Source organism: Phocaeicola dorei, assembly GCF_013009555.1.
GTDB lineage: Bacteria > Bacteroidota > Bacteroidia > Bacteroidales > Bacteroidaceae > Phocaeicola > Phocaeicola dorei.
Genome location: NZ_CP046176.1, coordinates 230,686 through 288,356, shown reverse-complemented (window position 1 = coordinate 288,356; position 57,671 = coordinate 230,686). Strand labels below are relative to the sequence as shown.

36 protein-coding genes, 1 tRNA gene and 1 pseudogene (2 of these 38 only partly in view) are annotated in these 57,671 nt (G+C 41.8%); 30 read left to right on the top strand and 8 right to left on the bottom strand.

Annotation, left to right across the window (positions count from 1 at the left end; genetic code table 11):
* A protein-coding gene (locus GKD17_RS01090; RefSeq protein ID WP_007834738.1) for a GatB/YqeY domain-containing protein crosses the window boundary here: on the top strand, positions 1-315 show its 3' portion. 135 nt of this gene lie to the left of the window's left edge; only the last 315 of its 450 coding nucleotides appear in the window; its start codon lies beyond the left edge, outside the window; the stop codon is at positions 313-315.
* A 580-nt stretch (positions 316-895) separates the two neighbouring features.
* On the opposite strand, the gene recO is transcribed toward GKD17_RS01090, so the two are convergent.
* Positions 896-1,621 carry a DNA repair protein RecO gene (recO, locus tag GKD17_RS01085; protein WP_007834736.1) on the bottom strand — a complete coding sequence of 242 codons (726 nt, stop codon included), beginning with the start codon at positions 1,619-1,621 and terminating at the stop codon, positions 896-898.
* Between the two features lie 243 nt (positions 1,622-1,864).
* Between recO and GKD17_RS01080 the strand changes: the two genes are divergently transcribed.
* The 9 genes from GKD17_RS01080 to GKD17_RS01040 all read left to right on the top strand — a co-directional run bounded on the left by GKD17_RS01080 (position 1,865) and on the right by GKD17_RS01040 (position 13,621).
* A tRNA-Glu gene (locus tag GKD17_RS01080) sits at positions 1,865-1,936 on the top strand.
* Between the two features lie 42 nt (positions 1,937-1,978).
* Positions 1,979-2,233, top strand: coding sequence for a 30S ribosomal protein S20 (gene rpsT / locus GKD17_RS01075; RefSeq protein WP_005838940.1), 255 nt, complete (start codon positions 1,979-1,981; stop codon positions 2,231-2,233).
* A gap of 445 nt (positions 2,234-2,678) precedes the next feature.
* Complete coding sequence (gene gyrB / locus GKD17_RS01070) at positions 2,679-4,643, top strand: DNA topoisomerase (ATP-hydrolyzing) subunit B (RefSeq protein ID WP_007834731.1); 1,965 nt, start codon at positions 2,679-2,681, stop codon at positions 4,641-4,643.
* A 327-nt stretch (positions 4,644-4,970) separates the two neighbouring features.
* On the top strand, positions 4,971-7,649 hold the full coding sequence (locus GKD17_RS01065) for a 4-alpha-glucanotransferase (protein WP_007834727.1): 2,679 nt from the start codon (positions 4,971-4,973) through the stop codon (positions 7,647-7,649).
* A gap of 73 nt (positions 7,650-7,722) precedes the next feature.
* Positions 7,723-9,078, top strand: coding sequence for an MFS transporter (locus tag GKD17_RS01060; RefSeq protein WP_007834725.1), 1,356 nt, complete (start codon positions 7,723-7,725; stop codon positions 9,076-9,078).
* A 704-nt stretch (positions 9,079-9,782) separates the two neighbouring features.
* A complete protein-coding gene (locus tag GKD17_RS01055) occupies positions 9,783-10,268 on the top strand; it encodes a helix-turn-helix domain-containing protein (protein ID WP_007834712.1) in 486 nt (161 codons plus the stop codon).
* A 72-nt stretch (positions 10,269-10,340) separates the two neighbouring features.
* On the top strand, positions 10,341-12,824 hold the full coding sequence (locus GKD17_RS01050) for a PL29 family lyase N-terminal domain-containing protein (RefSeq protein WP_008674310.1): 2,484 nt from the start codon (positions 10,341-10,343) through the stop codon (positions 12,822-12,824).
* 139 nt (positions 12,825-12,963) lie between these two features.
* Positions 12,964-13,209, top strand: a complete 246-nt coding sequence (locus tag GKD17_RS01045; protein WP_007834707.1) for a hypothetical protein — start codon at positions 12,964-12,966, stop codon at positions 13,207-13,209.
* A 124-nt stretch (positions 13,210-13,333) separates the two neighbouring features.
* A complete protein-coding gene (locus GKD17_RS01040; protein ID WP_007834705.1) occupies positions 13,334-13,621 on the top strand; it encodes a hypothetical protein in 288 nt (95 codons plus the stop codon).
* Positions 13,622-13,733: 112 nt separating this feature from the next.
* Here GKD17_RS01040 and GKD17_RS01035 read toward each other — a convergent pair whose 3' ends face one another.
* Positions 13,734-15,329, bottom strand: coding sequence for a DUF6377 domain-containing protein (locus GKD17_RS01035; RefSeq protein WP_007834702.1), 1,596 nt, complete (start codon positions 15,327-15,329; stop codon positions 13,734-13,736).
* Between the two features lie 248 nt (positions 15,330-15,577).
* Between GKD17_RS01035 and GKD17_RS01030 the strand changes: the two genes are divergently transcribed.
* The 11 genes and pseudogenes from GKD17_RS01030 to GKD17_RS00980 all read left to right on the top strand — a co-directional run bounded on the left by GKD17_RS01030 (position 15,578) and on the right by GKD17_RS00980 (position 36,927).
* Positions 15,578-17,428 (top strand): glycoside hydrolase family 13 protein, encoded by a 1,851-nt coding sequence (locus tag GKD17_RS01030; protein ID WP_007834700.1) that lies wholly within the window; start codon positions 15,578-15,580, stop codon positions 17,426-17,428.
* A gap of 41 nt (positions 17,429-17,469) precedes the next feature.
* Entirely contained in the window at positions 17,470-19,686 is a 2,217-nt protein-coding gene (locus GKD17_RS01025; protein WP_007834699.1) for a glycoside hydrolase family 97 protein, read from the top strand.
* Positions 19,687-19,771: 85 nt separating this feature from the next.
* Complete coding sequence (locus GKD17_RS01020) at positions 19,772-22,777, top strand: SusC/RagA family TonB-linked outer membrane protein (protein WP_008674305.1); 3,006 nt, start codon at positions 19,772-19,774, stop codon at positions 22,775-22,777.
* 12 nt (positions 22,778-22,789) lie between these two features.
* On the top strand, positions 22,790-24,397 hold the full coding sequence (locus GKD17_RS01015; RefSeq protein WP_007841981.1) for a RagB/SusD family nutrient uptake outer membrane protein: 1,608 nt from the start codon (positions 22,790-22,792) through the stop codon (positions 24,395-24,397).
* Between the two features lie 17 nt (positions 24,398-24,414).
* Complete coding sequence (locus tag GKD17_RS01010) at positions 24,415-25,521, top strand: SusE domain-containing protein (RefSeq protein WP_007834689.1); 1,107 nt, start codon at positions 24,415-24,417, stop codon at positions 25,519-25,521.
* Positions 25,522-26,211: 690 nt separating this feature from the next.
* Positions 26,212-29,292 (top strand): annotated as a pseudogene (locus GKD17_RS01005) (SusC/RagA family TonB-linked outer membrane protein).
* Positions 29,293-29,303: 11 nt separating this feature from the next.
* A complete protein-coding gene (locus GKD17_RS01000) occupies positions 29,304-30,926 on the top strand; it encodes a RagB/SusD family nutrient uptake outer membrane protein (protein WP_005838915.1) in 1,623 nt (540 codons plus the stop codon).
* 36 nt (positions 30,927-30,962) lie between these two features.
* Complete coding sequence (locus tag GKD17_RS00995; RefSeq protein WP_007834681.1) at positions 30,963-32,120, top strand: SusF/SusE family outer membrane protein; 1,158 nt, start codon at positions 30,963-30,965, stop codon at positions 32,118-32,120.
* A gap of 22 nt (positions 32,121-32,142) precedes the next feature.
* Positions 32,143-33,558: an Outer membrane protein SusF domain-containing protein gene (locus GKD17_RS00990; protein WP_005838910.1), complete on the top strand. Its 1,416-nt coding sequence runs from the start codon at positions 32,143-32,145 to the stop codon at positions 33,556-33,558.
* A gap of 131 nt (positions 33,559-33,689) precedes the next feature.
* The gene (locus tag GKD17_RS00985; RefSeq protein WP_005838908.1) at positions 33,690-35,771 is read left to right on the top strand and encodes an alpha-amylase family glycosyl hydrolase; all 2,082 of its coding nucleotides are present in this window, start codon (positions 33,690-33,692) and stop codon (positions 35,769-35,771) included.
* A 13-nt stretch (positions 35,772-35,784) separates the two neighbouring features.
* The gene (locus GKD17_RS00980) at positions 35,785-36,927 is read left to right on the top strand and encodes a glycosyl hydrolase 53 family protein (RefSeq protein ID WP_007834676.1); all 1,143 of its coding nucleotides are present in this window, start codon (positions 35,785-35,787) and stop codon (positions 36,925-36,927) included.
* A gap of 86 nt (positions 36,928-37,013) precedes the next feature.
* On the opposite strand, the gene GKD17_RS00975 is transcribed toward GKD17_RS00980, so the two are convergent.
* From GKD17_RS00975 to gpmI, 5 genes are all read right to left on the bottom strand, one after another.
* On the bottom strand, positions 37,014-37,994 hold the full coding sequence (locus GKD17_RS00975; RefSeq protein WP_007834675.1) for a PorV/PorQ family protein: 981 nt from the start codon (positions 37,992-37,994) through the stop codon (positions 37,014-37,016).
* Between the two features lie 22 nt (positions 37,995-38,016).
* Positions 38,017-39,873, bottom strand: coding sequence for a S8 family serine peptidase (locus tag GKD17_RS00970; RefSeq protein WP_007834673.1), 1,857 nt, complete (start codon positions 39,871-39,873; stop codon positions 38,017-38,019).
* 267 nt (positions 39,874-40,140) lie between these two features.
* Complete coding sequence (locus tag GKD17_RS00965) at positions 40,141-41,328, bottom strand: porin (RefSeq protein ID WP_032936002.1); 1,188 nt, start codon at positions 41,326-41,328, stop codon at positions 40,141-40,143.
* A 67-nt stretch (positions 41,329-41,395) separates the two neighbouring features.
* Positions 41,396-41,977, bottom strand: a complete 582-nt coding sequence (locus GKD17_RS00960) for a DUF3109 family protein (RefSeq protein ID WP_007834663.1) — start codon at positions 41,975-41,977, stop codon at positions 41,396-41,398.
* Positions 41,978-42,079: 102 nt separating this feature from the next.
* Positions 42,080-43,594, bottom strand: coding sequence for a 2,3-bisphosphoglycerate-independent phosphoglycerate mutase (gene gpmI, locus GKD17_RS00955; protein ID WP_007841970.1), 1,515 nt, complete (start codon positions 43,592-43,594; stop codon positions 42,080-42,082).
* Positions 43,595-44,042: 448 nt separating this feature from the next.
* On the opposite strand from gpmI, the gene GKD17_RS00950 reads away from it, so the two are divergent.
* The 3 genes from GKD17_RS00950 to fucP all read left to right on the top strand — a co-directional run bounded on the left by GKD17_RS00950 (position 44,043) and on the right by fucP (position 48,245).
* Entirely contained in the window at positions 44,043-45,023 is a 981-nt protein-coding gene (locus GKD17_RS00950) for a GntR family transcriptional regulator (RefSeq protein ID WP_007834660.1), read from the top strand.
* A gap of 21 nt (positions 45,024-45,044) precedes the next feature.
* Complete coding sequence (gene fucI / locus GKD17_RS00945) at positions 45,045-46,820, top strand: L-fucose isomerase (protein WP_005849650.1); 1,776 nt, start codon at positions 45,045-45,047, stop codon at positions 46,818-46,820.
* Between the two features lie 111 nt (positions 46,821-46,931).
* On the top strand, positions 46,932-48,245 hold the full coding sequence (gene fucP, locus GKD17_RS00940; protein ID WP_007834659.1) for an L-fucose:H+ symporter permease: 1,314 nt from the start codon (positions 46,932-46,934) through the stop codon (positions 48,243-48,245).
* Between the two features lie 142 nt (positions 48,246-48,387).
* On the opposite strand, the gene GKD17_RS00935 is transcribed toward fucP, so the two are convergent.
* A complete protein-coding gene (locus GKD17_RS00935) occupies positions 48,388-48,993 on the bottom strand; it encodes a ribonuclease HII (protein WP_007834657.1) in 606 nt (201 codons plus the stop codon).
* 101 nt (positions 48,994-49,094) lie between these two features.
* On the opposite strand from GKD17_RS00935, the gene GKD17_RS00930 reads away from it, so the two are divergent.
* The 6 genes from GKD17_RS00930 to lacZ form a co-directional block, all read left to right on the top strand.
* Positions 49,095-50,720 carry a tetratricopeptide repeat protein gene (locus GKD17_RS00930; protein WP_007834655.1) on the top strand — a complete coding sequence of 542 codons (1,626 nt, stop codon included), beginning with the start codon at positions 49,095-49,097 and terminating at the stop codon, positions 50,718-50,720.
* A 223-nt stretch (positions 50,721-50,943) separates the two neighbouring features.
* A complete protein-coding gene (locus GKD17_RS00925) occupies positions 50,944-54,072 on the top strand; it encodes a SusC/RagA family TonB-linked outer membrane protein (protein ID WP_007834653.1) in 3,129 nt (1,042 codons plus the stop codon).
* Positions 54,073-54,092: 20 nt separating this feature from the next.
* A complete protein-coding gene (locus tag GKD17_RS00920; RefSeq protein ID WP_007834652.1) occupies positions 54,093-55,610 on the top strand; it encodes a RagB/SusD family nutrient uptake outer membrane protein in 1,518 nt (505 codons plus the stop codon).
* Positions 55,611-55,724: 114 nt separating this feature from the next.
* On the top strand, positions 55,725-56,006 hold the full coding sequence (locus GKD17_RS00915; protein WP_005838878.1) for a LysO family transporter: 282 nt from the start codon (positions 55,725-55,727) through the stop codon (positions 56,004-56,006).
* Positions 56,003-56,605 carry a LysO family transporter gene (locus tag GKD17_RS00910; RefSeq protein WP_005838876.1) on the top strand — a complete coding sequence of 201 codons (603 nt, stop codon included), beginning with the start codon at positions 56,003-56,005 and terminating at the stop codon, positions 56,603-56,605. The genes GKD17_RS00915 and GKD17_RS00910 overlap by 4 nt, the downstream gene beginning before the upstream one ends.
* A 13-nt stretch (positions 56,606-56,618) precedes the next feature.
* Positions 56,619-57,671 carry the 5' portion of a beta-galactosidase, LacZ type gene (lacZ, locus tag GKD17_RS00905; protein ID WP_007834651.1) on the top strand. Its footprint extends 2,124 nt past the window's final position, so 1,053 of the gene's 3,177 nt are visible here — the first part of the coding sequence; the start codon lies at positions 56,619-56,621; its stop codon lies off the right edge, out of view.

Sequence of the window (57,671 nt, the reverse complement as noted above, 5' to 3'; positions counted from 1 at the left end):
TTGACGGATGACGCTGCATTGAAAATCATGCAGAAACTGGTAAAACAAGGGAAAGATTCAGCCGCCATTTACCAAGGTCAGGGCCGCGCCGACTTGGCAGAAGCCGAACTGGCCCAAGTGGCAGTGCTTGAAGCCTATCTGCCCAAACAAATGAGTAACGAAGAACTGGAAGCGGCTTTAAAAGAAATTATTGCAGAAGTGAGTGCCGCCGGTCCTCAGGATATGGGTAAAGTCATGGGCGTCGCCACCAAAAAGTTGGCAGGCAAAGCCGAAGGACGTGCCATCTCGGCTAAAGTGAAAGAATTACTGGGATAATACTCCGGCAATCCATATTCAAGAAACGAAGCTTCTGCCCCGATTCATCTTTACGGACAGAAGTTTCGTTTTTTATAAAATCAGTGAGAAGCAAACGTATGCAGTACCCTATCCAGCTTCCCAAGCAAATAAAAGGCTAGTTTATCATTTTAAACTTTTTCCGTTTATCATTCTCACTTCACCAATGCCCTGGAATTCAAAGTATCCTTCAGTGTATTCAGCCACAATAAAAAGCTGATATACAACGCATAAGGCTGACAGTAGCTCCTTCAGTACGCTGTCAGCACCTTCAGCCGCCACAACACCCGCACCGGACCGATGTCTTTGACCATCATGCTAAAGGACAAAGATGAGTCATACAATATCGTGGTCAAAAGATTGCACCTGCTTTCCGTCTTAACTTTCAAGACAGGAAGAATACCCATTTGCTTCCCGCTTCATTTATCGTTTCACTTTAGTGATGAAGCTTTAGCACTCTAGTGATGAGATTTCATCATTCCAGTGAAACAACTTCATCACTAAAGTGAAACGATAGATAAAAAAGGCGCGAAACATGAACACATCCTGATAAGAAAGGATTTCACGAGAACAACTCTTTCAGCACATCCAGCGATTTCAGCACCGGAAAATCCGGCAGATGCAAACGATAATAATCATTCATAATAACCAGACAGCGGTTACGCTCCAGACGGCTCATAGTAAAAAGATGCATTGTTTCATAATTCATACGCATTAAAAGGTTGATACGTGAAGCCTCCTCCGGTTTCAAAAAAGCACCATGTAATGGCTGGACAGACACGAAACAGGCATTCAGCATATCAAAAAAACATCCTTCCCTATAATCCTCCGTATTAGGATACAGACCGAGGAAACGTGAAAAACGCATCAGAAAAACCAAATGAAAATTGGAGAAACTTCTGTCGCATTCGTCCAGCCACCGGATAGAATGCTCCAAATAAGCAAACAACGGCCCGTTCTCCGCTTCTTCACGCAAAGCACGATACAGAAATTCCGCCAAGAACATGGCAATGGAAGATTTATAAGGATCGTATGGCAACGTGCGGAAAGGATGCCACGACTTCGCTTCTTTTATACGATACAAATTGGACATCGGACGATAATCCGCTTCAAACTCTATCATGGAAAGCGGCTGGAACAATACCGTCTTCACCGCCGATTTCCGTGAACGGGGAACAGACACAAGAAAAGAAGCACGGCCATTCTCGCGCGTATAAATATCAACGATATTCGAAGTATCATTATATTTTAAGGTATGAAGTACAATTCCCACCGTCTTTTGAAGCATACTCTTTCTCTCTTTTATATACTAGATAATCGTTGTCCGGAATACGTTTTTTGCTTTTCCACACAAATATATGTATCTTTGGAACATACAAAAATAAGGTTTTTAGATGAAAATGCACGTATTTATAAAAAAAATATGCCGAATGTTTTGTCAATTCAAAAAGAGTTCCTACCTTTGCAACCGCAAAAGAGAAAAACACTCTCCGAAAGCAAGCCAAGCTAAGGCTCGGCAGAATCAAGGCTCGGCCCGTTCGTCTATCGGTTAGGACGCAAGATTTTCATTCTTGAAAGGGGGGTTCGATTCCCCCACGGGCTACAAATAAAAATAATAAAAGAACAAAATTAAAGATTAGTCGAGATGGCAAATCACAAATCATCATTAAAGAGAATCAGACAGGAAGAGAAGAGAAGACTTCATAACAGATATTATGCAAAAACAATGCGTAACACTGTTAAAAAACTTCGTGCAACTACTGACAAGGCAGAAGCTGTTGCAATGTATCCGGGCGTTCAGAAGATGTTGGACAAACTTGCTAAGACCAATATCATACACAAGAACAAGGCTGCTAACTTGAAGTCAAAATTGGCTGCTTACATTAGCAAACTTGCTTAAGCAAAGTCTTAAACTAAAAGATAAAATAGGCAGGATTTTTTAATCCGGCCTTTTGTCTTTTATGCGCTTCATAAAACACAAGCAATACATATTGCAAACATAACATCTAAAAGAAGCGCAAATCCTCGCTCCGCGAAAAACAGAGTCTGAAGAATCCGAAGCATTCATGAAGGATTTAGAAGAGGATCGTACATGATAAAGTACTGATAAAAAGCCTGTTAAGCGTCGATGAAGGATTTGAAGGAAAAAAAGACCCATTAATTTCCAAAAGACTTACCCTCGAAATAAATACATCACTCCCATACTTTTCCCGGCGTTCACGGACAGACCTCATTCCAAACCTGTCCAATCCCCTCTTTTTTACGTTTTTTAGTCCATAAAAGCTGCCTGTCTCAGCAATTTTTCGTATCTTTGAAAGCTAATATTTAAGATAATTGAATCAAACATGAGTGAAGAAGAAAAGATAAACGGCGAAAACAATTACTCGGCCAGTAACATCCAGGTATTGGAAGGTTTGGAGGCTGTACGTAAACGTCCCGCCATGTATATCGGAGACATCAGCGAAAAGGGATTGCACCACTTGGTTTATGAGGTTGTGGACAACTCTATCGACGAGGCATTGGCCGGCTACTGTGATCATATAGAAGTCACCATCAATGAAGACAATTCCATTACCGTACAGGATAATGGCCGTGGTATCCCGGTAGACTTTCACGAAAAAGAAAAGAAATCTGCATTGGAAGTAGTAATGACCGTGCTGCACGCGGGAGGTAAGTTCGACAAAGGTTCTTACAAGGTTTCAGGTGGTCTGCATGGTGTAGGTGTTTCTTGTGTGAATGCCTTGTCTACTCACATGACCACACAGGTATTCCGCGGCGGCAAGATCTACCAGCAAGAATACAGCTGCGGACATCCTTTGTATTCTGTAAAAGAAGTAGGAACAGCTGATATTACCGGAACAAAACAGACTTTCTGGCCGGATGATACCATCTTCACTGTTACCGAATATAAGTTTGATATTCTGCAGGCACGTATGCGTGAGTTGGCCTACTTGAACAAAGGTATCACCATCTCACTGACCGACCGCCGGATCAAAGAAGAAGATGGCAGCTTCAAGAAAGAAATATTCCATTCGGACGAAGGAGTGAAAGAGTTTGTACGTTTCTTGAACCGTAACAACGAAGCGCTGATTGATGATGTCATTTATCTGAATACCGAAAAAAACAATACCCCCATTGAATGTGCCATCATGTACAATACAGGCTATCGTGAAAGTCTGCATTCGTATGTAAACAATATCAATACAATAGAAGGCGGCACACACGAGGCCGGTTTCCGCAGCGCATTAACCCGTGTACTGAAGAAATATGCGGAAGATACCAAAGCACTGGAAAAAGCAAAAGTCGAGATTTCGGGAGAAGACTTCCGCGAAGGCTTGATTGCCGTCATTTCAGTGAAAGTAGCCGAGCCGCAGTTCGAAGGACAAACCAAGACCAAGCTGGGTAACAGCGAAGTGAGTGGTGCCGTGAACCAAGCTGTAGGCGAAGCGCTTACATATTATCTGGAAGAACATCCGAAAGAAGCAAAACAGATTGTTGACAAAGTGATCCTGGCTGCAACAGCGCGTATCGCCGCACGCAAGGCACGTGAATCTGTTCAAAGAAAGAGTCCGATGGGCGGTGGCGGACTGCCGGGTAAACTGGCCGACTGCTCGAGCCGTAATCCGGAGGAATGTGAACTATTCCTGGTCGAAGGTGACTCGGCAGGTGGTTCTGCCAAGCAAGGACGTAGCCGTGCCTTCCAAGCAATTCTACCTTTGAGGGGTAAAATCCTGAATGTAGAAAAAGCGATGTGGCACAAGGCTTTTGAAAGCGATGAGGTCAATAATATCATCACCGCCTTGGGTGTCCGTTTCGGTGTGGACGGAAATGATGACAGCAAAAAAGCGAACATCGACAAGCTGCGTTATCACAAAGTGGTGATCATGACCGATGCCGACGTCGATGGTTCTCACATCGACACCCTTATCATGACATTGTTCTACCGCTATATGCCGGAAATTATAGAAAACGGACATTTGTACATTGCCAATCCGCCATTGTATAAATGCAGCAAAGGAAAAATCAGTGAATACTGCTACACCGAAGAAGCGCGCCAGGCATTCATTCAAAAATATGGTGACGGACAAGAAAACGGAATCCATACACAGCGATACAAAGGTTTGGGTGAGATGAATCCCGAACAACTGTGGGAAACAACAATGAACCCTGAAACGCGTATTCTGAAACAGGTAACAATCGACAATGCCGCCAACGTAGATTATATCTTCTCCATGCTGATGGGAGACGATGTAGCTCCGCGCCGCGAGTTCATAGAGAAAAACGCGACATATGCGAATATAGACGCGTAATTTTTCATTCATTATTTTTTAATCAAAATCCATCCTCACATCTTACAATTTGAGGTAACCCCGATCCTGCTTTTCTCTGGATCGGGGCTTTTTTATCAATGAAAATCAATCTGCCCCCATTTATATTTTTCCTCTTTTAAATGCCCGAAGAAACAGATACTCATACCGACTCTTTTTTTCGATGAAATGGGCAGAAATTGTAATAGTTCACCGCCGGTAACAAACATAACCTCATTCATTTTTCTTATAAATTAATTGGATGAAAGACGATATTCTGACAGAAAGTCTTAATTTTGGGACATTAAACCATTTAACTCAAATAATAACATGAAACTCACATTTCGAATTGAATACCGTACAGCCTGGGGAGAAGAACTGGGGGTGATACTGGACGGAAACAATAGTGAACCTATCATCCTTCGCACTCCAAACGGGGAACATTGGGAAGGTGAAGCTGAAATGCCGGATCTCCCTGCATGCGTACCTGTTTCCTACCGCTATGGAGTATATCGTGACGGACAGTGCATCCGCCGTGAAAGCGGAACCATGGCTCATTTGTTTTGTCCCGGGAAAAAGAAAAACTGCCACTACATATTAAATGATTTCTGGAAAGACCTTCCGGCTGAATCTTACTTATACAGTTCCGCCTTCAGTGGTGATTATCAGTCTGAAGCAGCTATAAAAGTCACAGCAAGCGCCGATGGAAGCATTACTTTCCGGGCCTTATGCCCTTGCCTGCATCATAAGCATCAAGTGCTGGCTATCAGCGGGGATTGCCCGGCTTTAGGCAATTGGGATATTCAAAAGACTGTCCTGATGGAAGAAATACAGCCTAACGAGTGGACCATCACACTGAATGTTTCTACTTTGGAATTTCCGCTAAGTTATAAGTTCGTAACCTGCAACGCCGACAGCAAGCAGGTAGAGGAATGGGAGAACCACGACAACCGGATGCTTAATAATCCGGAATTAAAAAAAGGAGAAATCTACCTGACACCGGAAACAGAAGTTCATTTCACTTCATCGGCCCGTAAAGTGGCGGGAACGGCTATCCCTGTATTTTCTCTCCGTAGTGAGAAAAGTTTTGGAGTAGGAGATTTCGGAGATTTGAAGAAACTGATAGACTGGGCGGCAAAGACCCACCAGCAAGCTGTACAAATCCTCCCTATCAACGATACGACCATTACCCATACCTGGATGGATTCTTATCCCTACAACAGCATTTCCATTTATGCATTCCACCCGATGTATATTGACTTGAACCAGCTGGGTAAGATGAAGGATAAGGAAGCGCTGGCTGTTTTTGAAGCCCGCCGACAAGAATTGAACGCTCTTCCTCAAATAGATTATGAAGCAGTGAACAATGCCAAACGTGCCTACTTGAAAGTGATGTTCCAACAAACCGGAAGAAAAGTGCTGGCTTCGGATGAATTCAAAAGATTCTTTGAAGAGAATGAACATTGGCTGCTGCCATACGCTGCATTCAGCTATCTAAGAGATCTGTATGGCACTCCGGATTTCAGCCAATGGCCTGAGCATACAGAGTACAAGGCAGAAGAAATAGCAGCCTTATGCGCACCGGACAGCTCTTGTTATGAAGAAATCGCCTTTTACTACTACACACAGTACCATTTACATATCCAATTACTTGATGCAGGAAACTATGCCCGCGAAAAAGGTATTATCTTTAAAGGTGATATCCCTATCGGCATCAGCCGCAACAGCGTGGAGGCATGGATTGAGCCGTATTATTTCAACATGAACGGTCAGGCAGGCGCACCACCCGACGCATTCTCCGTGAACGGACAAAACTGGGGCTTTCCCACCTATAATTGGGAGGTAATGGAACAAGACAACTACCAATGGTGGCAGAAGCGTTTCCGCAAAATGGCAGAGTATTTCACAGCTTACCGCATAGACCATATTCTTGGTTTCTTCCGTATCTGGGAAATTCCATCTCATTCGGTACATGGTTTGCTGGGACAGTTTGTACCGGCATTGCCTATGAGTGTGGACGAAATTCAAAGTTACGGGCTGCCGTTCCAAAAGGACTTCATGACCAAACCGTTCATCAACGAAGAGATGCTAAACAAGATGTTTGGTGACAAAGCTGCTTTTGTAAAAGAAACATTCGTACAGCATGTTCACGATGACATTTATGAAATGCGTCCGGAATATGATACCCAACGCAAAGTGGAGACTTACTTCTCCGATAAGAAAGATGAAGAAAGTATCCATATACGCGAGGGAGTATATGCCTTGATAAGCAATGTATTATTTGTTCCCGACCGCAAACACCCATCCATGTATCATCCAAGAATTGCCGTTCAGAATGATTTCATCTTCGGGCGCCTCAACTGGAAGGAGAAAGACGCTTTCAACCGTCTGTATAATCATTATTATTACCAACGCCATAACCAGTTCTGGTATCAGGAAGCGATGAAAAAGCTGCCTATCCTGACACAAGCCACTTCCATGCTGGTGTGCGGAGAGGATTTAGGAATGGTACCCGACTGTGTGCCTTGGGTAATGGATCAGTTGCAAATACTCAGTCTGGAAATCCAACGTATGCCCAAGAATCCCAAACATGAGTTCGGTCACGTGTGGGAATATCCGTACCGCTCAGTTTGTACTATTTCCACTCATGATATGTCTACTCTGCGGGGATGGTGGGAAGAAGATTATGAACAGACCTGCCGCTACTACAACCATGTAATGGGACACTGGGGAGAAGTTCCGGTTTCAGCCCCAGGATGGGTTTGCGAGGAAATAGTACGCCACCATCTGGAATGTCCTTCATTGCTGTGTATCCTTTCCTTTCAGGACTGGCTGTCAATAGACGAAGAAATCCGCTATCCCGATGTGAACGCGGAACGTATCAACATACCTGCCAATCCAAGACATTACTGGAGATATCGCATGCATCTCACTTTGGAAGAACTGATAAAGAACAAGAAGTTCAATGAAAAGCTGGTAGAGATGATTGACACTGCCGGCAGATTCTAAACATCCGCCACAGACAGCCTGGGGCCGTCTGTGGTGAATCTCTACCCCAACGATAATCAATAACACACATACCATGAAAAAAATTCCCGATTTAGGTTTCTGGAAACTATGGAATATTAGTTTCGGATTCTTTGGCGTGCAGATAGCCTACGCTTTGCAAAGCGCGAATATCAGCCGTATCTTTTCCACTTTGGGAGCAGACCCACACAGTTTAAGCTATTTTTGGATATTACCTCCGCTGGCAGGAATCATCGTCCAACCCATCATAGGCGCACTGAGTGACCGCACTTGGACGCGTTTCGGACGGCGTATCCCCTATCTGTTTGCAGGAGCTCTGGTTGCTGTTTGCGTCATGTGCCTGCTCCCTAATGCAGGTAGTTTCGGAATGACAGTCAGTGCAGCTATGGTATTCGGTCTGATATCACTGATGTTCCTTGATACCTCTATCAATATGGCCATGCAGCCCTTCAAGATGATGGTGGGCGATATGGTGAATGAAAAACAAAAAGGACTGGCTTACTCCATTCAGAGTTTTCTCTGTAATGCCGGCAGTCTGGCAGGATATCTTTTCCCGTTTATTTTTGCCGCCATCGGCATCAGTAATATTGCTCCCAAAGGTGTTATTCCCGACTCTGTCATCTATTCTTTCTACATCGGCGCATTGATACTGATTCTATGCGTGATCTATACTTCGGCCAAAGTAAAGGAATTTCCTCCCGAAGAATATGCAGCATATCATGGCATCACCCATGAAAGCAAAAAAGAAAAGACAAATATGTTCAAATTGCTGGTCAAGGCTCCCAAAGCCTTTTGGACAGTAGGACTGGTACAATTTTTCTGCTGGGCAGCCTTCATGTTCATGTGGACTTACACCAATGGAACAGTTGCTTTGAATGTGTTCGACACACCGGTCATAACAACCATGACAAACGGTGTTTCCAGAGTGGTACTGGATACACAATCCGCACAATACCAGACAGCGGGAGATTGGGTCGGGATCTTATTTGCTGTCCAAGCCATCGGTTCCGTTATTTGGGCAACGATCATCCCGATGATTCAGAACCGCAAACTTGCCTACGTACTCAGTCTGGTATTGGGAGGCATTGGATTCATCTCCATTTTCTTTATCCATAATCAATATGCTTTATTTGCATCCTTCATCCTGATAGGTTGCGCATGGGCAGCCATGCTGGCCCTTCCCTTTACCATTCTGACCAATGCATTAACAGGAGGACATATGGGAACCTATCTGGGATTATTCAATGGAACTATTTGTGTTCCACAGATTGTCGCAGCTTCTTTAGGAGGTATCGTACTGAAGATATTTACCAGTCCGGGTAGTGTCGCTCCGGAAGTAAACATGCTGGTATTGGCTGGAGTGTTCCTGATTATCGGTGCCGGCTGTGTAAGTATTATCAAAGAGAGGTAAAGCATTTCCCGAAAGTAATATATGCTCATTCCATCACCACCGTTCAATGTTCTGTTTCCCGAAACTGAAATTCACTCCGCGGTGTCAAAACTCTGTTTTTGAAAACATGAACTTATAATCTGAAATTTGAGCATCCTAAAAGACTAAAGAAAGGATCGTATCATTACTCAATACAGAGTTTGATACGACCCTTTTACGCGTTATAATTACTATCTGCAACTTTTCAAAGCTGTCATTTTGGTTTTGACACATTCATCTTCATTCCGTCCAGCATTATTCCAACTTCTCCATGAATTCTGGATGCCGATAGAAAAAATCATACGCCATATAATAAAGTACAAAGCGGTACTCATTTCTGACACATGAGTTACATTCTGCGCCCAAGTATATAATAAAACGAAGATATAAATAATTGATTTTTACCTGTTTAGACTACAAAATACAAGATAGGTTTTTATCGATCTCTTAGTAAGAGATATATAATTCTCGTGCAAAAATAAGGAAAGTTTTGATAACTAATACACTTTTCATTAAAAAAATACGATCTAAAGCAAAAAAAAGCCTTTTTTCTTATTTAATCTTTCTCTCAACAGCCCACTTCTCATTGATTTAATTATTTGATTTTATGCATATTACATCTATTTTGTCGATCTCTTACTAAGAGATCGACAAAATAAGCAAATAAAAAACGAAAAAAGAATTGAATGGAATACCTGTTTCTGCGACGTAAAAAGACCCGCTACACTTCGGTGCGCCAAAAGACTTTGCTCTATCGTGCCGCCTCTCGCCGATGGGAGAAGGAGTTTGCGTTGCGGACGGACGTCCGCCGGATAGACGCTCTTATATATAAAGGTATATTATACCTGATGGAAGTGCGTCAAGTATTCCTCGATTCCTCTCTTTCGCTGAAAACACTGAGTGCGATGCTGGAGACAAACCAGACTTATTTAAGTAATGTGGTGAATCGCTATTTCGGCTGCAACCTGAAAGAACTAGTAAACACTTACCGAGTGGAATACGCCAAAGAGCTGCTCCGCAGCGGACGATGCCCCATAGAGGAAGTTCCCGTACGCAGCGGCTTCGGTTCGAAAAGCCCTTTCTATGTGGCGTTCGGAAAAGTGACGGGCATGACGCCCCGGCAGTATGTGGCACACGAGAGGAATCCGCTGAAACAAGAGGAAGATAATTAAGTCCTTTTATAATAAATGGTATGTATAACCAATTTTAGTTTTTTAAATTTATAAATTTAAAGTTTTTCTATTATGAACAAAAAGTTTTTAAGTGCAATCCTGTTCGGAGCCTTAATGGTTTCGTCAACAGGAACATTTGTGTCTTGTAAAGACTACGATGATGACATTGACGAGCTGACTTCGCGCGTGGATGGCGTTGAAGGTCAAATCAAAGACCTGGAAGCAAAAATCAATGCTGCCAACTGGATTACTTCTGTAACTCCTGCCACAGGCGGTTTCACTGTTGCTTTCAATGACGGTAGCAGCTACACCATTACCAACGGTAAGGACGGTGAAGCAGGTGCTGCAGGTACAGAATGGACTATCTCGGAAGATGGTTTTTGGGTATGCAACGGTGAGAAGACTACCGTTAAAGCTGTAGGCCAGGACGGCGCACAGGGTGAACCAGGCAAGGATGCTCAGCCTGAAGTGAAAAAGGAAAACGGCAAGTGGTATTTGTGGAACGGTACAGAATTTGAAGAATTTGCCGGTGCTACTCCTGCAACAAATGTTCCTTACTACTACGCTGATCCTACTGATCCTAACAACTACGTTATCATGGTTGTTTGTGACAAAGACGGTAAGAATGAAAAATCTGTTCGTCTGCCCTTGAACGAAGGATTGGCTCAGATTACTGTATTGGAAAACAATTTCAATATTGCTTATAGCATTGCTAAAGAAGGAACAGCATGGCCGAAATGGGAAGGTGGTTCTAAAGAAAAACCTGCCAAAGGTGAATATATGGTAGGACAATCCACCAGTTCTATTATAGTTCAGATATCTCCGGTTTCTTACGATTTATCAGGAAAAACCGTTAAGGCTGTAAACTCTAAAGGTGAAGAACTGCCTATCAAATTAGGAAAAGTAGTTCCTTTTACTGGAGTATTAAGCAGCAGAGCAGCTTCTACAACCGGATTGTATGAAATTCCTGTAGAAGGTATTACTGTTAATGATGAAATAGTTGAATCATACGGCAATAGCAATGCTGTAGCGTCATTGGTTGTTAACGAAAATGTTTACTCTCCATTCAATGGTGATTTTAAATTTAGTTTGGTGGATGCCCAAGATGTTAATATTCAATTCGGTAAATACCAGATTAATGAGCAAGGTGATACTTATCTCACATCATACGTGGATGCTAAGCCAGGTGAATCTGTAACAATTGTCCCTAAAAAAGAATTGGCAGGTCAACTATTCGATTCATACATCACAATGGATGATGATGCTCAAGCAAAAGCAGACTCTATCCGTTATGGCGTATCATTCGATGGCATGACTATCAATCTTAATGACAAGGCTGCAGGATATGTTAACTTTACAGTTCATTATATGAATGTTTTCGGTAAGGTTAAATCTCACGATGTAACCTTGAACTTTAATGAAAAAACTCCTGATGCAGAAGAAATTACTTCTATCGTAAGCAAGAAGCATGTTGTAACAGAAGTGACTGAAACTGCTGAACAAGCATTTATCTCTGACTTAAAGCCCTACTTCGATGCCATGGGTGCAGACAAACGTGTCGTTTGGAATGCTGAATATCGAGAAATGGTACTTGACCCCCAAGTAGAATGGGTATATGAAAATGCTGAAACAGGCAAGATAGAAACTGAAAATCTAACCGATCTTGTAAAGGATATCGCTACTGTTGACTCTGAAGGTAAAACAACAACTGAAGCAGCCCAAATAGCAGGTATCAAAGTTAACTTCAACACAAATTACGGTAGTCAATTAGCCAAAATCATTGAAAATGGTGGTGAGTTTACAGCTAAGGTAAATGTTGTTGCAGCTGTTAAAATTGGAACAGTCAATTATTTCAGAACAATTGCTGTTATTAACTTGCCGTTCACTATTGAAAAGCCAAGCGATGCAACATTGGCAGCAGCTTATACATTTAACCCGTCATACTATTTGAATAAGATTGTAACAGTTTATGCTAGTGAAATCACTAAAGCCAACATTTTCTCTGCTGGAACTGTAAGTGGATACAAAGCTATTGAAGATGATGCTGACAAGATTGCTGTTAGTGACAACGGTACTATCACATTAACTGAAAAAGGGGAAACTAACAAGGCTTATACGTTAACAGGTGGTAAGGTTACCTATGCAGGCGTACAGTTCCCGATTGCTGACTTCAAAGTTATGTTTGCTGAAAGCAAAAACTATACAACAGTTATGCCTGCTGGTATTTCTATCATCTCTGGTAGTGGTAACATAGTAACTGTGAAATATGGTAAAGCTGCTGATAAGAATGACAAGAACATCTATTACCGTGTAGATAACATTTCTGGAACACAAGATGATATTCAAAATGTAGTTTGCGAAGTCGAAGCTAAATATACCCAATATTTGACAGCAAATATAAACGGTAAAGATATTAAACTTACAGCAAATGCTGGTGATGCAAACAAAGTATCTGTAGCAACCCCAGTCAAAGTGAAATTGACTATCACTACTTCAACAAATGAAAAAGTAGAAGACACCATTACTGTAAACCTGACTCCCTATCCGGCACAGTAATCAAAGTCTAAACACACAGAGATAAGGATTTAATATCCTCCTCTCTGTAGAACTACTCCCAAGCAGAGAGAGAATTATTTTGAGTTATTCAACTCTCATTCTCTCTCTGCTTTTTTATTTATGCCAAACAATCAGTACTATGTCCAATAATTTTTATCAGGCATTCAATAGCATCAGCGATTCGATGACAAAAACCGTTCCTAAAGAAATCAAAATGACAAATGAGGTCGTATTTACAGAATCCATTCCATTGATTTACAAAGATACTTATCACACCTACCGACATTACCGCAATATTGAAATAAACCACCTATGGCAATACTCTATCTCTCCTATTACATTTATAGTATTTTGTCTTTCAGCCTATGGTTATCTACCTGTATAGATATGCTATCAATGTTACTATTTTCTACCAAAGACATCTCCGAAGATACGCTGAACACTTATTGGAAGCTTACTAGTTGTGGTGCTATTTTTATCTCTCACATAGGTGCTGCACTCTCTGTTTTATGGATTTAATGGTCGAAGATTCAAAGGCATGGTTTGAAATTTATGAAGTTGCCATTGCTGCTTATGAAGAAAATGACAAGTACCTGAACAAAATAGAAAATAATAATAACGAGGACAAAATAGGTGCTTTCCAATTTCAACAATTAGAAGGTTTCGAGACCAAGTTAACTGAAAAGATATTCGACTTGCCTATCCTCAATGCCCAAGGCGGGACTTATTCATCTTCTAAAATCAGTTGTGTTATTGGACAAGTAATGCTATCCGTTTGGGGAACTTGCCACATTTAGAATAAATACGACCAAACGCCCAAGGTTAGAGCTAATACTTACTGAAGCACGGAATAACAATGAATACACTTATATTACATTTGCTGGTATTATTGTAATCATATCTCTATCTCTACAAGTTCATCACTTCCTGTTCAAAAGTTTCCTTGTTTCCTATCGCCTTATTACGCATCTTGCTGCGATAATTATAAATCGTTGCCAAAGAATACCCCAAGAAATGGGCAATCCGATTACTATCAGTCACTCCCAGACGGATCAAAGCAAATATACGCAATTCCGTAGTCAGCAACTCACCCGATTTGGGATATATTCTTCCTTCCTCTACCAATAACTCATTAAAAGAAGTAATGAAATGAGGAAATAACTCCAGGAAAGACTTATCAAACTCATTATAAAAATCCTTCCGTTCATCTCGTATAAACTGCTCGGATTTAATCGCTTTAAACAAATCGTCTATACGGGAAGCCATTGCCAGTTTCGCCAAAGAACGACGATAAAACTCCAACTTGTCCAGATAAATCACACATCTGTCCAAATAACGGGCAATATATACTTCCTTGATCTTCCCCGTCTGTGCCAATTCAGCATTTACTTCCTGCATCTGTTGATTAGCCATACTCAGATTACGGCGCATCACTGATAATTTCTTCATCCATCGGTACAGATAAAAAATAGCAGCAAGCAAAAATAAAGAAAGTAAGCTGACACTGATTAAAAGAGTACGGGAAATCTGCCTCTCTCTTTCTTCTTTCAATTTATATGCTTTATCAATAATAGGAAAGAACTGCGTTACCTCAATAAACCGCAAACGGGCATTACAAGCTACCGCATCCTCCATTGAACAATTCAAATACTTATAGGCACGGTCCAAATCACCTACCTCATACATCAGTTGAGCCAATTTCTGTAAGGATGCATATTCACGAATAGACGATTTCAAATCTGTAATAGCGGTCAAGGCCAGATAATAAATTTCTTTCTGAATATCTCCCCGCATATCGTAAGCCTCGGATAAAGTATAGTAAATATACCCTTTTTGCCGTTCATCCGGCGTTTCTTTCAATAGGTCCGACAATATAACCAAAGCAGAATCCACCCTCCCATTAATAATCTTTTTCTCGGCCCATACAATGCTCCTGTCTACACAAGGATCAGTAGCAATAAGAATAGAATCCCTGTAAGCATCGGTCTTTTTCAAATATTTCACTTTTTCGGCATCATTGGTGGTATAATCGGCCACCCAACCATAATAAGCCCGATAGGTCCGGTAATAATAAGCCAAAGTTTCCCGTTCCAATTCCAACGGGTCTACCCGCTCCAATTGTTCCAAAGCCTCGTTATACATTCCCATCACCCCCATCACCTCGGCACGGTTAATGACAATCTCATTCTTTAACTCCGGATGATTCAACAGAGGCAACAAATTCATTTTTCCATTAATATAATACAATGCGGAATCAGCTTGATAATGCAGATAAGCGTTAAACAAAGAACCGCAAAGTTCATATTTCTCCCTATTATCTTTAGAACGGTGAAGACGTTGCTTTAAATCCACAATCTCTTTTTCCTTCTGCACATGATAAGCGGTCTTATTATCAATGATCCGATCCAACCTTTTCAACACTTCTTCATTGCTGTTTTTATCAGCAAACAAAGGAGGTGTCAAAATCAACAAAAACAATATAAAGAAATAGGTTACATTCTTCATCTTATATACTTATTATAGATTCACAAATATATAAATATAAGTAATTAGAATAAAGTTTTTCAACGAAAATATTTTCATTGACGTTTATATTTTCAGCAATACAGCAGAGATAAATACACCTAGTTATCAATAAGTTGAGTCTATAAAACATTTATATTTTTATTCTAGTACTCAAATCTCATCTATTCCACTCCTACATTTGCAACATCCAAATGAAATGAAGATATAAACACTAATTTCTATATATTATGAAAAGAACATTCGCACTTATGGCATTACTCGCGTTATTCGGTTTGCAACACACAGTGTCCGCAGCCATAATTAAAAAAGTAGCCCCAACCTTCTGGTGGGCGGATATGAAGAATCCCGAACTACAGATCCTACTGTATGGCGACAATATTTCCTCCAGTGATGTAAGCATCTCTTCTAAAGACATTCTTCTGAAAGATGTTGTGAAACAAGAAAATCCCAATTACCTAATCTTATATATGGATTTATCGGAAGCTACTCCGCAGACTTTTCATATTACATTGAAACAAGGTAAAAAGCAAACTGTTGTGCCATATGAAATAAAACAGCGTAAGGCAGATGCTTCCAACGTGGAAGGCTTCAACTCGGGTGACGTATTATATCTGATTATGCCAGACCGCTTCGCCAACGGAAATCCCTCGAACGATGTCGTACCGGAAATGTTGGAAGCAAAGGTAGACCGCAACGATCCGTTCGCCCGTCACGGGGGCGACCTCGCAGGTATTGAAAATAATCTGGATTATCTCTCCAACTTGGGAGTTACGGCAATCTGGCTGAACCCCATACAGGAAAATGACATGAAAGAAGGATCCTATCATGGCTATGCCATTACCGATTATTATCAAGTAGACCGCAGATTAGGCAGCAATGAAGAATTCTGCAAGCTGGTAGAACAAGCACACAGTAAAGGAATGAAAGTTGTTATGGATATGATTTTCAACCATTGTGGCAGCGAAAACTATCTTTTCAAAGATATGCCTTCCAAAGACTGGTTCAATTTTAAAGGAAACTACACACAAACTTCTTATAAAACAGCGAGCGTACAGGATATCCACGCTTCTGATTATGAACGCAAGATAGCCGTAGACGGATGGTTTACAGAATCAATGCCCGACTTAAACCAACGCAACCGCCATGTAGCCCGCTATTTGATCCAAAGCAGTATCTGGTGGATAGAATATGCAGGGATTAACGGCATCCGTCAAGACACACACCCTTACGCAGATTTCGACATGATGTCAGAATGGTGTAAAGCCGTGACCGATGAGTACCCTGATTTCAACATAGTAGGTGAAACTTGGTTGAACAGTAATGTGCTAGTTTCTTTCTGGCAGAAAGACAGCAGACTGGCTGCTCCCAGAAATTCCAATCTCCGTACCGTGATGGATTTCCCGCTGATGGAACAAATGAACAAAGCCTTTGACGAAGAAACAACTGACTGGAATGGCGGATTATATCGTCTTTACGATTATCTTACTCAGGATTTGGTATATGCAGATCCAATGAATCTGCTCGTTTTCCTTGATAACCATGATACTTCACGCTTTTATTTAAATGAAGAAGCCACGCAAAATATTGACCGCTACAAACAAGCACTTGTATTCCTGCTGACTACACGTGGCATTCCCCAGATTTATTATGGGACAGAAATTCTGATGGCTGCAGATAAAGCCAATGGCGACGGTCTGTTACGTTGTGATTTCCCCGGAGGTTGGAAAAATGACTCACGCAACTGTTTCAATGAGGCTAACCGTACTCCGCAGCAAAATGAAGCCTTTACTTATATGCAGAAACTACTCCAATGGAGAAAAGGTAATGAAATCATAGCCAAAGGCAGATTGAAACACTTCGCTCCCAACAAAGGGATTTACGTTTATGAACGAAAATATGGAAACAAATCGATAACGGTTCTCATGAATGGAACAGACAAAACGCAAACCATTAACCTGACTCCATACAAAGAAGTACTTCCAACAACATCAGCCCATGATGTTTTAACGGATAAAAGTATCGACTTGAGTAAAAACTTAACACTCCCGGGGCGTGGAATGCTAGTTCTAGAATTTTAAAACAATCAGTAAAAGCTTATAATTTAATACCAGTACATATTATGAAATTAAAAAAGAATCTTTCACTTATCGCATTTCTCTGTATCTCATTCATTGCGAATGCACAACAGAAACTGAGCTCTCCGGATGGCAATCTGGAGATGACATTTACCCTAGATGGTCAGGGCACTCCTACGTATGAACTGACCTATAAACAGAAGGAAGTTATCAAACCCAGTAAATTGGGATTGGAATTAAAGAAGGAAGACGCAAACGCCAAAACCGACTTCGAATGGACTGATAAAAAAGACATAGACAAACTGGACATCAAGACAAACCTTTATAACGGTTTCGAGCTAAAGGATGTCCAGACATCTACCAACGATGAAACATGGCAACCGGTATGGGGAGAAGAAAAGGAAATCCGTAACCATTATAATGAATTGGCGGTCACATTGAACCAGCCTGCCAATGACAGATTTATAATCATCCGTTTCCGCCTATTCAACGACGGTCTGGGTTTCCGCTATGAATTTCCGCAGCAGAAGAACTTAAACTATTTCGTGATCAAAGAAGAACATTCACAATTTGCCATGGCAGGTGACCACACTGCTTACTGGATTCCGGGAGATTACGATACACAGGAATATGACTATACCGTTTCCCGCCTGTCGGAAATCAGAGGATTGTTTTCAAAGGCTTATACGGAGAACTCCTCGCAAACAGCATTCAGCCCCACCGGTGTACAAACTGCCCTGATGATGAAAACAGACGATGGTCTGTACATCAATCTGCACGAAGCTGCTTTGATAGACTATGCCTGTATGCACCTCAATCTGGATGACAAGAACATGATTTTCGAATCATGGCTGACTCCGGACGCACAAGGTGACAAAGGATATATGCAGACTCCCTGCACTTCACCATGGCGTACCGTCATCGTTAGTGATGATGCCCGCAACATTCTTGCCTCACGCATTACGTTAAACCTGAACGAACCTTGCAAAATAGCAGACACTTCCTGGATCAAGCCTGTGAAATACATCGGCGTGTGGTGGGATATGATTACGGGAAAAGGCTCATGGGCTTACACAGATGACTTATCCAGTGTAAAACTAGGTGAAACAGATTACAACAAAACAAAACCTAACGGCAAACACTCTGCCAACACCGCCAACGTAAAACGTTACATTGATTTTGCAGCGGAGCATGGATTCGACCAAGTATTGGTAGAAGGCTGGAACGAAGGTTGGGAAGACTGGTTCGGAAAAAGCAAAGATTATGTTTTTGATTTTGTAACTCCCTATCCCGACTTTAATGTTAAAGAACTTCAAAGTTACGCTGCAAGCAAAGGTGTAAAACTGATGATGCATCATGAAACTTCGGCTTCTGTACGTAACTATGAACGCCACATGGACCAGGCATACCAATTCATGGCAGACAACGGATATAATTCTGTAAAAAGTGGCTATGTAGGCAACATTATTCCACGTGGTGAGCACCACTATGGACAATGGATGGATAACCATTATCTATATGCGGTGAAAAAAGCAGCGGACTACAAAATCATGGTAAACGCCCACGAAGCTGTACGCCCTACCGGAATATGCCGCACCTATCCCAACCTGATCGGTAACGAATCAGCACGCGGAACTGAATATGAGTCATTTGGCGGTAACAACGTAAACCATACTACCATCTTGCCTTTCACACGATTAATAGGTGGTCCGATGGACTACACTCCGGGTATCTTTGAAACCCGTTGTAACAAAATGAATCCTACCAACAATTCACAGGTACGTTCTACTTTGGCACGTCAACTGGCCCTGTATGTAACAATGTACAGCCCATTACAAATGGCTGCTGACATACCTGAAAACTATGAACGCTTCATGGATGCCTTCCAATTCATAAAAGATGTAGCCATTGACTGGGATGAAACCAAATATCTGGAAGCCGAACCGGGAGACTATATTACCATTGCCCGCAAAGCTAAAGGAACCAACGACTGGTATATCGGCTGTACGGCAGATGAGAACGGTCATTCTTCAAAACTGATATTTGATTTCCTTGATCCGGACAAAAAATACATCGCAACTGTATATGCAGACGCAAAAGATGCCGACTGGAAAGATAATCCGCAGGCATATACCATCCGTAAAGGCATTGTGACCAACAAAAGCAAACTGAACTTACACGCAGCAAGCGGTGGTGGTTATGCAATCAGCATTAAAGAGGTAAAAGATAAATCAGAATTAAAAGGTATTAAGAGGTTATAGAAAAGCAAGTAAAAAGGTTGAATAGTTTTCAATAGGTATTTTTCCAAATAAAATGAATAATATTAAAGCATTTATATACAAAGACATGAAAAGAAACGCCACGTTTAAAGTCCTACTGATGTTCATTGTGGGATTATTCTTGTCCGTCAACACATTTGCCCAACAAATAGTTGTCAAAGGAATTGTCAAAGATACTACAGGTGAACCAATTATCGGGGCTAATGTTATAGTAAAAGGAACGACTAATGGTACCATCACCGATTTTGATGGCAACTTCCTGTTAAACGCCAATAAAGGTGACATTATCATCATTTCGTTTATCGGATATCGGTCTCAAGAAGCACAGGCAGCCGCTTCTATGAATATTATATTAAAAGATGATACAGAACTTCTGGATGAAGTGGTTGTCATTGGATACGGTTCTGTGAAAAAAGATGACCTAAGCGGTTCTGTGGTAGCTATCAAAGCAGAAGAGATGAACAAAGGTGCTGTTACTTCTCCTCAAGAACTGATTATGGGAAAAGTTCCGGGACTTTCTGTTAGTCAAGGTGACGGTGCCCCTGGTGCCGGTTCGACAATTCGTATCCGTGGCGGTGCATCACTAAATGCCAGCAATGATCCACTTATTGTTATCGATGGAATTCCTGTTTCAAATGATGCCGCTCCAGGCACTCCCAATGCACTTGCCACCATTAATCCCAATGATATTGAAACTTTCACTGTTTTGAAAGATGCTTCGGCGACAGCCATTTACGGTTCACGCGCTTCGAATGGAGTTATTATCATCCAAACTAAAAAAGGGACACAAGACAAAATAAAAGTTAGCTACTCAGGAACTTTCACGGCAAAAGACCCTTATAAACGTATAGAGACATTGGACGCACAATCATTCCGCGAAGTCATGCAGGCTCAATATCCGGAAGGAACCGCACAGTCGGCAGACATCCAACGGATTCTGAACGTATACCCTAACCAAAGCACCGATTGGCAAGATGCTATTTACCAGACAGGATTAAGTACAGACCAAAACATCGGAATTGCAGGAAAAGCAGGATTTATGCCTTTCCGTATCTCTTTAGGTTATAATACAGAAAAAGGTACACTAAAGACTTCTAAATATGAACGTTATACCGGTGCTGTCAATCTAAGTCCTAAATTTTTCGACAACCACCTGAGTGTAGACATCAATGTAAAAGGCACCATCAATAAAAACCGATTTGCAGATTCCGGTGCTGTAGGTGCCGCTGCTTTCTTTGACCCCACCAAACCCATTTACGATGAAGAAAATCGATATAATGGCTATTGGAACTGGGGAATAGTACAAGGAGCACAAGCCGATCTGGCGACTCAGAATCCATTGTCTTTATTATACGATAGAAACAATCACGGTACAACCAAACGTAGTTTGGGTAATATTCAATTGGACTATAAAATACATGGTCTGGAAGACTTACATGCCAACTTGAATTTAGGCTATGACGTGGCAAAAACAACCGGTCGTAATTTTGTAAATTCCAATTCGGTTCAAAGCTCACTAGATAAAACATTCACCGGTTTAGGACAAGGCAATACTTGGAACAATCTGCGTCGTAACCACCTGCTGGACTTCTACATGAACTATGCAAAAAACATAGAATCCATCAAAAGTAATTTCGATATAATGGCAGGTTATTCCTGGCAACATTTCTATTATGCCAATCATGATATCACCTATTCAAACCCTACAGAGGACTTAGGTGCAAAAGAAGGATATACCTATGACGAAAACGAACGGCATTACATCCGTGATGACCACCGTCGCATTCCGTATGAAAACTATCTTATTTCATTCTTCGGGCGTTTAAATTACAATTTCATGGACCGCTATTTGCTGACTGCCACTTTACGTCGTGACGGTTCTTCACGATTCAGTGAAAACAATCGTTGGGGACTTTTCCCTTCAGCCGCCTTAGCTTGGACCATCAGTAATGAACCCTTTATGAAAGCTACAGAAAATGTGCTTTCCAAATTAAAATTACGCTTAGGATATGGTGTGACCGGACAACAGGAAATTGGAGATTATCAATATATCACATCCTATTCATTCAGCACTAATCCTAATACAACCTATTTAGGAACTACGCTTTTGAAGCCAAACGGTTACAGTCCTGATTTAAAATGGGAACAAACAACTACATACAATGTAGCCATCGACTTCGGATTCTTAAATAACCGTATCAACGGTAGTATTGAATATTATCAGAAACATACAAAAGACTTGTTAAACACCATCAGTGCCGCAGCGGGAACGAATTTTATCAACTTGATTACCGCTAATGTAGGTAAAATGAAAAATAAAGGTGTGGAAGCCAATGTAAATGCCATAGCTATCCAAAGCAAAGACTTCACATGGGAGGTAGGCTATAATATTACTTGGAATGATAGCAAGATTACCAAGCTGACTACCACTTTCAATCCCGACTACCAAGGTATTGATGCCGGCACAAACCAAAAACACCAAGTAGGTGAAATGCCTGGAACATTCTATTTATACCAACAAGTATACGATGAAAACGGCAAGCCTATCCAAAATGCATTTGTAGACCGAAACAATGACGGACAAATTACCGAAGCCGACCGTTATCTAACCCACAAAAGTCCGATGGCTAAAGTATATATGGGTTTCAGTTCTCAGTTCAGCTACAAAAAATGGGATCTGGGCTTTAATCTCCGTGCTAACTTTGGCAATTATGTATACAATGGCGTGGCATCAGGCAATAGCACTTCCAACAATTATGGTGGAAAAGGATTTATTACAAATCTTTATAACGGTTTTCAAGATACAGGCTTTACCTTGCTGAATACCAGCGAACAAATGGCCAGCGACTATTTTCTGGAAAATGCTTCATTCTTGAAGATGGACAACCTTACATTAGGCTATTCTTTCCAAAATCTGTTTGCAGCCAAACTATCAGGACGTATCAGCGCATCTGTCCAAAATGTATTTACTATCTCAAAATATAGCGGATTAGACCCGGAATGTGGAGCGATAGATTCTAACATCTGGCCACGTCCCCGCACATACACTATAGGTTTGAATCTTAACTTTTAATGAGAATTACGTATGAAAACAAGAAAATATATCTATACAACTCTGGCAACTTGCCTGTTTGTTTTTTCAAGTTGTCTCAATGATTTGGATGTCTTACCTTTGGATCCCACAGTGGAAACAGCAGACAAAGCTTATACCGATGCGGAAAGCTACACTAAAGGACTTCATAAAATATACTCAGTTTGGGCGTTATCCGGACAAGACGGCAGCAGCAGTTCAGATATTTCAGGCCTTGATGCAGGAAATACTGCACTATTACGCTGTTGGTGGACTTTACAAGAACAGCCAACCGATGAAATGAAGAACGCATGGAATGATGCATGGTGCACAGAAGTAAACTATATGACATGGACTACCAATAAAGTGGAACCCATTGAAGGGGTTTATCAACGCTGCATGTATATAGTGGCACTGGTAAATGAGTTCTTAAAGAACATTCCCAACGCGCCCGAAAGCATTGACAAAGAAAGTTATATTGCACAAGCCCGCTTTAACCGTGCTTTTGCCTATTATATCTTGATGGATATGTTTGCATTGCCTCCATTCATCACTGAAAAGAATTATTCCATAGAACCTGCCCCGCTGTCTAGAGAAGACCTGTTCAATTGGATAGAAGCAGAACTAAACGAAATCAAACCCAATCTGCCCTCTCCACGCTCCGAATACGGAGTAGCAGATCAAGCTGTTGCCAGTTCTTTATTAGCACGCATGTATCTTAATGCAGAAGTTTACACCGGTAAGGCACGATATAGCGAATGTATTAATGCATGCAACGAAGTGATCAAAGCAGGGTATCAACTGGCAGACAACTATGCTGATTTATTCAAAGCAGACAATGGCGAGAATCCGGATACCAAAAAAGAAATAATCTATCCTATCATCTTTGATGGGGACAAGACCCAATCATGGGGTATGGCTGCCATTATCATCGGAGCCAGAGGAGCTGAAGACAAAGATGTTTTACTAGCACACAGTGGGGTAGACCAAGGCTGGGCAGGATTCCGCGCAACAAGCAATCTGGTTCATCTCTTTGATTTTCAAAATGATGAAGAACCCAAAGCTTCTGAGATTCAAGATAAACGTGGTATTTTTTATGATAAAGGACGCTCTATCGACATTACTTCCAGTGTATCCGGAACTTTTGAAACTGAAGGATGGAGTGTATTCAAATTCAGCAATTTAGACAGCAACGGACAACCGGGAAAAAATACATTATGGGTAGATACTGATTTTCCGATGTTCCGTTTGGGAGATATTTACCTGATGTATGCAGAAGCCGTAGCACGCGGTGGAGAAGGAAGTAAGGCTAGTGCTGTTGAATATATCAACGCCCTTCGCAAGCGTGCCTATGGAGATGAAAAACACAACATTTCCGAAAATTGGTTAGAGGAAAATAATTTCCGTAATTTGTTAGATGAACGCGGGCGTGAATTATATTGGGAAGGTATCCGCCGTACAGATTTAGTACGTTTCGATCTGCTTACTTCCGGCTCCTATACATGGGATTTCAAAGGAGGAATCAATACCGGAGTAGGAGTGAACAAGAGATATAACGTGTATCCTATACCTGTTACCGACCTGACCGTAAACGGTAACTTACAACAAAATGAAGGTTATTAATCAATAAGTACATCATCATGAAATTCATAAAAAGCATATCAACTTCTATTTTTACCCTATTACTTTGTACTGCTTGTGAAAGTGATTTGGAACAAGTGACATATAGTTCGGAAAATGCCATCCCGTCTACCCTGTCATCCTTGAATGACAGTTATATACTGGAATCAAAAAATGCTTCCCAAGAGGCATTCACCCTTACCTGGAGCTATCCGGATTTAGGCTATCAAGCAAGCGTTATCAATGCGTTGGAAATGGATGTTAAAGACAAAAATTTTGCCAATAAAGTAATTTTAGCCTCATCCAAAACAGATTTATCACATACTATCACTGTCAGTGACCTGAACAGCAAAATCATGACCCTGCTGAAAGTCTATGAAATGGAGACAGCGCCGATAGGAATCGAATTTCGGATATCGTCTTCTATCTCAGCAGCTGCCGATACATTGTATTCCAACATTGTCTCAACCACCATCACTCCATATGAAGGTGAGCCGGAATATCCGGCAATCACACTCCGTGGAAGTTATAATGGTTGGGATTTCACCAAAAGCCAAAAAGTATATTCGGTAAATTCTGATAATATATACACCGCTATGGTGTACTTCGACGGCAAAGCAGCCGATGGTTGGAAATTCTGCGGTACGGAAGACTGGGGTACGGACAATTGGGGAGCTCCGGAAAGTATGACACCCGAACAATCCCTCGTTACTTTAGTATCCGGTAATGGAGGGGACATTAAAGCATACAGCAAAAACAGTTATTATTTAGAATTCAATAATACCACAGGAGAATTGAAAGTTTCCAAACCTCACAACTCATGGGGAATTGTAGGAGACCACAATAGCTGGGGAAGCGGTGACACAATGATGACACTGGAAACTGAAACGGATGAAAACAACAAATTTCAATATTATTTAAAAGCTACCCTAGATATGTCCGCCGGTAATAAATGGAAAATACGCCCTGAAGAGAAATGGGAAGACGATATAGCTCCCGGAGCTGTAGAAGGAGAGTTTGAAGATGCCGGTGATGGTAATTTTAAAGTTTCAGAAGCCGGTAACTATACCATCAAGTGGTATTTCAACAAGGTAACTCCCAAAATCATTGTTGTAAAAAACAAATAAAACTACTTTTAAGTTTATTCCTTTATATTGCATCGGTTAAAAGTTTTTTATAGAAAACTCTTAGCTGATGCAATATAAACTAAAGTTTTGACAAAGAATTAATATAAAAGAACCATAAATCATTCTTGTCCAAACACGAAACAGTTCACAATCATTTATATTTTTTCAGATACAAAAAAAACACATCATTCTATAAATCAAACACTTATAAAATACAATTGATTTAAATCATTTATATTTTTATTCTTAGATAAAGAATCAATTTACAAGAAAGCTACATTTGCAACATCCAAAACAAAATAAAGTGAGGATAACCGTTAACCTAAAACTAAATACCATTAAATCATGAAAACCAAAAAGAATTTTTCCCCTATTGTATCTCATTACAAATCATTTTTTGCAGATACTTTTTTGAAATTTATTTCAATAAACAGAAATATAGAGAACTCATTCTATCTCAATAAATCTAAAAAACAAATACATGTTTCAACTCTCTCAATATCCAGTTGAACAGATATCACAAAATTTTCAGAAAAAATTCAATGGTTTTAAAGAAAGATCAATTCCATTAGAAATATAAGGATTAAAGGAGCCATAAATAATCTGATTGTTTGGGAAAACAGTTTTCAATAGGTGTTTTTAGCTGAGAATATAAACTTGAAATAATTATTTAACTTTAAATTTAAAGACATGAAAAGAAACTTGATGTTCAAGATCCTACTCACACTGATAGTAGGATGCTTCTTGTCCATAGACGCATTTGCCCAACAAATGACTGTCAAAGGACTTGTAAAGGACACAACAGGCGAACCAATTATCGGTGCCAATGTTGTGGTAAAAGGAACAACCAATGGTACTATCACTGATTTTGACGGTAACTTCCTGTTAAACGCCAATAAAGGTGATATAATTGTTATTTCGTTTATCGGATACCTGACCCAGGAACTTCCGGCTGCTACTTCACTAAATGTGATACTGAAAGATGATACGGAAACTTTGGAAGAAGTAGTCGTTATCGGTTATGGTGTGGCTAAAAAGAATGACCTGACCGGTTCGGTAACAGCCATGAAACCGGATGGAAAGAACAAAGGCTTAGTAATAAACGCACAGGATATGATTTCTGGGAAAATAGCCGGTGTCAATGTAACAAGTAATGATGGTGCCCCAGGCAGTGGCGCCCAGATTCGTATACGTGGCGGTTCTTCACTGAACGCATCTAATGACCCTCTAATTGTTATTGATGGTATGGCTATGGACAATGAGGGAGTAAAAGGCCTCTCTAACAAACTAGCCATGATTAATCCGCAGGATATCGAATCATTCAACGTATTAAAAGACGCTTCAGCCACTGCTATCTACGGTTCACGCGGCTCAAACGGTGTTATCATCATCACTACTAAAAAGGGACACAAAGGGCAAAAGCCTTCAGTTTCCTATTCAGGTAGTGTCACATTGAGTCAGAAAAAAGGAACAGTTGATGTACTTGACAGCAACCAATACCGTCAACTTATCACCGATTTATACGGAGAAAACAGCGATGCTTATCGTGCCATGGGTACAGCCAACACCGACTGGCAAGATCTTATTTACCGTACCGCTCTCAGTCATGACCACAATATAACCGTATCGGGTGCAGTAAAAGACCTTCCTTATCGTGTATCTGTAGGTTTCACCAATCAAGAAGGTATCTTGAAAAATTCTGATTTCAAACGTGTCACAGCTGCATTGAATCTTAATCCGTCTTTTTTTGACGATCATTTGACTATGAACCTCAATGCGAAAGGAATGTACGCACGTTCTGCATATGCCGACGGTGGAGCCGTAGGTGCTGCTGTAAAGATGGACCCTACCCAAGATCCTTATAATTTCACATCCGAATATCACAAAGCCCAATTCGGCAATGCATTGGATCAGACATTACAAAATTATGGGGGATTTTTCCAATGGTCATCAGCCGCATCATTAGGCGACTCCACATGACCGTTCATCTATAACAGCACGGCAGAATGTGCCAACCCATTAGCCATGCTTGCTTTTAACACAGAAGTTGCCCACAGCCGCGCCTTTGTGGGAAGTGCCGATATCGACTATAAAGTACATGGTCTTGAAGACCTTCGCCTTCATTTATCTCTAGGTGCCGATGTTTCCAAAGGACGCCAAGCACAGAATAAATCTACTGCTTCCCCTAGTGCCATGTATTATGGTTCTGTTGGAGGTGAAAGTATCCTAAAACGCAACCTTTCATTGAATGCATACGCCCAATATTATAAAGACTTTAATGATAACCACCATTTTGATATTATGGGAGGTTACGAATGGCAACATTTTTGGAAAAGCACAAACAGTGACTACGTAGGTCGTTATCCGATGACGAACGATGACCCCACATTAGCCGGCACAGAGCGTCCTCACACTCCGTATCAATACAAGACCGACAGTTATTTGGTTTCCTTCCTCGGACGTGCCAACTACATACTTATGAACCGTTACTATCTTACAGCTACCGTTCGCGATGATGGAACTTCACGCTTCAAAGACCATTGGGCGTGGTTCCCGTCTGTAGCCTTAGCTTGGAAAGCAAAAGAAGAAAACTTCCTAAAAGACATATCTTGGATATCTGACTTGAAACTTCGCTTAGGCTGGGGCATGACAGGTCAACAGGCAGGAGAAAAAATTAACAATTATAACTGGATTCCCACATACTCAGTAAGCACAGGTACTAACGGTTTTTATCCACTGATAGGTAACGGAACCCTATACCGCCCGGACAACTATACTCCTGATTTAAAATGGGAAACCACTACTACCTATAATATTGGGGTTGATTTTGGTATTATGGATCAACGGCTGACAGCCAGTATTGATGCTTATTACCGTAAAACCGAAGATTTGCTGAACTATGCACCATTAGCGTCCATGGCCGGCTATAGAAATCAAGCATGGCAAAATATCGGTTCGTTGGAAAATAAAGGCATCGAATTTGCCTTAGACTGGAAACCCATTGTAAACAATGACTTAATATGGACTATTAATTATAACCTTACTTATAATAAGAATGAGATTACCGATCTAAGTGGTGTATCCGATAGTGGTGCTCCTGTAGCCAATACCGATATCAAAGTAGGTCAAGGTTCGGGTTTTTATCTGCAATACAATCAAGTAGGGTATCCAGCTAATTCATTCTATGTATACCAACAAGTATATGACCCACAAGGCAACCCGATAGAAAATGCAGTAGTAGACCGGGACGGTGACGGTAAGATTACCGAAAATGACAAATACCTTTATAAAAATGCTGCTCCCGACGTAACTATGGGGCTTTCCTCCCGCCTGGAATACAAAAATTGGGACTTCGGATTCTCACTGCGTGCCAGTCTAGGTAACTATGTTTATGATGGAATCAACGCCGGATGGAGCAACATGAATCCTGGTGAAGTATGGTCCAACTCTTTGAATTACCTGTCTAACCGTCCGGTAGACGCTGTAGCCAGAAATTGGCAAACTTACGAAATTACCGCCAAAGCTTCGGACTACTGGGTGCGTAACGCCTCATTCTTGAAGTGTGACAACATCACTTTAGGATACAGCTTTTCCAATCTCTTCAAGAACGGAAGCTATCGCGGTTTGAATGGACGCGTATATGGAACCGTATCGAATGTTTTCACCATTTCAAACTATGATGGCATCGACCCCGAAATCAATAACGGATTCGATAACAATCTCTATCCGCGTCCTATCTCATTTATTATTGGTCTTAACCTGAATTTCTAATTCGCAAAATTATGCAGTATATGAAAAAATACATAAAGAATATCGTTCCTGCCACATTCATGATGTTGGCTTTGGGGGCAACCTCATGTATCGGAGACTTAGATGTAGATCCTATCGATCCGAACATCGATACCAATGTTGATTTAAACGGATTGTTCAACAAGTGCTACGCCAATATGGCATTAGCCGGAAACGGTGGTGCTAACGGTGACTGTGATATTGACGGTTTGGATGGTGGTACGACAGGCTTTATCCGCCAATTGTTCAATTCCAACGAACTGACCACTGATGAAGCTATCTGCGGCTGGGGAGATGAAGGTGTAGCCAGTTTCTGCTACAATACTTACAATGCTTCCCATCCTATGTTAAACGGGTTCTATGCCCGTCTGACTACCGGCATCACCTATTGTAACCAATATCTGGCTATGGCTGGAGATACAGATGCCACCATGTCTGCCGAAATCCGCTTTGTACGTGCCCTACACTACTTCTTACTGATGGATGGTTGGGGAAACATACCCTTTACATTGGAACCAATGACCAAACCTGAACAAAGATCCAGAGCTCAAATGTATGAATGGCTTGAACAGGAACTGATCGGAATAGAACCGGCCCTTTCCGAAGCAAAAGCAAAAAAATCGACAGATGCCGGTTATGGTCGTGTAGACAAAGCTGCCTGCTGGCTGTTGCTCTCACGCCTGTACTTGAATTCGGAAATTTATACAGGAACGGCCCAATGGCAAAAAGCAAAAGAATATGCCGACAAAGTAATAAAATCCTCCTACCGGCTCAATACTGTGGGAAAAGGCGGATGGACTGCCTATCAAATGTTATTCATGGGTGACAACGGGGAAACTGATGCTGCTTACGAAGCTCTTCTACCCTTACTTCAAGACGGTCTGACAACCACCAGTTGGGGTACTTCCCTGTTCTTGATAGCTGGTTGCTTTGATGGTGAGATGCATGCAAACCCTAATGACCTGACAGCCACCAACGGTGTTTCTGCACAAAACTGGGGCGGTAACCGCGCACGTCCTGACCTCATCCGCAAATTCTTCCCTCAGAATGATGCCCCCGAACTGCCAAGCTACGACATGTATGTAGCAGCCAAAGACGACCGTGCTTTATTCGACGGTGTGGGACGTACCTTAAACAATGAAGATGTATCTACCTTTAAAAGCGGTTATGCTATTGCAAAATTCACCAACTTCAAAACAGACGGTTCAGCCGGACATGATGCCACCTTCGCCGATACCGACTACTTCTTGCTACGTGTTGCAGAAGCCTATCTGACTTTTGCAGAAGCCGATGCTCGCTTGAATGGAGGAAACACTACATCTGAAGGTACACAAGCAGTTAACTCCATCCGAAGTCGTGCACATGCTTCTACCCGTACAAATGCATATAGCCTGGATGATATTTGCGATGAATGGAGCCGAGAATTCTATTTTGAAGGCCGCCGCCGTATGGACTTAATTAGATTCAACCGCTATGGAGGCAACAACAATTACACTTGGCAATGGAAAGGCGGATCTTATGAAGGACGTAGTTTTGATGCACATCTTAATATTTTTGCCATCCCGACCAATGAGTTGACTGCCAACTCCAATTTGACTCAGAACCCGGGATACTGAAAACTTTTTGTTTTATAAATATTAAATGAAAATACAATGAATAAAATACTTAAATCATTTTTGATTATCGGATTGGGACTGGGTATATTCACCGCATGTGATGATGATCGCGACTCCAACCCAACGCTAATCTCACCCACCGAATTTGTCCTAAACACTCCAGCTATCAGCGGTACAGTAATCGATTTGGCCAATTCTTCCTCTATCGAAATATCCTGTTCACAACCCGACTACGGCTTCCCCGCCAACGTTGGATACTATGTGCAAGTGGCATTCGATGAATCCATGACCGATTTTACAGAAATAGGTAATGTCAATGCAGGAACAAAAATCAGTATAGACGCACCTCTTTTAGCTAGTACACTTACAGATATGAAAGTAAACAAAGGTGCAACCGATGTTGATTTTCCGATGGATATAGCGGTCTATATCCGCTTGAGAGCAGTTATGATGACCAGTGATAACAAAGCAATAGAAGGAACCGAAATACTTTCCAATGTAGTGTCATTGAATAAAGTACATTTACTTTTCTCGCTTCCTCCGGTCAATACCCCCGAAAACTTATATATCGTAGGCGGATTTAACGAATGGAACTGGGATTCGGCAACCAAGATGATTCCCGTAAACGGTGCAACTCATGTATTCTGGTCTATGGTATGGATAGACGATGCCGGCATCAAATTCAATCAGAGCAAAGCTTGGGATGGAAATGAAACAGGATTTTCTGGTATAAACAGTATAAACGGCGATTTGGCAGGCAATATCAAAGACAACGGAGACAATATCGCTACTGATACTCCGGGATGGTACTTAATGGTAATCACCTCTTCCGTTTCGGGACGCAACCTCGTCTATGATATACAGTTTAACAAACCTGAAATATGGTTGATGGGACCTGTTGTAGGCAACAGCGACTGGAAAGAGCAGGCTGAAGGCTGGTTATGTACCATTCCCGATACTTTTAACGCTTCTTTTGTCTCACCTGCTTTTGCTGCCAGTGTTCCGGGTGGCGATGGTGACGGTGTGCGTGCATACGTAAAAATTCCTACCTTTGAGTGGTGGAAGAGCGAGTTCATGGTCTTCGACGGCAAAATTGAATATCGTGCCAACAATGGAGACCAAGCACGAGTAGCAGGCAAAGCGGGACAGCAGCTCTACCTGAACTTCGCTACCGGCGAAGGCGAAATCAAATAATAATCTTTTTAATTGAATCAAGATGAAAAATATATCAATCCATTCATTAATCGGTCTGACTGTTCTGTGCATGTCTTCATGCACAGATGATTACACTGATTGGGCAACTCCTCAAGCCAACGAACAAGAAGCTGCAATAACCCTTCCCGATTTCTCGGCATCCAAGGTCGATGACATCAATTTATCCAATCCGGGGAGCAGCATCAAATTGTTCACTCTATCTAATGCCACACTTCCCGAAGGATATACCTTGGGCAATGTACGGGTAGAGCTCTCTACCGAGAAAGGTAAGGCAGGAGAACTGGAATCCAATACAGACGGAATGATTGACAGCCTGACCATTCAGAAGCTGGTAGTGGAAACTTACGGGAAACGTCCTATAGCGCGTCCCTTCATTGCCCAAGTATATGCCAATGCCATAAAAGACGGACAAGCCTTATTGGTAAATGCCGGTTCGTTTGACGTAAATTTCACTCCGGCCGCACCATTTATTGACACCGGTTACTATCTTGTAGGCGACATGTTCACAATAAAGAACGACAAGGATGAAACCTCGGTAAATGGTTGGAGCGCTGACGGCATGGTGGGATTCAGCCATTCGGGAACAGACGTTTATGAAGATTCCAAATTTTCCATCGTATTCACCACAACCGCTGATAATCAATGCTGGAAAATTATTCCGAAGACCAATACCGAGGGAGAATTCTGGGGAGCTGGTGTATTGGGAACCGTAACCGATGGAGATACCGCTACCGAAGGAACACTTACAACAAACAATCCACAAGCCGGCATGATAACCCAAGCCGGCATGTATAGAATGACATTGGATATGATGGAATACACCTACACACTGGAAGAGCTGGGTTTCGCTCCTTACATCTATGAAATAGGCAATAACACCTCATGGTCAGGTACTTGCCCGCTAGCCGGAATAAACTTTGATGGCAAATACAGAGGTTTCGCCTATTTGAACGGAGAATTCAAATACAAGCCGAACCCAGAAAAAGATAACTGGACAGGCGATTGGGAAAAAGTAAGTGGTGATGCTCTGGCAGGTACACTTGATGAAAACGGTGCAGGAAATATCGACGCTCCGGAAGCAGGGTTCTACATGATGGAAGTGGATTTGACTGCCATGACTTACAAGCATACCCTCATCTCAACTCTCGGAGTGATAGGTAGCGCCACCCCATCCGGATGGGATGCCGATACCGACATGACTTACAACGAAGAAGATGGAAGTTGGAATCTGACCACCAACCTAACGGATGGTGAAATCAAAATCCGCGCCAATAATGACTGGGACATCAACTGGGGTGGTTCGATAGCCGAACCGACTTTCAATGCCGGCAACATCGCTGTTACGGCCGGAAACTATACCATCAGGTTCATCCCTCAATGCGACGGCATGAACCTGTTGACCCTAACTAAGAACTAATCAATACAAGTATAGGTACGCTTCTTGTATCCTCCCCGTACCTATACCGACAAAAGGCGGTTTACGGCTTGCGGAATTTCCGTAATACTGTACTCCGCCTTATTCTTTTACCCCTTATAAACAAAGAAACCATGAAACGAATCCATCTCTTTCTAGTAGGTATACTATTCCTGCTTTGCTTGGTACCTCTGTCACAAGCCTGTTCTGACGATTCGCCGGAAATACCGGTTCCTCCGACTCCCGAAAACCCTGATCCTCCTACCGCCACTTGGAAAAATATCACTGCCGCCCCCGACAATTGGGATGGTACCAAGCGTGCCGACATCTCCTATCAATTATTAGTTTACTCCTTTGCAGACAAAGACGGTGACAAATACGGCGACCTCAACGGACTCATTGACAAGCTGGATTACATCAACAGCCTCGGAGTGACAGCCCTCTGGCTCTCCCCCATCCATCCTGCCATGTCCTATCACGGCTATGATGTGACAGACCATACCAAAGTCAATCCCAAACTAGGTACAGAGGCCGACTTCGACCGCCTCATCACCGAAGCCCACAAGCGCAACATAAAAATATACCTGGATTATGTAATGAACCATACGGGCAAAGCCCACCCTTGGTTCAAGGAAGCCACCTCATCTACTGATAATCTTTATCGTAGCTACTATCTCTTCTCCCAATCTCCTCAAACAGAGATAGCAGAAGGAAAAATAGCCATGATACCCAAAGAAGAATATGCCGCCAATGAATGGTTCGCAACCTCCTCCGAAGATACAGAAGTAAAAGGCATCTATACATTCAGCCTCGACTGGAGCAAAGCCTCGCAACCCACCGTCACAGTAACCCGGGCCGAAAAAGCCGATGCGGACAACCCTGACCCCGGCACAAACGGAGCCAAATACCTTTATTTCGGAGAAGGCATATGTAAAAAATTCTATGACAAAGGGAACAACCATTATGAACTGACCACAGACTTCGTTTCCTCTTGGGGATTTCTAATCCGCACTAGTAACGATCCTTCTTGGCCTGCAGGAACTAAATACGGTGCTACTTCTGCTTCCCACAAAGTCACTTTGGGAACTGCATTCACTCTTGATAACAAAACAGCGGCCGATATTCTGTTCGATTCCATGAACTTATGGTATTATCATTCCCAGTTTGCCACCGACTACTTTGCCGACCTCAACTATGGTGCGGTGGAACAAGCCACTTCTTCCCCTGCGTACATAGCCATGGCAAACAGTGCCAAAGGATGGATAGACCGAGGTGTGGACGGACTGCGGCTGGATGCTGTCAAGCACATCTACCACAGTGCTACCAGCAACGAAAATCCCCGTTTTCTGAATATGTTCTACGAAGACATGAACACTTATTACAAGCAAAAAGGACACACGGACAATTTCTACATGGTGGGTGAAGTTCTGTCCGAATACAACGAAGTAGCCCCCTATTATGCCGGTCTGCCCGCTTTGTTCGAGTTCTCTTTCTGGTATCGTCTGGAATGGGCTCTCAATAATGCCACCGGATGTTATTTCACCAAAGACATCCTGAACTATAGGCAAGAATATGCCGCCTATCGTCCCGGGTACATCGCAGCAACCAAACTAAGCAACCATGATGAAGATCGTGCAGCCTCCAAGCTAGGTAAATCTACCGCCAAGGAGAAATTAGCAGCCGCTGTCTTGCTCACTACTCCCGGCTCACCTTATATTTATTATGGTGAAGAACTAGGATTATACGGCACCAAAGACAAAGGAGATGAATATGTACGCGGACCTATGTTGTGGGGAGACAGTTATACCACCCACTATACCGACAAAATAGATGCCACAGTAAGCACAAACATCCCCGATGTAACCAAACAGACGGCAGACCATCAGTCAGTATTGAATACCTACTTGATCTTTACCGCATTGCGTAACACCTATCCAGCGCTGGCCCAAGGAACCATGACCCGTCATGCTCTGTTCAACGAATCGGGAGAGGGAGAAAAAAAATACAAAAGTATTGCCGCCTGGTACATGACTAAAGATAGCGAGAAACTATTGGTTATTCATAATTTTGGCAATTCTGAAATAGAGATTCCCTTGACGGACAGGACGGAGAAAGCTATCGCCGTATCCGGAAATGTACAGGAGAAGGAAGACCATGGAAACTTTTATTTAAAACTAGACGGATATGCCTCCGTTGTCTATCTTCTAAAAAACTAATATACGAAAACACATGAAAGAAATATATCATAACCTCAAGAATTATATGCTAACCGCTTTGCTGGTATTATCCTCGTCAGCTTGCGGAAGCCACGGCAACGAACAGTCCGGAACAGATAATTCCGATACACCAGCACCTTCCAAAACCAGTTTTACTCAAGGAGCCGACATCAGTTGGGTGAGTGAAATGGAAAAAAAAGGGTTGAAGTTTTACAATCATGAAGGCATAGAAACCGACTGCTTCCAACTGATGAAAGAGCTGGGCATAAATGCCATCCGCCTGCGCGTATGGGTAAATCCCAAAGACAGATGGAACGGTAAACAAGACGTTGTGAACAAAGCCCGACGAGCCAAAGAACAAGGTCTGGATGTCATGGTAGACTTCCATTACAGCGACTCATGGGCTGATCCCGGACAACAGTTCAAGCCCAAGGCATGGATCGGCAAATCAGTAGCGGAACTAAAGACGGCCATTGCCGCCCATACCATCGACATCTTGCAAGCATTAAAAGCGGAAGACATATCCCCACGATGGGTACAAGTGGGTAACGAAATCCGTCCAGGAATGTTGTGGGATGAGAATGTCGCACTCAGCGGTGCATTCTATGATATCCGAGAATGTGATGTCAAAGGCTTAAACAGTACCAATGAGCGAGTGAAATATCCACAAAACACACAAAATCTGGCCGAGTTTGTCAATACCGGCTACGATGCCGTAAAAAAAATCTTCCCCCAAAGTATCGTTATTGTTCACATAGACAATGCCTGGGACGACTTAACTTGGTGGTTCAAGCAGTTCAAAGAAGCTGGAGGAAAATTGGATATGATTGGCCTGTCACACTATCCACAAACTCATTCCACAAAATTATGGCAAGAAATGAACTTGTTAGCATTAAAACACATCAGCCAACTAGCAAAGACTTTCCAAGTAAAAGTCATGATAACCGAAATAGGGGTAAAACAAAATGATTCCGCTTCCGCCCAAGTCCTTGCCGATTTTATAAACAAAGCCCGAGACATGGAATCTTGCGCTGGTGTATGGTACTGGGAACCGGAATGTTACGAATGGAACGGATATGATATGGGAGCCTTTGACAAAAACGGAAAACCCACAGCCATTATGAATGCATTCCAATCATCTACAAAAAGAAAGTAAAGATAACTCATAATCTTCCTGTTAATAACCGATAACCTAGAAGCCTAATATATGTATATAGGCCTCTAGGACTAACCGTGCAAGAGTTAAAAAGAGTATCCTAAAGAAATCCAAAACGTATTTCTGGCAAGACATTCATGTCCCGCAAACATCCACGCAAAATCCAAATGCACACCTGCATATTCCACTCCTGCCCCGGCCGTAGCATAACTGGCATCTCCTTTATTCTTATCACCATAATGATAACCGCCACGCAACATGAGATGCTCCATCCATGCATATTCCGCCCCGGCACTTACATTTAACGCCTGTACATCATCGGGGGAAAGCCTGTAACCCAGATCAGCGGTCAAAGTCAACCTATGCATTGATGCAAAAGGCAAGTCAGCAGCACCTCCTACTTTGACCATTGCAGGAAGAGCCTCTTTAGAGGTTAGGTATTTTATTTTCGGTCCAAGATTACTCGCATGAATCCCGACCGACCAACCGGCACCTTCCCAATCCTTTATCTCACGCTTATATAATATCCTCAAATCAAAAGCCACAGAACTCGCACCGTTGCTATTTCCTATCTTACCCATATCCGAAAACAGATATTTAAAAGTAGCGGAAACCGAAAGATTCTTTATGAGCTCGTATGCATAACCTGCCTCCACAGCTATTTCTTTGGGATGTATTCCCGAAGCATCCTCCCCTATTCCATCCATCTCCGGATAGCCGAAATAACGGAAACCTAACAGAATGGCATTGCGCTTATTAATTTTATAAAAACCGCCTAAACTATGAAGAGAGTATCCAGACTCATAGTCACGCATCCACGGGGAATAAGTATACGTAACCCCACCTTTGTGCATGGCCTCCGATAAAGTTGCCGCACCATTATGGAAAACGGCATTATTTCCCCTCGAAATCGCCACACCGGCACCTCCCATGGCTGCGCTGCGTGCATCAACCGGTATAGTCAGATAGTTTGCCGCTCCGGTATTGACAGGTCCGGAATCCTCTTGTCCATAAGCTTTAATAAAAGTTATGCCTATTATAAACAGATATAGTCCTATTCGTTTCATGTCCTATTTCATTTTATCAGGATTAGTACTTGATAAATTTCTCTCTGATCTCCATCCCGTTCGCTCGGTACACCAATGTATAATATCCGGCAGAAAGCTTGGTTATGTCCACAGAATGCAAGGAGGCGGCTTCAAGTTCCAAATGAAGACTCAGCACCTTATTGCCAATGCCATTATACAAAGTCAGTTCTCCATTACCAGCCATACTGCTGCTTACACTAAATATCAGAGTATTATCAGTTACCTGATTGGACTTCAATGTAAAAGGATGAAGATTAGAAACATCTATCTTTAAAGCAGCTGTGGCATCCACGCATCCGTGCCCCAACTGGCCGGTATACCTCGGATTATATTCATCCAAATCGTATGCGCTTTGATAGAGGATTTCCTTCAGAGTTTCCGGTGTAAACCCTTTCTTGCCTACCCCATACTTCTCTATCACCAGTGCCGCCACACCGCTGACCAGCGGACACGCCATAGATGTACCGGCCAGATATTCATAATTACCGGCCAGTTTTGTGGTCGTACTCCATATCCGCCCATCTCCGTTCAATGCTCCTCCGGGAGCAGAAATATCCATATATGTACCATAATTGGAATAAGAAGCCTTTCTATAATCGGCCTCAATGGCTGCAACCGCAACTACCTTGTCATAATCAGCCGGCGCCGCTATCCTGGGGTCAGAAGTATTCGCATTGCCTGATGCAAACAATACAATCCCTCCTTTCATTGGACTTCCGTCAAGTTGCTCTCCGTTGTTATCACATCCGGCATATTTTATAAAGTAATCAATAGCTTCCTTATGTACAGGATTAATATATGAAGAGGTATTCCTCCCCGTTCCGACAGCGTATCCCCAACTATTCTGACTGATAACAGCTCCATTATCAGCACCATATTTAATAGCAGCAGCAATAAACGGATCAGAAGCGACTTCTCCTCCAGTGGAAGTCAGACTTTTTAAAATCTGGCAACTCATAAGTTTCACCCCACTGCCGGGAGTTCCGTTCCCTCCTGCAATGCTGCTGATACCTGTTCCATTATTATTTGTCGCACCAATGGTACCCGCCACATGAGTTCCGTGACGATGAGGGACCAAAATTGCATTATCATCTACAAAATTATAACCATGTACATCATCTATATACCCATTGCCATCATCATCTATACCATTCTCTGGTATCTCACCCGGATTCGTCCATAAATTATCCTGCAAATCAGGATGATCCTGATTAATGCCGCCATCTACGACCGCTACAATAATAGTCGGATTCCCATTGTATTGTTTCCACACATCAATCAAACGGATATCCGCACCTTCCCTCTGCCAGGATTCTGTACCGGGATTATCAAAATACCATTGTTTGGATAAACCCGGATCATCGAACAACCACTCTCCCACTCTGGCACCATACATATCCCATACTGTTTCCGGCCTTGCCCTGGAAACTATTTTAGGAACAGGAACAGCTATTTCAATACCATCTAGAAAAGCCACTTCAGCAGCTGCACGAGTCGCTGATGTTTCTTTGGAGAACCAAACATTGTACCATAAATGAAGCCCCTCCTTACGAGTACGTTCTTCAAATTTGCCGGCGTAGGGAAACGTACGTTCCATTCTCTCTATTTTCAAAGAAGAGGCAGCCCGGTCCAACACCTTAATTCCTGTCCTTACCGTGTTGCCAATACTCCTTACCTGCACCTCTTCTGTAGGTTCTTCTTTCAGTTTCACATAAATACAACCCTGAAGTACATCTTCATCTGATAAATCAAAAATCGGCTGGTTCCCTTCCGGTTTATCGGGAACAGAAGGGATTTCTTCTTGATGGCACGAGGCTATCAATATAGTCATCAGAAAAAAAAGGACAGTCTTTTTCATTATAATATTCTGTGTTGTTAGTTGAAGTAGTTAATTATTTCACAAATATAGCGCATTTCCCCGGTCTTGCAATAAAAAGAGGAAACAACCTCATTGAAATGAAAGGGTAAGCCTTTTTTCTTGTATTTTTGTCCGGCTGCGTTCATTGCTTCACCTTGGTGAAGAGGCGATTTCACTTAGGTAAACAGCCGTTGTCACATGGGTGAAGCAGTTGCTTCACCCATGTGAAATATCAAACGGAACGGAGTGAAGATATGATAGGGAACATCAAAAAACGGGAATAGAGTAAACCAACCCGATAGAAATACGTTGCGTGTCCGGACTCATACCTCCCAAAGCCTGCGCACGCCGGGTCAAATGATACCCTTTATATAAAAGATGAGCAAAAATAAGCAGTTCACTATTACGCATCGGGAAATATTCCACACAAGCCTGCGCATTCCATGTAGTACGATAAAGTCCTTTCTCAAAAGGTCCGTTTGTTTTATAGATACCCGCTGTTTCATAAGCACCTTTCAGGTAAAGATTCCAATTAGGATGGATACGATAGTCAAAATTCACCACCGTAGTAAAGTATTCTGCATTCTGCGCCGTAGATGGAGTCATTAAAACAGGACCTTGCAAATCACTGATAATACCTTTGCTATCCAGTCCTTCACGAGAATACATTAAATCAATATAAGCAATAACAGGGCCTTTCTCATAAATATTACCCGCCGTAAAACAATAAAGATTCTTGCCTTCTGCCAGCTGCCCGTATGAGGCCGCATATCGTAATTGTACCGCGTTATCAAAGAAGAACCCGTTCCAATTGACTGTTGACAGAACAGGAACTTTAGCTTTTTCCACTCCTTGTGGCAAACCGTAAAGATAGGTTTCATCATTTTCTCCACTACGGTTATTTACTACCTGAAGCACCAACTCATTGGTGGATGACAGATTGAATCTTCCCGCTACTCCTGCCTGATAGCAACTGATGTTATCATTAAACTCACTATACTCGCGGACTTTGATGGCATTAACATAATATTCATAACCACCCAAAGCGATGTCTTGTTTCCCGACGGTCAAAGTAAACCGGTCAGACATTTTCCAATTCACCAAAGCATACTCAATGGAAGAGGATAAGTTGTCCAACGAGTGAGGATTGCTGTATTTATTAAATGACTGACGGAAATGATAAGAGAATTGTTTACTGAAAGAACCTAATATCTCCAGTTTCACACGATTCAGTTTAAAAGAGGCATCCTCTAAATCTCCTTCAATAAAGTTGGCAACTCCCGAAGTGGAGAATTGCAGGTTCATGTGTGCCGAAAGATTCGGATTGCTATTAGGAAACAAACGTCCCACCAAACTACGGATAGAATCGTCCGGACTGATTAATGGCTGTTCTTGCGCCTTCAAGGTCGAAACGGCGCATAATAGAATACAGCATGACAAGAGTAGTCTTTTCATAGGGTATTTTCGTAGTATTAAATTTCGGTTAATGTAATAAATCAGGAATGATAAAAATCGAAGATGCTTAAATCATTCCTCTTTTCTTCAATTCTTCTGCCGCAACCTCCAGCTCTTTATACCATTCTTCACCAAATTTCCGCACCAACGGTTCCTTTAAGAACTTGTATACAGGAAGGTTCTCTTTTTTTCCCAATAACACTGCGGCTTTACATACATCCCAACGATGGTAATTCACCGCTTTGTAAGGGCCATAATCACCTATACGGATGGGGTAAAGATGACAAGAGATTGGCTTATAGAAATCGGTCTTACCTGCCCGGAAGGCTTTCTCAATGGCACAATAACAGTACCCTTTCTCATCATAGCAGGTAAATACACAATCTTTATGATTGACAATAGAAGTTACCAAATCACCTTCTTCATCTGTATAAACCACTCCTTGTTTATCAATTACCGCCCGGGCCTCGGGTGAAAGTTCATCCCAAATAACAGGAAGCACCTCCTCTAGCTTTTCCACTTCCTCTAGTTCCACCGGTGCGCCGGCATCCCCTTCTATGCAGCACTCACCTTTACAGGCATCGAGATTACAAAGAAATTTCTCACGAAACACATCAAAGGAGATTACAACATCATCTATCTGTATCATCTCTTATTAAATTAAAATGTCATTCCGAACAAAGTGGCGAATCCATGCTTCATTACAGATTCCTCACCTTGTTCAGAATGACAAATAAATATACTTCCTACATTATTTTATTAAATCCCGTCCGGTCATGTCAGCAGGCTGAGGCATACCCAGAATGTGCAGGATAGAGGGAGCAACATCTGCCAATACCCCATTTTCTACTTTGGCATTCTTGTTCTCTGTTACATATACAAATGGAACAGGGTTCAAAGAGTGAGCCGTATTAGGTGTACCATCTTCGTTCAGTGCATGGTCGGCATTACCGTGGTCGGCAATAATAATCACTTCATAATCATTAGCTTTGGCAGCTTCCACTGTATCTTTTACACACTCGTCAATAGCCTTCACTGCTTTTTCAATAGCTTCATAGATACCTGTATGACCTACCATATCACCATTAGCGTAATTCACAACAATGAAATCGAACTTCTGGGTCTTGATAGCTTCTACCAATTTATCCTTCACTTCATAAGCACTCATCTCAGGCTTCAAGTCGTAAGTAGCTACTTTCGGAGATGGAACCAAGATACGCTCTTCGGCATCATACGGAGTTTCACGACCACCATTGAAGAAGAAAGTTACGTGAGCATACTTTTCTGTTTCTGCGATGTGCAGTTGAGTCTTACCGTTAGCAGCCAGGTATTCACCCAATGTATTTTGAACATTCTCCTTGTCGAACAGAATATGAACACCTTTGAAAGATGCATCATACGGAGTCATGCAATAAAACTGCAAGCCCGGAATAGTATGCATACCTTGTTCCGGCATATCCTGTTGAGTCAGCACAACAGTCAATTCCTTGGCACGGTCGTTACGATAGTTGAAGAAGATAACCACATCACCTTCTTTGATGGTACCGTCTACGGTAGAGTTATTGATCGGTTTGATGAATTCGTCTGTAACACCTTCATCGTATGATTCCTGCATAGCCTGAACCATATCGGCGGCTTGCTTTCCTTTACCTTCAACCAACAGGTCGTATGCTTCTTTCACACGTTCCCAACGCTTGTCACGGTCCATAGCATAGAAGCGACCAACGATAGAAGCGATTTTACCGGCTGATTTTTCGCAGTGCGCAGTCAGTTGTTCGATAAAGCCTTTACCACTCTTCGGGTCTGTGTCACGACCATCCATAAAGCAGTGGATAAATGTATTTTCAATGCCATATTCTTTAGAGATATCGCAAAGTTTGAACAAATGATCGAATGAACTGTGTACACCACCGTTTGAAGTCAATCCCATAAAGTGAATATTCTTGCCATTTTCCTTTGCGTAAGAGAAAGCGGAAACAATCTCGGGATTCTTCATTATGCTGTTGTCGGCACATGCACGGTTAATCTTTACCAAGTCTTGGTAAACGATACGTCCTGCACCGATATTCAAGTGTCCTACTTCGGAGTTACCCATCTGTCCGTCGGGCAAACCAACGTTCTCACCGCTAGCCTGCAATTCAGAGTGCGGATAGTTTGCCAACAGAGAATCCCAGTAAGGAGTGGGAGTGTTAAAGATTACATCGTCTTTACCTTGATCGCCGATACCCCAACCATCAAGAATCATTAAAAGGGCTTTTTTACTCATAATCTTATTTTGTTTAAAGTTTATCCTTGCTTTTTCCGGGTGCAAAGGTACAAAAAAGCCCTGTCAATGAATAATGTTTCACCTATTTTTTATAAAGGAAGTTTGATGATAAAATGCAGTCCGTCTTTAAATTCCATATCCCGAGTCAATTTTGCATTCATACGCCCGGCAATCATTTCACAAACCAGCAAAACAATATCCGGCGCACCGGCAAGACACGACTATCCCCCTTTGTTCTGTAATGCGGTTAATATACTTCGGCAAATACTCTAATTATATTATTTGATTAGTACGTACTACACATTCTTCCGGAAATCGATATAGAAGCATCGATTCTTGTGTTATAAAACATACCATTTTATCTTGCTGTTTATGAATAAATTGCATTCCTTTGCATCGGGACAGTTCAGCACAGTTTGCATTGTCCGTGTAAAACCTTAAACAGTTCATGAAAGTTACCTTTGGACAGCAGACCACTAAAGTGAAACAACTGGCTGATTTACTCAGTCAGGAGATTTCCATGGGCAAATATAGATCGGACTGCACATTACCGTCCATCAACAAACTGAGCCGTGACTATCAAGTATCGCGGGATACAGTATTCAAAGCATTCATTGATTTAAAAGACCGGGGAATAATAGACTCTACTCCGGGAAAAGGTTACTACGTTACCAACAAGCTTACAAACATTCTGCTTCTGCTGGACGAGTATTCTCCCTTTAAATACTCGTTATATAATAGTTTTATCAAAAAACTATCCATCAACTACAAAGTAGATTTATTGTTTCATCAATATAATGAACGACTTTTCAATACCATCTTACGTGAATCAATAGGCAGATACAACAAATACATTGTGATGAACTTCGACAATGAGAAACTATCCCCCCATCTTTACAAAATAGATTCGTCTAAGTTACTGCTGTTGGATTTCGGGAAGTTCGATAAAAAGGATTATTCATACGTATGTCAGGATTTTGACGATTCCTTTTATCATGCATTGGCCGCATTAAAAGAACATTTGAGAAAATATCAGAGACTAGTACTTTTATTTCCCGAAGACATCAAACACCCCCGTAGCAGTTGTCAGTATTTCAATTGTTTCTGTCAGGATTATCACATTGATTCAGCCATTGTGGAAAATACAGACCGGATACAAGTCCGCAAAGGAGAAGTGTACATTGCAATCCGTCAGATAGAGGTAGTCAATATAATCAAGCAAAGCCGGACGACCGGGCTGAAATGCGGAGAAGATTTCGGACTGATAGCCTACAATGACACTCCTGCCTACGAGGTAATAGACCAAGGGATCACCGTACTAAGTATCAACTGGGAAGAGCTGGGGAGGAAAGCCGCAGAATTTGTGCTAACCGGACAGGAAATAAGAACTTATCTTCCTACCGAAGTCCATTTAAGAAATTCAATTTAATAACTAAAATCTATGTATATCATGAAAAAGTATCCTAAAATCGGGATTCGTCCCACTATCGACGGTCGCCAGGGTGGTGTCCGCGAAAGCCTTGAAGACAAGACTATGAACCTGGCAAAAGCTGTTGCCGAACTGATTTCATCTAACTTGAAAAACGGTGACGGAAGCCCCGTAGAGTGTGTAATAGCAGACAGCACCATCGGTCGTGTAGCCGAAAGCGCTGCTTGTGCCGAGAAATTCGAACGCGAAGGAGTAGGGGCCACCATTACCGTAACCAGTTGTTGGTGCTATGGCTCCGAAACAATGGATATGCACCCGCACTGGCCGAAAGCAGTCTGGGGATTCAACGGTACAGAGCGTCCGGGAGCCGTTTATCTGGCTGCCGTATTAGCCGGGCACGCACAGAAAGGGCTGCCTGCATTCGGTATTTACGGACACGATGTACAAGATTTGGATGACAACACGATTCCGGCTGATGTGGCAGAGAAACTATTGCGTTTCGCCCGTGCCGCCATGGCTGTAGCCAATATGCGCGGAAAAAGCTATCTTTCTTTCGGTAGTGTCTGCATGGGTATCGCCGGCTCTATTGTCGATCCTGACTTTTTCCAGGAATATCTGGGAATACGTAATGAAAGCGTGGACGAAACTGAGATCCTGCGCCGTATGGAAGAAGGAATCTATGACCATGAAGAATATGCCAAGGCAATGGCCTGGACTGAAAAATATTGCAAGCCCAACGAAGGGGAAGACTTTAAGAACCGTCCCGAAAAGCGCAAAACCCGTGAAGAGAAGGATGCCGACTGGGAATTTATTGTAAAAATGACTATCATCATGCGTGACTTGATGGTGGGCAACCCGAAATTGCTTGAAATGGGATTCAAAGAAGAAGCTATCGGCCATAATGCCATCGCAGCCGGCTTCCAGGGACAACGCCAATGGACTGACTGGAAACCAAACGGTGACTTCAGTGAAGCACTGCTTAACACCACTTTCGACTGGAACGGTATTCGCGAAGCATACGTTCTGGCTACCGAAAATGATGCTTGCAATGGTGTTGCCATGTTATTCGGTCACCTGCTGAGTGGTTGTGGACAGATGTTCTCCGACATCCGTACTTACTGGAGCCCCGAAGCGGTGAAACGTGTTACCGGCAAAGAACTTACCGGAATGGCTAAAAACGGTATCATCCATCTTATCAATTCTGGTGCAACCACTCTGGACGCTACCGGTGAGAGCCATAATGAAGCGGGAGAGCCCTGCATGAAACCTAACTGGGAAATGACTGAAGCCGATGTAGAAGCTTGTCTGAAAGCTACAACCTGGTATCCGGCAGATCGCGACTATTTCCGTGGAGGCGGTTTCTCTTCCAATTTCTTGTCTAAAGGCGGTATGCCTGTCACCATGATGCGTCTTAATCTGGTAAAAGGCTTAGGCCCGGTATTGCAACTGGCAGAAGGCTGGACAGTAGATATTGATCCGGAAATCCATCAGGTACTGAACATGCGTACAGACCCCACATGGCCTACTACTTGGTTTGTACCCCGCCTATGCGATAAACCTGCATTCCGTGATGTGTATTCAGTAATGAACAACTGGGGAGCCAACCACGGCGCTATCAGTTATGGACACATCGGACAGGATTTAATTACTCTGGCATCTATGCTACGTATTCCTGTTTGTATGCATAATGTAGAAGACGACAAGATTTTCCGCCCGGCATCATGGAATGCTTTCGGTATGGATAAGGAAGGTTCTGACTACAGGGCTTGCTCAACTTACGGACCTATTTATAAATAGTTAATAAATTGAGAATTGAAAATTAAAAATTGAGAAATGGTTATATGCCTATCCTTTTTTGTTTTCAATTCTCATTTCTTAATTTTTAATTCTCAATCTTTAATTTAAGAAATGAAAGATACAGATCAACCCATCCTGCACAAAGATGGAGTCAGCTACGTGCTACCATTTATATTAGTCACCTGCTGCTTCGCCCTGTGGGGATTCGCCAATGATATCACCAATCCGATGGTGAAAGCGTTCTCGAAAATCTTTCGGATGAGTGTTACCGATGGCGCATTGGTACAAGTTGCTTTTTATGGCGGATACTTCGCCATGGCTTTTCCGGCAGCAATGTTCATCCGGAAATATTCTTATAAAGCTGGCATCCTGTTAGGGTTAGGCCTCTATGCCGTAGGAGCCTTATTATTCTTCCCCGCCAAAATGACCGGCAATTATTATCCGTTTCTACTAGCCTATTTTATCCTGACTTGTGGACTTTCTTTCCTCGAAACCAGTTCTAATCCTTATATCTTGTCCATGGGAACGGAAGCTACCGCTACCCGACGCCTCAACTTGGCTCAATCATTCAATCCCATGGGGTCTTTATTGGGAATGTATGTAGCCATGAACTTTATCCAGGCAAAGCTGAATCCAATGGATACGGCAGAACGAGCTCAACTGAATCCGATGGAGTTTGCAATAGTGAGAGATGCGGATCTTTCCGTACTCATCGCTCCTTATTTAACAATCGGTATTGTCATCTTTGTGATGTTTCTCATTATCCGTTTTACTAAGATGCCTAAAAATGGTGACCAATCCCACGGCATCAATTTCGGGCCGACTTTGAAACGTATTTTCTCCATTCATCATTACCGTGAGGGAGTCGTGGCACAGTTCTTCTATGTAGGTGCGCAAATTATGTGTTGGACCTTTATCATTCAATATGGTACACATCTGTTCATGTCACAAGGTATGGAAGAAAAAGCCGCCGAAGTGCTGTCACAAGAATACAACATCATTGCGATGGTTATTTTCTGTATCAGCCGCTTTGTCTGTACCTTCATCTTACGCTACCTCAACCCAGGTAAATTATTGGCCATACTTGCCATTGCGGGTTGTTGCTTCACCGCCGGAGTCATCTTCTTCCAGGATATCTGGGGTATGTACTGCCTGGTAGCTGTTTCAGCCTGTATGTCATTAATGTTCCCCACGATCTATGGCATAGCGCTTACCGGATTGGGAGATGATGCAAAGTTTGGAGCAGCCGGCCTGATTATGGCTATTTTAGGAGGTTCCGTACTTCCTCCTTTACAAGCAAGTATTATTGATATGAATACCATTTGGAATATGCCAGCCGTAAATGTTTCATTTATCCTGCCATTTATCTGCTTTGTGGTTATTACGATTTATGGACACCGCTCTTACCAGCGAGGGAAATATTGATATGCTGCATGAGACCATTGTAAAAAAATGAAACGAAGAATCTGTTACTACCCATATGGATCAAACAGATTCTTCGCCTTATTTTCAACAACGTAAAATGAAATGCAAAGAAGTCATCCCATCCTCCTATATATTCTTTAAATTAGAAAGGAATCTCTAATTGGGGATCTGTCCCCAACAAATTAAAAGTCATCCGATGATATGGCGTTGTTCCATATTCACGAATAGCCGCACGATGCTTTTTAGTAGGATAACCTTTATTACTATTCCAATCATAAAAAGGATATTCTTTATGCAGACCATTCATATAATCATCACGATAGGTTTTCGCCAAAATAGATGCAGCAGCAATAGACAGATATTTTCCATCTCCTTTTACCACTGTAGTATGCGGTAAATCCTGATATTTTTTAAAACGATTCCCATCAATCAATAAATGTTGAGGACGAATTTTCAATTGATCCACAGCACGATGCATTGCCAGAAAAGACGCATTAAGGATATTTATCTCGTCTATCTCTTCAGGAGTCACTACACCTACAGCCCATGCCAATGCTTCCCTTTCCACAATCTCTCGCAGCGCATAACGCTGATGCTCCGTCAGTTGCTTGGAATCATTCAGCAATTCATTCTTAAAATCTACAGGTAAAATAACAGCAGCTGCATATACAGATCCTGCCAGACATCCCCTACCCGCCTCATCACAACCGGCTTCTATCAGGTCTTTATTCAAATAAGGTAATAACATAGTTCATCTTTATTGTTGCTTGCAAAGATATTCTTTTAAAAGAGAAACAAGAGTGTCTTTTTACAAAGAAAATCACTATTTTTGCAAAAATACGCTTGATTATGAAAAACAACCTACCTATATATATCCTCCTTTGCCTGTTGAACCTTTCATGGGTTCATGCCCGTAATAGGCAACAAGAAGCCGAGACACTGATTAAAAAGTCGGTTGATGCCTTATACAATAATCCGAAGCAGGCTAGTTACTATGCTGCCAAGGTAATTGAATTATTTCCTGAAGAAAGGCAAAATAATCAAAAAGCTGAAGCAATGTTCTATTACAGTCAGGCAGAAAAGCTATTAGGCAATTTTGATGTGAGCATTAAAAATCTATATGACGCTTTGGAGTATGCAACTCCTACCAATAAAGAGTTGAATGGACAAATTTACGCACTGATAGGAGCACTCTATTGCAAACTGACCGACTACAACAAAGCGATCGAAATGAGTGAGAAAGCCATCTCAATTTTTAAATCCATCGGAGATTCCATTTCTATCGCACTATGCTACAATGATCGTGGCATCATCCATTATTCCATGAATGAGTTCAAAACAGCTGAACAATTCCTTAAACAAGCCCTTACAATAAACCGCAGTCAGAAAAATTTAAGAGGGATATCCGCCAATTTGAATAATTTATGCTTATATGAGGGTGATTTTAATGAAAAGCTAAGTTTAATTAATGAGGCCATTGTCATCAACAAGAACTTGAATTCTCAATGGTCATTAGGGGAAAACTATAACAATATGGGAAAGCAATACTTCTATGCAAAGCAATACAACAATGCTTTGATGGCTTTACAAAAAGCATACGAAGTCGCTTCTTCCATTAGTGCCAAAGAACTGATTTGTGATAATTACGAATATTTATCTTGGGTATACGATGCCCTTGGAGACCATAAAAACGCTTATAAATGCCTGATGCAACTATATACTCTCAGCAAAGAGTTGCAAAGTGGAAGTAAATTACGCATCGTAGAACAGGAAATTTCCCATAAACAATATCAAAACCAACAAAGGAAAGCAGAACTAAGAGAACAAGCTTATAAAATAGAACTGCTGAAACGGAATCTGTTTGTACTAGTAATCATATTCATCTCATTGATAGTACTCAGTATATTTCTATACCAATGGTATAAACGCAAAAAGAATATGCAGTTAATGGTTACCCGCTATAATCTGGAGCAATCGGAACATGAATTGGCAGAACTTAAAGTACGACAGCAAGAACTCGAATTAAAATCTGTCCAAAGTGCATTAGACAACAGTCGTCAGGAAGCTACCAGTTTTGCTGTATTCCTGCATAGCCGTAATGAATTGCTAGAGAAAATCAGAGAAATGATAAAGCAAGGATATAAGATGGACCAACAAGCATTGATTCCTCATCTGAAGAAAGTCAATGCCTTCATCAGCCAATATCAGAATGGAGATAAAACGAACAGCACCTTGCTGATGAATGTTGAAGAAAAGAACCAGGAGTTCCTTCAACGGCTATCCGAACGGCATCCTAATTTAACACAAGGAGAAAAATATCTAGCTACTTTATTACGGGTAAATCTATCTACCAAAGAAATCTCAATGCTCACAGGAAATGTTCCCAAAACAATCAACATGAATCGATATCGTTTACGTAAATCTCTAAACTTATCTTCGGAGGATGACTTGACAGACTATCTACAAAATATTTAAAGAACCTATATTTTTATAGTTTTTATTAAACAGCATTTTGTAGATATTATCTCTTTATATAGAACACTATATATCAATATATTACATTTATATTTGTAGATTAAAAAAGAGAGTTTTTTTATTCATTGTAGTTCATTTGTAGGGTATAATAATTAGGAATTTGCACATACAACCTATTACTTAGCGATGTGAAAAACAATTATTAACCTTAAAATTTATTCACATGAGTAAAAAGAATTATTTCAAGGAAAGAATCATACTATTGATTCTACTCTTTGCTTTTATGACTCCTTTCGGTGCATTAGCACAGACGATTCAACTGACTGGTCTGGTTACTGATGCTGCCAACGAACCTATTATTGGTGCCAGTGTAGTAGAGAAGGGTACAACCAACGGGGTCATCACAGACTTTGACGGTAACTTTGCATTAAGCGTATCCCCCAAAGCCACTATTATTATTTCTTATGTGGGCTATGCAACACAAGAAGTCCCTGTAAACGGAAAGACAAACATCCGGGTGACTTTGAAAGAAGATACTGAGATGCTGGATGAAGTTGTAGTAGTGGGCTATGGTACCATGAAGAAAAGTGATATGACCGGTGCTATTTCCTCAGTAGATGTAGACGATTTGGTAAAGCGCACCACAACCAACCCTGCAGAAGCATTGCAAGGTAAGATTGCAGGTGTAAACATTATGAAGGCTGGTGGTAATGCCGGTGCAGGTGTGCAGGTTAAAATCCGTGGTGTCAAAACGTTTGGTGATAACCAACCTCTTTATATCATTGATGGTTTTCCCGGTGATATTGAAAATGTGAATCCGCAAGATATTCAGTCAATGGAAGTACTGAAGGATGGTGCAGCCGCTGCTATCTATGGTTCGGTTGCTGCAAATGGTGTCATTATCGTAACTACCAAAAACGGTAAAAAAGGTGACATGAAAATTGATTTCAGTACTTATGTAAGCTTTACAAGCGTAGCAAAAAAGCTGGAACTGCTAAATGCCGAAGAATACAAAAGTGTTCATAAACAAATGTATCAGAACTATATGAACCAGTATCCCAATGATACAGAGGTTACTATGCCTGCATTTGTAAATAAAAACACAGGAATAGATACAGACTGGCAAGATGCCATGCTAAGGAGTGGTGTTTCACAAAACTATATGTTTAGTATCCGTGGCGGTTCCGAAAACGCCCAGTATTCACTCTCCTACAATCATGCCGACGAAAAAGGAATTTTTCTAGGTAACAACTATCGCCAAGACAATGCCCGTCTGAAACTCCATATGAATAAATATATCTTTGATATAGATGCAAATATCGCTTTCAAATTTACAGATAGCAAACAACCGGAATATTCCATTAAAGAAATGTACATGATTTCTCCGCTTGTTCCTATCTATGATGATACAAGAGAGTATGGCTTCGGCTTAAGTGACTTTGATGACCTGCCCAGTAACCGTAATGTTATGGCTGACCAGCATTATGAAAAATCTACAGACAAAAAATATCATACCACAGCCAATGTTGCCTTGACTATGAACTTCACCCCATGGCTGAATTTCAAGACAAGCTATGCATACAGAGGTGAACACCAGCGTCAGACTTATCATACTCCGGCTTATGTTGCCGACCCAAAAGCCAAACGTGACTATCCTTATCATAGCGAAACCACAGGATACTGGGAAGAACATGTATGGGAAAATGTATTAAGTTTTAATAAGACATTTGGAAAACACAACGTCAATGCAATGGCAGGTACTTCCATGACTGCTCGCAAATATACATGGAATTCTGTTGGGGTAGAAGGTAAAACCACTGTTTATAAAGTAGAAGACGGAAAATTGGTAACCAGTGAAACTCCGGGCGGATTTCTTGATCCATCTTTCTCAACTGTAGGTGCAGGAGCAGGTGGCACATTTGATGGTAGCGGAACAAAATGGAAATATAACCGCGCTTCTTTCTTCGGCCGACTGAACTATAATTATAATGACCGCTATCTGGTACAGGCAACTGTACGTTATGACGGTTCATCCAAGTTTGGTAAAGACAACCGTTGGGGCTGCTTTCCGTCAGTGGCATTAGGCTGGAGAATCAGTCAGGAAGAATTCTTCCCGAAAGACATTGCACTGAACAATTTGAAATTTCGTGTCAGTTGGGGACGTTTGGGTAATGAAAATGCTTTGGGATATTATGACTTCCTTGCGCTGATTAGTACATACAATGAAATGTATCAAGGATACGTGAAAGGCAACGGTGATAACGCATGGGCAGGAAGTATCGCTCGCGGATTGGAAAACCGTTCTTTGAAATGGGAAACAACGGATACCAAAAATATTGGTTTCGACTTCGACTTCTTTAACAGCAAATTAACCGGTACATTAAACTACTACTATAACCAAACAGAAGACCTGTTGATAACAAAAGTTTTACCTCCTTCAGCAGGTATGACTAATCCCACCCTGAATGTCGGAAAGATACGCAATACCGGTTTCGAATTTGAATTAAACTGGGGAGATGCTATAAAAGACTTTGATTACAATATCGGTTTCAATATGAGCACCACCAAAAATAAGGTGGTTGAATTGTCAGATGCAGACCAAGTTCTTCAGGGCGAAGGATTGAAATATGGAACGGAGCATTTCCCGACAGAAACCAGAGTAGGCAAACCTATCGGTGCATTCTATCTTTATAGAACAGACGGTATCTTCCAAAGTATGGATGAAGTAAATGCCCATGTAAACAAGGATGGACAATTATTACAGCCTAATGCCCAACCAGGTGATATCCGTTTTAAAGATTTAGATGGTAATGGAAGCATAGACGCCGGTGACAAAGAATACTGTGGCTCAGGTATCCCGACATTGGAAGCGAACTTAAACCTGTCATTCGGCTATAAAGGATTTGACCTTTCAATCGTACTTGGCAGCGCATGGAACTTCAAATTGTATAATGGAAACAAATATTTCTATGAAGGAATGAATTCTAAATCAAATATGCTAAAGTCTACATTGAATGCATGGACTCCTGACAATAGAAATACGGATGTTCCCCGCGCGGTATATCAAGATCCGAACGGCAACATGAAAGAATCAGACAGATTCCTTGAAAATGGTGATTTTGTCCGTTTGCGTCAGGCACAGTTAGGTTATACTTTACCCAAATCGCTCATGCAGAAATTCTATATTGAGAAACTGCGTTTCTATGTAAGTGGTGAAAACTTGTTCACTATCACAGGCTATGATGGTATAGATCCTGAATTCTCTCGCGCCAGTGTGTTGAATACCGGGGTTGATAAATTGATTTATCCGTTTACCCGTTCATTCACCGTTGGAGCTCAACTTACATTCTAATCCTTTAAAGTAATAAGAAAATGAAGAAACTATTATACATAGCAAGTATCTGCATTGCAAGTTTATTTAGCGCTTGTGACGATTATCTCACGGTAGAATCTCCTGACCAGTTGACATCAAGCAGTTTTTGGCGTAACCAGTCTGATGCTGAAGCCGGACTTGCCGCCGCATACTCCCAACTTTACCTGATGACTTATTCGGGTGACATGTGGTCTTTCCCGGAAATCAAATGGCCGGTAGAAGCCTATCGTGAAGATATTATCCAATTAGGAAGCGATGCTCTGAATTACCCGAACTGGGTGGAATTAGGCAACTATACCTACACCAATGGTAACTCTCAGTTCAGTTATTACTGGCAATGCTACTATAAAGGCATCAGTTTTGCTAATCAGGTAATTGAAAAAACCGCAGAAATACCCGATGAGAATATAGACGCAGCAACACGCGAACAATTGGTCAATGAAGGCTACTTTATCCGCGCTTATTACCACATGCAACTTTTATTGAACTGGAAAGAAATCATAGTTCGTGATAAATATATCACTGACCCGGCTGAATTAAGCAAGCCCCTTTCTTCCCGTGAGGATGCATGGAATTTCATCATTGAAGACTTGAAACGTGCAACCAGTCTGCCTGCAACACGTGACGCTGATAATGTAGGCCGTGCCACAAGCGGTTCAGCTTATGCATATCTTGGTTTTGCCTATCTGACACGCGCCTATGAAGAGGCAGCCAACAAAGACTCTTATCTGGCCAGTGCTATAGAAGCATTCAACCAAGTAAAAGGATATGAACTGGTTAATAATTTCAGCACTATGTTCAGCGGGGATAATAAGAACAGTAAAGAATCGATTTTTGAAATTCAATTCTCTATGAGTTCTGCAAACGGAGCTACTTATCGTACTCAGTTCCATCGATGGATCGGTGTTTCCGAACTTGGGGGATGGGATGAGATTCTTCCCAGTCAAACATTGATTAGTGAATTCAAAAAAGAAGGGGAAACGGCTACTACAGGACGTTATGACTCGCGTATGTATGCAACATTATTTTTTAATTGTGACTATTATAACGATGGTAACGGACGTGTCTATGGCTACGACTATAATGACTGGTTCGACAACAAAGAACGCGTAGCCTTCCGTAAATTCATGCCCTCGACCTATGAAGGTTTAAACCAAAACTATTCTGCGATCAATGTTCCTTTAATGCGTTATGCCAACGTACTGTTAATGAAAGCCGAAGCATTGAATGAACAGGGACATCCCGAACAAGCTATTCCTTTAATCAATGAAGTAAGAAGCGTTCACGGGGATATGCCACCCATGACAGGTACTTCTCAAGAAGCAGTCCGCGCGCAAATTGAACACGAGCGCATGATTGAATTCCCTCTTGAGAACTATCGTTGGTATGATCTCCGCCGTTGGGGCAAACTGTCCTCAGCCCTGCAAGCTGCCGGAAGAACAGGCTTCAATGAAGACAAAAACTCATTCTACCCCACTCCTCTTACAGAGCTGAATGCTAATGATGCCTTAAAATAAGTATTTTCTTTTTTGGTTAGATATAATTAGGCAACAAGGCGGTTTTCGCTACAGTGATACCGCCTTGTAATCTAAAAATGAAGTATCTTTGCCTATAAATAAAACGACATAGATATGTTTACAATTATTGGATTAATGCTCACGGGGATGCTCCTCGGCTTCCTGCTTCGCAAGCAGAAGCTTTCAGGAATACACAAAGTCATCACCGTTCTTATTTGGTTGCTACTCTTTTTATTGGGTATAGATGTAGGCGGTAATCAGAAAATTATCAATGGTCTGCACACTATAGGGTTGGAAGCCATTGTCATCACCTTGGCAGCAGTGCTGGGCAGTGTTACGGCAGCATGGGCTTTATGGTATGTACTTTACAAAAGAAATAAGGAGGGACAAGTATGAAAGGAAGTTTGATTATCGTCGGATTCTTTGTACTAGGAGCTCTTTGTGGGGTATATCACCTTATTCCATACGACTTTACACAAAGTAAGCTAAGTTTCTACGCATTGTGTGCGTTAATGTTCAGTGTAGGAGTCAGTGTAGGTAATGATCCGCAGACCTTACGTAATTTCCGGTCATTAAATCCTCGCCTGATCTTTCTACCGGTCATGACCATATTGGGAACATTGGCAGGATGCGCAGTGGTCAGTCTGTTTCTCTCGCATCGCTCAGTAACAGATTGTATGGCAGTAGGTGCCGGTTTCGGCTATTACTCTCTATCCAGTATCTTTATTACAGAATATAAAGGTCCGGAGTTGGGAACCATTGCATTATTATCCAATATCACACGTGAGATTATCACTTTGCTTTTTGCCCCGTTGCTAGTACGTTGGTTTGGTAACCTGGCCCCTATTTCGGCTGGAGGAGCCACTACGATGGATACAACATTACCCATCATCACCCGCTATTCCGGTCAAAGCTTCGTAGTGGTTTCTATATTTCACGGCTTTGTAGTGGACTTCAGCGTACCTTTTCTTGTGACTCTTTTCTGTTCTATTTAAAATAACAATAACCATGAAACACTCTCTTAATACTTTTCTTACACTGTTGTTTGTTTGTGCTTCTGCCTGGGGTGAAAACGTGCCCTGGCAAAATCCGCAAATAAATGAAATAAATCGTGAACCTGCCCATGCCCATTTCATTCCTTATACGAATGAGGCCAATGCACTGAAACAACAAGCTTTACCTGCCGCCCAACGTTTTGCAGTAAACCCCGCCACAGAACGCCGCATTTCACTAGACGGAACCTGGAAGTTCTTATTCTCTAAAAACAATGAGGAATGCCCGACAGATTTTTATAAAATGGGGTACAACACCAAACGCTGGAAAGACATACAGGTTCCGGGAAGCTGGGAACTGCAAGGATTTGACTCCCCCATCTATACTGACGTAGCCTACCCCTTTCCTGCCAATCCGCCTCATGTTCCAACCGATTACAATCCGGTAGGTGCATATGTACGTGAATTTACCGTACCGGCCCATTGGAAAGGAATGGATATTTTCCTTGATTTTGAAGGAGTTGAGTCCGCTTTTTATTGCTGGGTTAACGGTGAATTGGCAGGATACAGTGAAGACAGCCGTCTTCCGGCTCATTTTAATATTACTCCGTTCTTAAAAACCGGGAAGAACAAACTGGCCGTTAAAGTTTTCCGTTATAGTGATGGTTCCTACCTGGAGGATCAGGATTACTGGAAATATAGCGGTATTGAACGCGATGTGTATCTCTATGCCCGTCCTCAAAGTCGTGTACAAGACTTCAAACTGGTAGCCGGTCTGACAAATGGTTATAAAGACGGAGATTTTAATCTGGATATCACACTCCACAAGCCTCATCCGGGAGGAATTGTGGAAGTGAAGATTATGGACAAAGGCAATGTAATTTATCAGCATAAAAAGGAAATAACTTCTGTTACAGATACTTTATTCGCTCAGAAACACTTGTTCCCGGCCATATTGCCTTGGAATGCCGAAACACCCAATCTCTATACATTGGTAGTCAGCACCTACGATGCTCAAGGAAAAGCATTGGAATCATTCACACAGCCTTTCGGTTTCCGTTCTGTGGAA

Bases quoted from the DNA above. Each gene is read 5' to 3' on its own strand.
- gpmI (WP_007841970.1), bottom strand. From the start codon at position 43,594: ATGAGTAAAAAAGCCCTTTTAATGATTCTTGATGGTTGGGGTATCGGC.
- GKD17_RS01050 (WP_008674310.1), top strand. From the start codon at position 10,341: ATGAACAAAAAGTTTTTAAGTGCAATCCTGTTCGGAGCCTTAATGGTT.
- GKD17_RS01010 (WP_007834689.1), top strand. From the start codon at position 24,415: ATGAAATTCATAAAAAGCATATCAACTTCTATTTTTACCCTATTACTT.
- GKD17_RS00925 (WP_007834653.1), top strand. From the start codon at position 50,944: ATGAGTAAAAAGAATTATTTCAAGGAAAGAATCATACTATTGATTCTA.
- recO (WP_007834736.1), bottom strand. From the start codon at position 1,621: ATGCTTCAAAAGACGGTGGGAATTGTACTTCATACCTTAAAATATAAT.
- GKD17_RS01015 (WP_007841981.1), top strand. From the start codon at position 22,790: ATGAAAACAAGAAAATATATCTATACAACTCTGGCAACTTGCCTGTTT.
- GKD17_RS00995 (WP_007834681.1), top strand. From the start codon at position 30,963: ATGAATAAAATACTTAAATCATTTTTGATTATCGGATTGGGACTGGGT.
- fucI (WP_005849650.1), top strand. From the start codon at position 45,045: ATGAAAAAGTATCCTAAAATCGGGATTCGTCCCACTATCGACGGTCGC.
- GKD17_RS00960 (WP_007834663.1), bottom strand. From the start codon at position 41,977: ATGATACAGATAGATGATGTTGTAATCTCCTTTGATGTGTTTCGTGAG.
- GKD17_RS01040 (WP_007834705.1), top strand. From the start codon at position 13,334: ATGGATTTAATGGTCGAAGATTCAAAGGCATGGTTTGAAATTTATGAA.
- GKD17_RS01000 (WP_005838915.1), top strand. From the start codon at position 29,304: ATGCAGTATATGAAAAAATACATAAAGAATATCGTTCCTGCCACATTC.
- GKD17_RS01045 (WP_007834707.1), top strand. From the start codon at position 12,964: ATGTCCAATAATTTTTATCAGGCATTCAATAGCATCAGCGATTCGATG.
- gyrB (WP_007834731.1), top strand. From the start codon at position 2,679: ATGAGTGAAGAAGAAAAGATAAACGGCGAAAACAATTACTCGGCCAGT.
- GKD17_RS00920 (WP_007834652.1), top strand. From the start codon at position 54,093: ATGAAGAAACTATTATACATAGCAAGTATCTGCATTGCAAGTTTATTT.
- GKD17_RS00930 (WP_007834655.1), top strand. From the start codon at position 49,095: ATGAAAAACAACCTACCTATATATATCCTCCTTTGCCTGTTGAACCTT.
- GKD17_RS00990 (WP_005838910.1), top strand. From the start codon at position 32,143: ATGAAAAATATATCAATCCATTCATTAATCGGTCTGACTGTTCTGTGC.
- GKD17_RS00970 (WP_007834673.1), bottom strand. From the start codon at position 39,873: ATGAAAAAGACTGTCCTTTTTTTTCTGATGACTATATTGATAGCCTCG.
- GKD17_RS00950 (WP_007834660.1), top strand. From the start codon at position 44,043: ATGAAAGTTACCTTTGGACAGCAGACCACTAAAGTGAAACAACTGGCT.
- GKD17_RS00935 (WP_007834657.1), bottom strand. From the start codon at position 48,993: ATGTTATTACCTTATTTGAATAAAGACCTGATAGAAGCCGGTTGTGAT.
- GKD17_RS01030 (WP_007834700.1), top strand. From the start codon at position 15,578: ATGAAAAGAACATTCGCACTTATGGCATTACTCGCGTTATTCGGTTTG.
- fucP (WP_007834659.1), top strand. From the start codon at position 46,932: ATGAAAGATACAGATCAACCCATCCTGCACAAAGATGGAGTCAGCTAC.
- GKD17_RS00915 (WP_005838878.1), top strand. From the start codon at position 55,725: ATGTTTACAATTATTGGATTAATGCTCACGGGGATGCTCCTCGGCTTC.
- GKD17_RS01035 (WP_007834702.1), bottom strand. From the start codon at position 15,329: ATGAAGAATGTAACCTATTTCTTTATATTGTTTTTGTTGATTTTGACA.
- rpsT (WP_005838940.1), top strand. From the start codon at position 1,979: ATGGCAAATCACAAATCATCATTAAAGAGAATCAGACAGGAAGAGAAG.
- GKD17_RS01065 (WP_007834727.1), top strand. From the start codon at position 4,971: ATGAAACTCACATTTCGAATTGAATACCGTACAGCCTGGGGAGAAGAA.
- GKD17_RS00965 (WP_032936002.1), bottom strand. From the start codon at position 41,328: ATGAAAAGACTACTCTTGTCATGCTGTATTCTATTATGCGCCGTTTCG.
- GKD17_RS00985 (WP_005838908.1), top strand. From the start codon at position 33,690: ATGAAACGAATCCATCTCTTTCTAGTAGGTATACTATTCCTGCTTTGC.
- GKD17_RS00980 (WP_007834676.1), top strand. From the start codon at position 35,785: ATGAAAGAAATATATCATAACCTCAAGAATTATATGCTAACCGCTTTG.
- GKD17_RS01020 (WP_008674305.1), top strand. From the start codon at position 19,772: ATGAAAAGAAACGCCACGTTTAAAGTCCTACTGATGTTCATTGTGGGA.
- GKD17_RS01025 (WP_007834699.1), top strand. From the start codon at position 17,470: ATGAAATTAAAAAAGAATCTTTCACTTATCGCATTTCTCTGTATCTCA.
- GKD17_RS00910 (WP_005838876.1), top strand. From the start codon at position 56,003: ATGAAAGGAAGTTTGATTATCGTCGGATTCTTTGTACTAGGAGCTCTT.
- GKD17_RS01060 (WP_007834725.1), top strand. From the start codon at position 7,723: ATGAAAAAAATTCCCGATTTAGGTTTCTGGAAACTATGGAATATTAGT.
- GKD17_RS00975 (WP_007834675.1), bottom strand. From the start codon at position 37,994: ATGAAACGAATAGGACTATATCTGTTTATAATAGGCATAACTTTTATT.
- GKD17_RS01055 (WP_007834712.1), top strand. From the start codon at position 9,783: ATGGAATACCTGTTTCTGCGACGTAAAAAGACCCGCTACACTTCGGTG.